General features: G+C 65.2%; 46 protein-coding genes. 20 read left to right on the plus strand and 26 right to left on the minus strand.

The genetic code is table 11. From position 1 onward, the window contains the following. Nucleotides 1-92: 92 nt before the first annotated feature. Nucleotides 93-2,201, minus strand: a complete 2,109-nt coding sequence (recG, locus tag ACFFWD_RS30650; protein ID WP_376971736.1) for an ATP-dependent DNA helicase RecG — start codon at nucleotides 2,199-2,201, stop codon at nucleotides 93-95. A 224-nt stretch (nucleotides 2,202-2,425) separates the two neighbouring features. On the opposite strand from recG, the gene ACFFWD_RS30655 reads away from it, so the two are divergent. Both ACFFWD_RS30655 and mfd read left to right on the plus strand, forming a co-directional pair. Further along, nucleotides 2,426-2,716: an FAD assembly factor SdhE gene (locus ACFFWD_RS30655; protein WP_376971738.1), complete on the plus strand. Its 291-nt coding sequence runs from the start codon at nucleotides 2,426-2,428 to the stop codon at nucleotides 2,714-2,716. After that, a complete protein-coding gene (gene mfd / locus ACFFWD_RS30660; RefSeq protein WP_376971740.1) occupies nucleotides 2,713-6,234 on the plus strand; it encodes a transcription-repair coupling factor in 3,522 nt (1,173 codons plus the stop codon). The genes ACFFWD_RS30655 and mfd overlap by 4 nt, the downstream gene beginning before the upstream one ends. Before the next feature lie 257 nt (nucleotides 6,235-6,491). Here mfd and ACFFWD_RS30665 read toward each other — a convergent pair whose 3' ends face one another. From ACFFWD_RS30665 to ACFFWD_RS30675, 3 genes are all read right to left on the minus strand, one after another. Beyond that, nucleotides 6,492-7,718, minus strand: a complete 1,227-nt coding sequence (locus ACFFWD_RS30665; RefSeq protein ID WP_376971742.1) for a GGDEF domain-containing protein — start codon at nucleotides 7,716-7,718, stop codon at nucleotides 6,492-6,494. An 86-nt stretch (nucleotides 7,719-7,804) separates the two neighbouring features. Then, on the minus strand, nucleotides 7,805-9,319 hold the full coding sequence (locus ACFFWD_RS30670) for an AMP-binding protein (RefSeq protein WP_376971744.1): 1,515 nt from the start codon (nucleotides 9,317-9,319) through the stop codon (nucleotides 7,805-7,807). A 90-nt stretch (nucleotides 9,320-9,409) separates the two neighbouring features. Next, the gene (locus ACFFWD_RS30675; protein ID WP_376971853.1) at nucleotides 9,410-11,206 is read right to left on the minus strand and encodes an extracellular solute-binding protein; all 1,797 of its coding nucleotides are present in this window, start codon (nucleotides 11,204-11,206) and stop codon (nucleotides 9,410-9,412) included. A 287-nt stretch (nucleotides 11,207-11,493) separates the two neighbouring features. Here ACFFWD_RS30675 and ACFFWD_RS30680 point away from each other — a divergent pair, with 287 nt between their 5' ends. Continuing rightward, on the plus strand, nucleotides 11,494-12,324 hold the full coding sequence (locus ACFFWD_RS30680; protein WP_376971746.1) for an invasion associated locus B family protein: 831 nt from the start codon (nucleotides 11,494-11,496) through the stop codon (nucleotides 12,322-12,324). A gap of 89 nt (nucleotides 12,325-12,413) precedes the next feature. Here ACFFWD_RS30680 and hspQ read toward each other — a convergent pair whose 3' ends face one another. Beyond that, on the minus strand, nucleotides 12,414-12,746 hold the full coding sequence (gene hspQ / locus ACFFWD_RS30685) for a heat shock protein HspQ (RefSeq protein WP_376971747.1): 333 nt from the start codon (nucleotides 12,744-12,746) through the stop codon (nucleotides 12,414-12,416). Nucleotides 12,747-12,867: 121 nt separating this feature from the next. Here hspQ and ACFFWD_RS30690 point away from each other — a divergent pair, with 121 nt between their 5' ends. Further along, nucleotides 12,868-13,821: an AEC family transporter gene (locus tag ACFFWD_RS30690; RefSeq protein WP_376971749.1), complete on the plus strand. Its 954-nt coding sequence runs from the start codon at nucleotides 12,868-12,870 to the stop codon at nucleotides 13,819-13,821. A 10-nt stretch (nucleotides 13,822-13,831) separates the two neighbouring features. Here the strand turns inward: ACFFWD_RS30690 and ACFFWD_RS30695 are convergent, their stop codons facing one another. Next, nucleotides 13,832-15,016, minus strand: coding sequence for a UbiH/UbiF family hydroxylase (locus tag ACFFWD_RS30695; protein ID WP_376971751.1), 1,185 nt, complete (start codon nucleotides 15,014-15,016; stop codon nucleotides 13,832-13,834). Nucleotides 15,017-15,150: 134 nt separating this feature from the next. On the opposite strand from ACFFWD_RS30695, the gene pcsA reads away from it, so the two are divergent. From pcsA to ACFFWD_RS30710, 3 genes are all read left to right on the plus strand, one after another. After that, nucleotides 15,151-15,876, plus strand: coding sequence for a phosphatidylcholine synthase (gene pcsA / locus ACFFWD_RS30700; RefSeq protein WP_376971855.1), 726 nt, complete (start codon nucleotides 15,151-15,153; stop codon nucleotides 15,874-15,876). After that, the gene (locus tag ACFFWD_RS30705; protein ID WP_376971753.1) at nucleotides 15,873-16,598 is read left to right on the plus strand and encodes a TerC family protein; all 726 of its coding nucleotides are present in this window, start codon (nucleotides 15,873-15,875) and stop codon (nucleotides 16,596-16,598) included. The genes pcsA and ACFFWD_RS30705 overlap by 4 nt, the downstream gene beginning before the upstream one ends. Nucleotides 16,599-16,681: 83 nt before the next feature. Next, nucleotides 16,682-17,656, plus strand: coding sequence for a quinone oxidoreductase family protein (locus ACFFWD_RS30710; RefSeq protein WP_376971755.1), 975 nt, complete (start codon nucleotides 16,682-16,684; stop codon nucleotides 17,654-17,656). 101 nt (nucleotides 17,657-17,757) lie between these two features. On the opposite strand, the gene ACFFWD_RS30715 is transcribed toward ACFFWD_RS30710, so the two are convergent. Both ACFFWD_RS30715 and rimO read right to left on the minus strand, forming a co-directional pair. Next, nucleotides 17,758-18,954, minus strand: a complete 1,197-nt coding sequence (locus tag ACFFWD_RS30715) for an acetylornithine transaminase (protein WP_376971757.1) — start codon at nucleotides 18,952-18,954, stop codon at nucleotides 17,758-17,760. Between the two features lie 253 nt (nucleotides 18,955-19,207). Beyond that, entirely contained in the window at nucleotides 19,208-20,533 is a 1,326-nt protein-coding gene (gene rimO / locus ACFFWD_RS30720; protein ID WP_376971759.1) for a 30S ribosomal protein S12 methylthiotransferase RimO, read from the minus strand. Between the two features lie 116 nt (nucleotides 20,534-20,649). Between rimO and ACFFWD_RS30725 the strand changes: the two genes are divergently transcribed. From ACFFWD_RS30725 to ACFFWD_RS30735, 3 genes are all read left to right on the plus strand, one after another. Beyond that, nucleotides 20,650-21,240: an ANTAR domain-containing response regulator gene (locus tag ACFFWD_RS30725; protein WP_376971761.1), complete on the plus strand. Its 591-nt coding sequence runs from the start codon at nucleotides 20,650-20,652 to the stop codon at nucleotides 21,238-21,240. Next, nucleotides 21,237-22,394 carry a CmpA/NrtA family ABC transporter substrate-binding protein gene (locus tag ACFFWD_RS30730; protein ID WP_376971763.1) on the plus strand — a complete coding sequence of 386 codons (1,158 nt, stop codon included), beginning with the start codon at nucleotides 21,237-21,239 and terminating at the stop codon, nucleotides 22,392-22,394. The genes ACFFWD_RS30725 and ACFFWD_RS30730 overlap by 4 nt, the downstream gene beginning before the upstream one ends. A gap of 226 nt (nucleotides 22,395-22,620) precedes the next feature. Next, nucleotides 22,621-22,773, plus strand: coding sequence for a hypothetical protein (locus ACFFWD_RS30735; RefSeq protein WP_376971765.1), 153 nt, complete (start codon nucleotides 22,621-22,623; stop codon nucleotides 22,771-22,773). A 70-nt stretch (nucleotides 22,774-22,843) separates the two neighbouring features. Here the strand turns inward: ACFFWD_RS30735 and ACFFWD_RS30740 are convergent, their stop codons facing one another. The 4 genes from ACFFWD_RS30740 to pxpB form a co-directional block, all read right to left on the minus strand. Next, on the minus strand, nucleotides 22,844-23,242 hold the full coding sequence (locus ACFFWD_RS30740; protein WP_376971767.1) for a hypothetical protein: 399 nt from the start codon (nucleotides 23,240-23,242) through the stop codon (nucleotides 22,844-22,846). Between the two features lie 144 nt (nucleotides 23,243-23,386). After that, entirely contained in the window at nucleotides 23,387-24,160 is a 774-nt protein-coding gene (locus ACFFWD_RS30745) for a LamB/YcsF family protein (protein ID WP_376971769.1), read from the minus strand. Nucleotides 24,161-24,190: 30 nt separating this feature from the next. After that, entirely contained in the window at nucleotides 24,191-25,225 is a 1,035-nt protein-coding gene (locus ACFFWD_RS30750; protein ID WP_376971771.1) for a 5-oxoprolinase subunit C family protein, read from the minus strand. Next, nucleotides 25,222-25,953: a 5-oxoprolinase subunit PxpB gene (gene pxpB, locus ACFFWD_RS30755; protein WP_376971773.1), complete on the minus strand. Its 732-nt coding sequence runs from the start codon at nucleotides 25,951-25,953 to the stop codon at nucleotides 25,222-25,224. The genes ACFFWD_RS30750 and pxpB overlap by 4 nt, the downstream gene beginning before the upstream one ends. A gap of 213 nt (nucleotides 25,954-26,166) precedes the next feature. On the opposite strand from pxpB, the gene ACFFWD_RS30760 reads away from it, so the two are divergent. Together ACFFWD_RS30760 and ACFFWD_RS30765 are read left to right on the plus strand one after the other, a co-directional pair. Next, nucleotides 26,167-26,865: a ribonuclease activity regulator RraA gene (locus ACFFWD_RS30760; protein ID WP_376971775.1), complete on the plus strand. Its 699-nt coding sequence runs from the start codon at nucleotides 26,167-26,169 to the stop codon at nucleotides 26,863-26,865. Between the two features lie 23 nt (nucleotides 26,866-26,888). After that, nucleotides 26,889-27,293, plus strand: a complete 405-nt coding sequence (locus tag ACFFWD_RS30765; RefSeq protein WP_376971777.1) for a (R)-mandelonitrile lyase — start codon at nucleotides 26,889-26,891, stop codon at nucleotides 27,291-27,293. A gap of 140 nt (nucleotides 27,294-27,433) precedes the next feature. Here the strand turns inward: ACFFWD_RS30765 and ACFFWD_RS30770 are convergent, their stop codons facing one another. Together ACFFWD_RS30770 and ACFFWD_RS30775 are read right to left on the minus strand one after the other, a co-directional pair. Further along, nucleotides 27,434-28,270, minus strand: a complete 837-nt coding sequence (locus ACFFWD_RS30770; protein WP_376971779.1) for a DUF2147 domain-containing protein — start codon at nucleotides 28,268-28,270, stop codon at nucleotides 27,434-27,436. Nucleotides 28,271-28,459: 189 nt separating this feature from the next. Next, entirely contained in the window at nucleotides 28,460-29,236 is a 777-nt protein-coding gene (locus ACFFWD_RS30775) for a transporter substrate-binding domain-containing protein (protein WP_376971781.1), read from the minus strand. 85 nt (nucleotides 29,237-29,321) lie between these two features. On the opposite strand from ACFFWD_RS30775, the gene ACFFWD_RS30780 reads away from it, so the two are divergent. Next, nucleotides 29,322-29,888 carry a DUF1993 domain-containing protein gene (locus ACFFWD_RS30780; protein WP_376971783.1) on the plus strand — a complete coding sequence of 189 codons (567 nt, stop codon included), beginning with the start codon at nucleotides 29,322-29,324 and terminating at the stop codon, nucleotides 29,886-29,888. Nucleotides 29,889-29,925: 37 nt separating this feature from the next. On the opposite strand, the gene ACFFWD_RS30785 is transcribed toward ACFFWD_RS30780, so the two are convergent. The 7 genes from ACFFWD_RS30785 to ACFFWD_RS30815 all read right to left on the minus strand — a co-directional run bounded on the left by ACFFWD_RS30785 (nucleotide 29,926) and on the right by ACFFWD_RS30815 (nucleotide 37,467). After that, nucleotides 29,926-30,456 carry a hypothetical protein gene (locus ACFFWD_RS30785; RefSeq protein ID WP_376971785.1) on the minus strand — a complete coding sequence of 177 codons (531 nt, stop codon included), beginning with the start codon at nucleotides 30,454-30,456 and terminating at the stop codon, nucleotides 29,926-29,928. A 76-nt stretch (nucleotides 30,457-30,532) separates the two neighbouring features. Continuing rightward, nucleotides 30,533-31,957: an amidase gene (locus ACFFWD_RS30790; protein WP_376971787.1), complete on the minus strand. Its 1,425-nt coding sequence runs from the start codon at nucleotides 31,955-31,957 to the stop codon at nucleotides 30,533-30,535. A 70-nt stretch (nucleotides 31,958-32,027) separates the two neighbouring features. Continuing rightward, the gene (locus ACFFWD_RS30795) at nucleotides 32,028-33,017 is read right to left on the minus strand and encodes a hydroxyacid dehydrogenase (RefSeq protein WP_376971789.1); all 990 of its coding nucleotides are present in this window, start codon (nucleotides 33,015-33,017) and stop codon (nucleotides 32,028-32,030) included. A 31-nt stretch (nucleotides 33,018-33,048) separates the two neighbouring features. After that, complete coding sequence (locus ACFFWD_RS30800) at nucleotides 33,049-34,149, minus strand: ABC transporter ATP-binding protein (protein ID WP_376971791.1); 1,101 nt, start codon at nucleotides 34,147-34,149, stop codon at nucleotides 33,049-33,051. A gap of 4 nt (nucleotides 34,150-34,153) precedes the next feature. After that, a complete protein-coding gene (locus tag ACFFWD_RS30805) occupies nucleotides 34,154-35,065 on the minus strand; it encodes a carbohydrate ABC transporter permease (RefSeq protein WP_376971793.1) in 912 nt (303 codons plus the stop codon). Next, nucleotides 35,065-36,003, minus strand: a complete 939-nt coding sequence (locus ACFFWD_RS30810) for a carbohydrate ABC transporter permease (protein WP_376971794.1) — start codon at nucleotides 36,001-36,003, stop codon at nucleotides 35,065-35,067. The genes ACFFWD_RS30805 and ACFFWD_RS30810 overlap by 1 nt, the downstream gene beginning before the upstream one ends. 123 nt (nucleotides 36,004-36,126) lie before the next feature. Further along, on the minus strand, nucleotides 36,127-37,467 hold the full coding sequence (locus ACFFWD_RS30815; RefSeq protein WP_376971795.1) for an ABC transporter substrate-binding protein: 1,341 nt from the start codon (nucleotides 37,465-37,467) through the stop codon (nucleotides 36,127-36,129). A 475-nt stretch (nucleotides 37,468-37,942) separates the two neighbouring features. Here ACFFWD_RS30815 and ACFFWD_RS30820 point away from each other — a divergent pair, with 475 nt between their 5' ends. Further along, a complete protein-coding gene (locus tag ACFFWD_RS30820; RefSeq protein WP_376971797.1) occupies nucleotides 37,943-38,701 on the plus strand; it encodes a Spy/CpxP family protein refolding chaperone in 759 nt (252 codons plus the stop codon). Between the two features lie 268 nt (nucleotides 38,702-38,969). Here the strand turns inward: ACFFWD_RS30820 and ACFFWD_RS30825 are convergent, their stop codons facing one another. Together ACFFWD_RS30825 and ACFFWD_RS30830 are read right to left on the minus strand one after the other, a co-directional pair. Beyond that, the gene (locus ACFFWD_RS30825) at nucleotides 38,970-39,371 is read right to left on the minus strand and encodes a VOC family protein (protein ID WP_376971799.1); all 402 of its coding nucleotides are present in this window, start codon (nucleotides 39,369-39,371) and stop codon (nucleotides 38,970-38,972) included. 24 nt (nucleotides 39,372-39,395) lie between these two features. Then, a complete protein-coding gene (locus ACFFWD_RS30830; protein ID WP_376971801.1) occupies nucleotides 39,396-40,802 on the minus strand; it encodes an MFS transporter in 1,407 nt (468 codons plus the stop codon). Nucleotides 40,803-41,062: 260 nt separating this feature from the next. Between ACFFWD_RS30830 and ACFFWD_RS30835 the strand changes: the two genes are divergently transcribed. The 3 genes from ACFFWD_RS30835 to ACFFWD_RS30845 all read left to right on the plus strand — a co-directional run bounded on the left by ACFFWD_RS30835 (nucleotide 41,063) and on the right by ACFFWD_RS30845 (nucleotide 43,548). After that, a complete protein-coding gene (locus tag ACFFWD_RS30835; RefSeq protein WP_376971803.1) occupies nucleotides 41,063-41,308 on the plus strand; it encodes a PilZ domain-containing protein in 246 nt (81 codons plus the stop codon). An 87-nt stretch (nucleotides 41,309-41,395) separates the two neighbouring features. Then, nucleotides 41,396-42,127, plus strand: coding sequence for an adenylate/guanylate cyclase domain-containing protein (locus ACFFWD_RS30840; RefSeq protein WP_376971805.1), 732 nt, complete (start codon nucleotides 41,396-41,398; stop codon nucleotides 42,125-42,127). 269 nt (nucleotides 42,128-42,396) lie between these two features. Next, nucleotides 42,397-43,548: a GyrI-like domain-containing protein gene (locus tag ACFFWD_RS30845; RefSeq protein WP_376971807.1), complete on the plus strand. Its 1,152-nt coding sequence runs from the start codon at nucleotides 42,397-42,399 to the stop codon at nucleotides 43,546-43,548. Between the two features lie 65 nt (nucleotides 43,549-43,613). On the opposite strand, the gene ACFFWD_RS30850 is transcribed toward ACFFWD_RS30845, so the two are convergent. Further along, the gene (locus ACFFWD_RS30850) at nucleotides 43,614-45,683 is read right to left on the minus strand and encodes an ATP-dependent helicase (protein ID WP_376971809.1); all 2,070 of its coding nucleotides are present in this window, start codon (nucleotides 45,681-45,683) and stop codon (nucleotides 43,614-43,616) included. A gap of 110 nt (nucleotides 45,684-45,793) precedes the next feature. On the opposite strand from ACFFWD_RS30850, the gene ACFFWD_RS30855 reads away from it, so the two are divergent. Beyond that, nucleotides 45,794-46,051, plus strand: a complete 258-nt coding sequence (locus ACFFWD_RS30855) for a hypothetical protein (protein WP_376971811.1) — start codon at nucleotides 45,794-45,796, stop codon at nucleotides 46,049-46,051. 174 nt (nucleotides 46,052-46,225) lie between these two features. Here the strand turns inward: ACFFWD_RS30855 and ACFFWD_RS30860 are convergent, their stop codons facing one another. Both ACFFWD_RS30860 and ACFFWD_RS30865 read right to left on the minus strand, forming a co-directional pair. Then, on the minus strand, nucleotides 46,226-46,480 hold the full coding sequence (locus ACFFWD_RS30860; protein ID WP_376971813.1) for a hypothetical protein: 255 nt from the start codon (nucleotides 46,478-46,480) through the stop codon (nucleotides 46,226-46,228). Between the two features lie 95 nt (nucleotides 46,481-46,575). Continuing rightward, complete coding sequence (locus ACFFWD_RS30865; RefSeq protein ID WP_376971815.1) at nucleotides 46,576-46,776, minus strand: DUF3072 domain-containing protein; 201 nt, start codon at nucleotides 46,774-46,776, stop codon at nucleotides 46,576-46,578. Nucleotides 46,777-46,837: 61 nt separating this feature from the next. Here ACFFWD_RS30865 and ACFFWD_RS30870 point away from each other — a divergent pair, with 61 nt between their 5' ends. After that, the gene (locus tag ACFFWD_RS30870) at nucleotides 46,838-47,137 is read left to right on the plus strand and encodes a hypothetical protein (protein ID WP_376971817.1); all 300 of its coding nucleotides are present in this window, start codon (nucleotides 46,838-46,840) and stop codon (nucleotides 47,135-47,137) included. A 651-nt stretch (nucleotides 47,138-47,788) separates the two neighbouring features. Continuing rightward, nucleotides 47,789-49,224 (plus strand): HAMP domain-containing protein (locus tag ACFFWD_RS30875; protein ID WP_446680532.1); only part of this gene is annotated, 1,436 nt, incomplete at its 3' end.

Genomic DNA, 49,224 nt, shown 5'->3' on the forward strand with positions numbered 1-49,224 from the left:
CGAGTGTTGGAAACCCAAACCTATCGGAAAGGACATGCTCACCGCCTCATGGTATCTACAAAGCGTGCCCCTCCTTGCCGGTCGCGTGAGCCTCACCCCGCGCCGATCAGCGGCACGGCCTCGTCGCGTTCGTAGAGGTAGAGCAGGCAGCGCGGCGCCTCGCCGCGCTCGTCCTTCAGCTTCGGATTGTCCTTCAGGATCCGCAGCGCCTCGTCGCGGGCCTGGGTGATGAGCTGGCCGTGCACGTCGGAGCGCGCGATGCGGTAGCCGGGCAGGCCGCTTTGGCGGATGCCGAGCACGTCGCCTTCGCCGCGCAGTTTCAAATCCTCCTCGGCGATCCTGAAACCATCTGTGGTCTCGCGGATCACCTTCAGCCGCGCCTTCGACATTTCGCCGAGCGGCTCCTTGTAGAGCAGCAAGCAGGTCGAGGCCTCGGAGCCGCGGCCGATGCGGCCGCGCAATTGGTGGAGCTGCGCGAGCCCGAAGCGCTCGGCATTCTCGATCACCATGATGGTCGCGGCCGGCACGTCGACGCCGACCTCGACCACCGTTGTCGCAACGAGAAGGCCGATCTCGTGCGCGGCGAACTGCGCCATCACACGATCCTTCTCGGCGCCCTTCATCTGGCCGTGCACGAGGCCGACGCGGTCGCCGAAGCGCTTCTGCAAGGACTCGTAACGCTCGGTGGCGTTGGTGAGATGCTCGGTGCCTTCGGCTTCGGATTCATCGACCAGCGGGCAGATCCAGTAGACCAGCTTGCCTGAGCCAAGTGCGCGACCGACGCCGTCCATCACCTCCTCGATCCGGCTCATCGGCACCGCGCGGGTGTCGATCGGCTGGCGGCCGGCGGGTTTCTCGCGCAGCTCCGAGACGTCCATGTCGCCGAAATAGGTGAGCACCAGGGTGCGCGGAATAGGCGTGGCGCTCAGCACCAGCACGTCGACGGCGTCGCCCTTGGAGGTCAGCGCGAGCCGCTCGCGCACGCCAAAACGGTGCTGCTCGTCGACGACAGCCAGCGCCAGCGCCTTGTAGACGACATCGTCCTGGATCAGCGCATGGGTGCCGACCAACAGATCGATCTCGCCGGCTTCCAGGCGAGCCAGCAGTTCGCGGCGCTCCTTGCCCTTCTCGCGGCCGGTGAGGATGGCAACCCGCAAGCCGGCGCGCTCGGCGAGCGGCGCGATGGTCTTGATGTGCTGGCGCGCCAGGATCTCGGTCGGCGCCATCAGCGCGGCCTGCTTGCCGACCTCGGCGACCGCGGCCGCCGCAAGCAGCGCGACCACGGTCTTGCCGGAGCCGACGTCGCCCTGCACGAGCCGCAGCATCCGCACCGGCTGGTGCAGGTCCTCGGTGATGGCGGCAACCGCCTCGCGCTGCGATTTCGTCAGCGCATAGGGCAGGGCGTCGATGACCTTCTTGCGCAGATGGCCGTCGCCGGCATTGCGGACGCCTGCCGGCCGGCGCAGCGTTGCGCGGATCAGCGCCAGCGCGAGCTGGCCGGCGAGCAATTCATCGAACGCAAGCCGCGACCAGAACGGACCGTCGGGGAGGATGTCGGTGAGTTCGACCGGCACATGGACGCGGGTGAGCGCTTCCCGGATCGGCGGGAACTTGCAGCGGCGGATCACCTCGGGGCTGATCCATTCCGGCAAATCGGGCAGCTTGGTGAGCGCCTGCGCGATGGCGCGGCGGAGCGAGCCGAGGGCGAGGCCCTCGGTCAGCGGATAGACCGGATCGATCCCCGAAAGTTTTGCGAAGCCGGCTTCATCGACGACGCGGTCGGGATGCACGATCTGCGGGATGCCGTCATACATCTGCAGCGTGCCGGAGACGTAACGCTTCTCGCCGACCGGCAGCAGCTTCTCGACATAATTGGGAGGGCTGCGGAAAAAGGTCAGCACGACGTCGCCGGTGTCGTCGCTGGCATAGACGAGGTAGGGCGCGCGCGAATTGCGCGGCGGCGGCGGGCGGTGGCGGTCGACGGTCACCTCGAGCGTCACCACGGTTCCGACCGAGGCATCCCGGATCTTCGGCCGCGCGCGGCGATCGATCACGCTCGCCGGCAGATGCAGGAGGAGATCGACGATCCGCGGCGTCTCGGCGCGGTCGAGCAGATAGCGCAGCAGCTTGTCCTGCTTCGGGCCGACGCCTTGCAGGGTCGTGACAGGCGCAAACAGGGGATTGAGCAGGCTCGGACGCATTGACGAATCTAAGACCGTTTCACTCCGTCATGCCCGGCCTTGTGCCGGGCATCCACGTCTTTTTTTGGCCTGGACGGGGGACGGCGCCCTTCGGACGGCGATGCCCGGCCATGACGATTTGCCGGCCATCGATGCAGAACAGATACTGACATCGGCGGCCTCCGCCGCTATATGAACCCGCGCCCGGCACGTCCGGGCTTTTGGCGTTGGATGGATTTTGGGACATGACGGGATCGGCACGATCGAGCGGTGGGCTCGATGACCGCCGCAAGCGGCTTTTGTTTCGCTGCTGGCATCGCGGCACCCGGGAAATGGACCTGATCCTCGGCCGCTTTGCCGACGCGACCATTGCCGGTCTGTCCGATCAGGAACTCGGCGAGCTCGAGCGCCTGATCGAGGTACCCGATCCCGACCTCTATGCCGCGCTGACCGGCGACCGGGTGCTGCCGGCCGAATACGCCACCGCGCTGTTCGACCGCGTCAGGGCGTTTCGCGCCGTGGATCCCAACGCATGAAATCGCCTGTCAAATCGCCGGCCGCAATGCTGGCGGCGGGCCGCGCGCTGACCTTTGCCAATGTTGCCGAAGGCGCGGAGGGGCTTGTCATCTCAGATCTCGCGCGCGCGATCGCGGCCAAGCCGAAGCCCTCGGCGGTCAGCCTTGCGGTGGTGTGCCGCGACGGCGCGCGGATGCAGCAGTTGGCGCGTGCGCTGGAATTCTTCGCGCCCGATATCGGCGTGATGCAAGTCCCGGCCTGGGACTGTCAGCCCTATGACCGCGTCTCGCCGCATCAGGGCATCCTGGCGCAGCGCCTGACCGCGTTGGCAAAGCTGTCGCGGCTGGTCGGAAGCGACAAGCCGCTAATCGTGCTGACCACCGTGAATGCGGTGGTGCAGCGAGTGCCGGCCCGCGAGCTCGTCGCGGCGCAGGCACTGTCGGTCGCGCCGGGCAATGTGGTGCCGATGGATTCGATCGTCGCCTGGCTCGAGCACAACGGCTACACGCGCTCCTCGACGGTGCGCGAGCCCGGCGAATATGCGGTGCGCGGCGGCATCCTCGACCTGTTTCCCGCCGGCCTCGACCAGCCGGTTCGCTTCGACTTCTTCGGCGACTCGCTGGAATCGATCCGCACCTTCGATGCCGAAACCCAGCGCACCTTGCTCGACATGCGCGGACTTGACCTTGTTCCGGTCTCCGAATTCCAGCTCACGACGGAGACCATCCGCCGTTTCCGCATGGGCTATGTCGCAGCCTTCGGCGCGCCGGAGCGCGACGACCAGCTTTACGAAGCCGTGTCCGAAGGGCGCCGCCATCCCGGCATGGAGCACTGGCTGCCGCTGTTCCAGGAGCGGATGGACACACTGTTCGACTATCTCGACGGCGCCGTGGTCGCAATCGAGCCGCAGAGCGAGGACGCTGCGCGTGAACGCTTCAAGCAGATCGACGATTACTACGAGGCCCGCCGCGAGGCGCTGGAGCATCCCGGCGGCGGCGGGGCGATCTACAAGCCGTTGCCGCCCGACCAGCTTTATCTGACCGAAGCCGAATGGACAAAACTGCTCACTGAGGCGCCGCTGGCGCGGATGACGCCGTTCGCGGTGCCTGAGGGATCGAGCGACGTGTTCGACGCCGGCGCGCGGCAGGGCCGTAATTTTGCGCCCGAGCGCACCGACGCCAATGTCAACGTGTTCGAGTCGGTCGTGGCGCATGTCGGCGCCTTGCAGGCGCAGCGCAAGAAGGTCGTGATCGCGCTGTGGAGCGAGGGCTCGCGCGACCGCATGGGCGCGATGCTGCGCGACCACAAGCTTCTGAACCTGACCAGCGTCAACACCTGGCGCACGGTGCAGGCGACGCCGCGCAACGAGACCATGCTCGCCGTGCTCGGCATGGAATCCGGCTTCGAGACCGACGAATTCTCCGTCATCAGCGAGCAGGACATCCTCGGCGACCGCCTGGTGCGGCCGCGCAAGGCGAGCCGCAAGCTCGACAATTTCATCTCGGAGGTGACGAGCCTGTCGACCGGCGACCTCGTGGTCCATGTCGAGCACGGCATCGGCCGCTTCGTCGGGCTCCAGACGCTCGAAGTGTCCGGCGCGCCGCACGACTGCCTCGAGCTGCATTATGCGGCGGACACAAAGCTGTTCCTGCCGGTCGAGAACATCGAGCTGCTGTCGCGCTACGGCTCCGACGGCGCCAATGTCGAGCTCGACCGCCTCGGCGGCAGCGGCTGGCAGGCGCGCAAGGCCAAGCTGAAGAACCGCATCCGCGAGATCGCGGGCGAGTTGATCAAGATCGCGGCCGAACGGCACCTGCACGAGGCGCCGAAATTCCCGCTGCAGCCGCATGTCTATGACGAGTTCTGCGCGCGATTCCCATATGAAGAGACCGAGGACCAGCTCGGCGCCATCACCTCGACGTTGAAGGACCTCGAGAGCGGCCGGCCGATGGATCGGCTGATCTGCGGCGACGTCGGCTTCGGCAAGACCGAGGTGGCGCTGCGCGCGGCTTTTGCCGCCGCGCTGGAGGGCAAGCAGGTCGCGGTCGTGGTGCCGACCACGCTCTTGGCGCGCCAGCACTCCCGCACCTTCACCGAGCGCTTCCGCGGCTTCCCGGTCAATGTCGCGCAGGCCTCGCGGCTGATCGCAACGAAAGAGCTGAACCAGGTCAAGAAGGGGCTTGCCGAAGGCCAAGTCGACATCGTGGTCGGCACCCACGCGCTGCTCGGCAAGACCATCAAGTTCAAGGACCTCGGCCTCCTGATCGTCGACGAGGAGCAGCACTTTGGCGTCAGCCACAAGGAGCGGCTGAAGCAGCTCCGCGCCCAGGTGCATGTGCTGACGCTGTCGGCAACGCCGATTCCGCGCACGCTGCAACTGGCGCTGACCGGCGTGCGCGAGCTCTCGATCATCGCCTCGCCCCCGGTCGATCGCCTCGCGGTCCGCACCTTCGTGGCGCCGCATGATCCGCTGATGATCCGCGAGGCGCTCTTGCGCGAGCGCTACCGCGGTGGGCAGGCGTTCTACGTCGTGCCGCGGATCGAGGACCTCGCCAGCGTCAAGGATTTCCTCGACAAGAACGTGCCGGAGATGAAGGTCGCGGTCGCCCACGGCCAGATGCCGCCGACCGTGATCGAGGACATCATGTCGGCGTTCTACGACGGCAAGTACGACATCCTGTTGTCGACCACGATCGTCGAGTCCGGCCTCGACATCCCGAACGCCAACACGCTGATCGTGCACCGCGCCGACATGTTCGGCCTCGCGCAGCTCTATCAGCTCCGCGGCCGCGTCGGCCGCTCCAAGCTGCGGGCCTATGCGCTGTTCACGCTGCCGGCGCAGCAGAAGATCACCGCGCAGGCCGAGCGGCGGCTGAAGGTGCTGCAATCGCTGGAGACGCTCGGCGCAGGCTTCCAGCTCGCGTCCCACGACCTCGACATCCGCGGCGCCGGCAATCTGTTGGGCGAGGAGCAGTCCGGCCACATCAAGGAAGTCGGCTTCGAGCTGTACCAGTCGATGCTGGAGGAGGCGATCGTCAACCTCAAGGCCGGCGTTGCCGAGCCAGCGGCCGACCGCTGGTCGCCGCAGATCACGATCGGCATGCCGGTCCTGATCCCCGAGGACTACGTCAACGATCTCAGCGTGCGGCTGTCGCTCTACCGGCGGCTCGCCGATCTCGACACCGACGAGGAGATCGACAATTTCGCCGCCGAGATGCGCGACCGCTTCGGCGTGCTGCCGGACGAGGTGCGCTATCTGTTCAAGGTCGCCGCGATCAAGGCCTATTGCCGCAGAGCAAATGTCGAGAAGGTCGACGCCGGCCCGAAGGGCGCCGTCATCGCGTTCCGCGACAACAGCTTTGCGCATCCGGAGCGGCTGGTCGGTTTCATCCGCCAGCACGGCCAGGCCGCCAAGGTCCGCCCCGACATGAAGGTCGTGTTCCTCCAGGATTGGGAGACGCCGGAGGAGCGGCTCGCCGGCACCACCGAGATCCTGCGCCAGCTCGCCAACCTTGCCGAGAGCAAGAAGGCGGCGTAGGGCTGGCACCATCCAGCCACGTCGTCATTGCGAGCGAAGCGAAGCAATCCATTTTTCCACGCACGCGGAGAGATGGATTGCTTCGTCGCTTCGCTCCTCGCAATGACGGCGAGGATCGTAGGGTGGGCAAAGCGCAAGCGTGCCCACCATCGCGAGCACAGTGTGGATGGTGGGCACGGCGCGTTGCGCCTTTGCCGACCCTACGCAGCTGAAGGTCGTCGCGATGGGTTTCAACACGGTCAGACCGTCGCCGGCGGCTACGACGCCGCGCGCTGCGACGTCGCGTGGAGCCGCGCCAAGAGCGATTTCGCCGTATCGTTCGACTGCAGCGCGGCGACCGTGACGGTGGGCTCGGCGCCGACGTCGCGCTTGCCGTGGCGGGTGTGGCGCATCACGCTCGATAGCCGCCGCGTGATCGCGTGCGCGTTGCGCAGGTCGGTCGCGGCGAACACGATCACGATCGAGCCGTCATCCTGCACGGCGCCGAAATCGGTCCGCCGCATCAGGCGGCTGATGATCCGCGCACCGTCGAACTGGGCGCGGGGATGCGCGCTTTCGAAGGCAAAGCGCGCCACCGAGAGGCCGCCGCCGCGCTCGATGGTCTGGTAGACGGCGGTGGCGAAATCGCGGTCGAACGCGGCCCTGGTGAGGAGACCGGTGCGCGCATCGATCAGGCCCTCGGCATCGATCGCACGCAGGGTGCGGCTGAGCCGTGCCTCGAAGGCGTGCTGGCGGATCAGCGGCAGCGCGATCGCGGCGATCCGTGGCGGCTCGGCTGCGATGATCTCGAGGTTGGGCATGTCGTAGCTCGGCGCGAGGTCGTCGGAGATCACGACGACAGGCAGATTGCGGAAGCGGACGTCCTCGGTCAGCACCGTGAGGAAGGCGTCGATCACCCGCAGCGTGAAACCTTCGGCGAGCACGATGCCGTCGATGTCGCGGTTGTTGAGATGCTTGGCCGCCGCCTCGATGCTCAGCGCGCCGACCACGCCGGTGCGCTCGCCGAGCGCGACCGACAACGCCGGATAGGCGCCGCCGCGGCCGATCAGAAGTGCGGTCGCCTCGCGCGCCGGATCGATGTCCGACAGCGCCATCGGTGCCGGCGGCACCAGGCGCCGCATCACCGTCGCATGCAGGCTGCGCACGCGTAACGATGCATTGAGCCGCGCGATCAGGCGATCGGGCAGCCGCTTGTCCTGGAAGAACGCGATCGCGGTCTCGGGCAGGGCGATCGCCGGGTCGACCGCGATCAGCGGCAGATAGGGCGCGCGGGCGGCGACACGCCTCGCCAGCGCGGCAAAGGTTGCGGCATCAACGCGGTCCATCGCCGCGATCACCGCCGCAGGCTGCACCTGTTCGATGGCGCGCCCGGCCTCGCTCCAGCCGCTCGTGACCACCGGAAACAGCGTTGCCTCATCGAGAACAGCGGCGAAGGACGGCTTGGGCGTCGCCGAGACGATGAGAACCGGGCCTTGCTGGGACATAAGAAACTCGAAGCCAATGCACGCATGCGCAATGGCCGCAATGCTAGGTCGGTTAGCTTAATGCGGAGTCAACACAATCCGCGGAGTTAGGTCAGCGGCGCGTTCGTACGGTCGCGAAATGCTTCGACCATCAACGGGTTAAGCCCGAGTTCCGTCAGCGCGTCGCGGGCTCGCGCGTTGTCCTGCGCGCGCCCCGCCAGCCGATGGCCGCTGAGCCGGTCCGGCAGCGCCGTGAGCAGCGCGCCCTGGCCGAGGCGGCGCGACCATTCCTGCAGATCGTCGGCAAGGAAGCGATAGCCGCCGACCGCCATCACGCCTGACGGCGGCGCGGTGATGCTGATGGCGCCGGTCGCCCGATCGAGGCGCGCGGCATATTCGGTGTCGACGAAATCGCGCGGCGGCGGCGCGATCAGCGTGTCATCAGGTGGAGGCGGCGGCGCATAGGCGGCGGCCGGGACCATCGGGCCGCGCAGGCCGAGCGTGCCCCTCGGCGTCAGCAGGATGTCGCCGGCGATCGCGGCACCCGGCACCTCGCGCGGCGCGCCATGCGGGCCGGGCTTGATCGGCGCCGGCGCGCCATCCTGCGCGGTGCGGCGGGCGCCGAACTGCCCGGCCTCGCCGAACAGATAGACGTCGGTCAGGCTGGCGCGCTGGGCCGTCCAGGACGCGCTGGACGCAACCTGTTCCGGCGCGCGCCAGAGGCCGATCACGGTGCGCAGGCTCGGCATGCGCTCCGACAGGCCGCGCTCGTCGAGCCGCAGGGCAAGCTGGGCGGGCGCGATCAGCGTGTCGCAGGCATGGTCGTTGATCTGCGTCTCCAGCACCTCCTCGTCGAAGGGGTGATGCAGCACCAGCGTGCCGCCGGACAGCAGCCAGATCACCAGCGAGCCGCAGAGGCCGGCAAACGACATCGGCGCAAACGCCGACATGATGGTCGCGCCCTGGGTGATATCGCTCTCCAGCGACATCGCTAGCCCCCCTGCGATCAGGCTGAAATGCGCGCGCGGCACCGGCCGGAGCCCTTCGCTGGTGACGTCGAAGGAGATCAGCGCCGCCTTGCGGCCGTCCTGGATCACCGAACGCGAGGTCCTGGAGTCCTGCAGGATCGCCTGGTCGAGCGAGGCCATGCCCTCGGGCAGGTCGCTGCCGAAGCCGCAGACATGGCGGATCGAGAACGCCTCCGCCGCGGCGTTCATCGCGAGGTCGGCGTAGGAGACGCCGTCGATCTTGCTGCTGGTGACGATCGCCCGCGCCGCCGTGCGGTTGAGGGCGGCGGTGAGCTCGGCTTGGCGCCACAATAGCGGCAGCGGCGCCACCACGAGGCCGACGCGATGCGCCGCAAGCACCGTCAGCACGAATTCGATCGTGGAGGGCAATTGCACCGCGATCACCGAATTGGCCGGCAGCCCGCTCTCGATGAAATGGGCCGCGATCGCGGAGATCGCGCGATCGGCCTGGGCATAGGTCAGCCGCTTGCGCGTCTGCCCGGTGATGCGTTGCTTGTTGAGGGGATCGACCAGCGCGAGCGCCTCCGGCTGCCGCACCAGGATCCGCTTGAACAGGGTGTCGAGCGTGGGCGAGACGGTCGTTTGCTGGTTCACGGGCTCAACTTCGGTTGCATCTGATGAGGTCGCGTCACTCGAACAGGATTACTGGAACAACGCACTTGGACGCACGCACTGCCGGCGCAGTCACTTGGACTGCGGATCGGCCTTCTGCCACCAGGTCTCCGGCAGGTACCCCGACAACGCCGTGGTCGAAGGCCGTTCTATCCGATTCCAGCGCGCGATCCATTGCTCCGCGGCGTTTAACACGGGAATTGCGTAGAAGCCGGACATCAGCGTCCGGTCCAGCGCCCGTACCGCCGAGACGAAGGCGGGGCGCTCCCGCGCTTCCAGCAGCGCCGCGATCAGCGAATCGATCGCGGGGTCCTTGACGCCCATGTAGTTGCGCGTGCCCGGGACGTCGGCGGCCTGGCTGCCGAAGTAGAACGACTGCTCATTGCCCGGCGAGAGCGATTGATCCCAGCGATTCTGGATCATGTCGAACTCGTAGCCGAGCCGGCGTTGATCGAACTGGACCGGATCGACGGCGCGTACGGTTGCCTCGATGCCGGCGCGCTTGAGGTCGCGCTGATAGGCGAGCGCAATCCGCTCCTGATCGCGCGTTGTCACCAGGATCTCGAAGCTGAGCGGCGTCTTCGTGGTGCGGTTGCGCAGCACGGTGCCGTCGAGGTCGTAACCGGCGTCCAAGAGCAAAGCGAGAGCCGCGCGCAGCGTCGTGCGGTCGCGGCCGGAGCCGTCGCTGATCGGCAGGCGATAGCGGCCGTCGAGCATGTCGGGGTCGATCCGCGCCTTGGCCAGCGTCAACAGCGTACGCTCGCGGTCGTCGGCCGCCCGCCCATAGGCCGACAGCTCGGAGCCGGCGAAGAAGCCGCCATTGCGGCCGTACAGGCCGAAGAAATAGTTGCGGTTGATCCACTCGAAATCGAACAACAGCGTCAGCGCCTTGCGGACGCGGACATCGGCGAACACCGGCTTGCGGGTGTTGAAGACCAGGAACTCCGAGGGCTGCGGCATTCCGGTCTTGATGGTGTCGCGGATCACCTTGCCATTGCGTGCGGCCGGGAAGTCGTAGCCGTCATGCCAACGCAGCGGCTCGGTTTCGACCCGGAAATCGAACAGGCCGCGCTTGAAGGCTTCGAACAGGCCGTTGGACTCGCGGTAGAAGTCGAGCCGGATCTCGTCGAAATTATAGAGGCCGCGGTTCGCCGGCAGGTCGCGGCCCCAATAGTCGGGATTGCGCGTCAGTGTCACGCTCGCGCCGGGCTTGACCGCGGTGACGCGGTAGGGACCGGAGCCGACCGGCCCGGTCAGGGTGGTTTCCTCGAAACTCTCGGGATTGACCGCGTGCTTGGGCAGCACCGGCATCAGGCCCAGGATCAGCGGCAGCTCGCGATCATTGGCGCCGGTGAGATCGAAGCGCACCGTCAGCGGATCCGGCGCCTCGGCTTTGGTGACTTTGGCATAGTACTGGCGATGGTTCGGCCGACCGTGATCGCGCAGCAGCGCCCAGGAGAACAGCACGTCCTCCGCGATGACCGGCTTGCCGTCCGCGAAGCGGGCGCGGGGATCGAGACGGAACGTGACGTAGCTGCGCGCGTCGTCGGTCTCGACTGTCCTCGCGAGCAGGCCGTAGAGCGTGAACGGCTCGTCATTGCCGCGCGTCAACAGGCTCTCGAGCACGAAGCCGCGGATCTGCTGCACGGCGAGGCCGCGCACGATCAGCGGGTTGAGGCTGTCGAAGGTTCCGAGAATGCCCCAGACCATCCGGCCGCCCTTGGGCGCGTCGGGATTGGCGTAGGGCATCCGGGCGAAATCGGCGGAAAGGGCCGGGGCGCCGTGCATCGCGATCGCGGTGCTCTCGGCCGCCCGGGCATGGCCCGCCGCCGCGCCGAGGCCGAGCGCCAGCGCCAGCCGTGCGACCATGCGCGAGCGGCGACGCCCGGACCGCGTCATCGGAACGCGCGAATTTGATTCGGGCACGACCACGGCAAAGCCTTATCACATCGGCTCGGATCCGGCCGTGACTTCAGCTCAAATCCGCTTGTCACCATTGATCTTTCCGCGCGCCGCTGTATTGAAGGCGTGCAATTGAACCGGCGGAATCCCTGTCACGTATCCGCCTCAATTGACGAGGAGACAGCCGCCCAAACGGCTATGTGTCGGCGCCTGCAGCGGTTTCGGGCGCTGCCGTTCAGAAAGGGTTTTCCGCAATGAATTTCCGTATCTTGGCCGCCCCGGTCCGGCCGCGTGGGCGAATTGTCGCCCTGATGGCGGCGACGGCTCTCACCGCAGCGCTTCTGGTTCCTGCTGCTCGGGCCCAGCAGCCCGCGACGCCAGCGCCCGCGGCACCGAAGGCAGCGCCCAAGGCGGCACCGAAGGCGGCCCCCAAGGCTCCCGCGCCCGCGGCCCAAGCGTCCCCGCCGGCCGCCGGCGGCCAACCCCCGGCCGCCGCGGCCCAGCAGCCGCCGCAGGATCAGCAGGTTCAGCTGATCTATGCACCCTGGACCAAGTTCTGCCTGAAGGGCCAGGAAGCCAACGCCAAGCAGGTGTGCTTCACCGGCAAGGACGGCCGCATCGAGTCCGGCCAGCCGGTCATCGCTGCCGTGATTATCGAGCCGGAAGGTGAGCCGAAGAAGATCCTGCGCGTGACGCTGCCGCTCGGCATGCAGCTTGTCCACGGCACCCGCGTCATCGTCGACAACAACGCGCCGCAGCAGGCACCCTATGTGATCTGCTTCCAGAACGGCTGCATGTCGGACTACGAAGCGACGGCGGACATGATCGCCAACATGAAGAAGGGCAACAACCTCGTGGTCCAGGCGATCAACTCCAACGGCGCGGCGCTGACGCTGCCGCTGCCGCTCGCGGGCGAATTCGCCAAGGCCTATGACGGCCCGCCGACCGATCCGAAGCAGTTCGAGGAAAACCAGAAGAAGCTGCAGGAAGAGCTGCAGAAGCGCGCCGAAGAGCAGCGCAAGAAGCTTGAAGGCGCGGGCGGGGGCGGCAACGCAGCCGCTCCGGCCAACCCCGCTTCGAAGTAAGCGCGGGGCCGGACCGCAAAAACAAAAGGCGCCCGATGGGCGCCTTTTTTCGTTGGACAGAGCGGAATGTCGTCCGGACGGGCGGGCCGTCAGTTCAGCGACGGATTGCGCGGGCGGTAGCCGCCCGACTTGTCCTTCACGAAGATCTCGGCGACCTGCGAATGGCGGATCGGTTCGCCGGAATCATCCGGCAGCAGGTTCTGCTCGGAGACGTAGGCGACGTATTCGGTTTCCGAGTTTTCCGCGAGCAGGTGATAGAACGGCTGATCTTTGTTGGGGCGAACCTCCTCAGGGATCGACAACCACCATTCCTCGGTGTTGTTGAACTCCGGATCGATGTCGAAGATCACGCCCCGGAATGAGAACACCCGGTGACGCACGATCTGCCCGATCTGGAACTTGGCGGTGCGCGCTTTGATCATGCCTCGTCGATAGACCATCATTGTGGCCGATGCTAGGGGCATGGCGGCGATTTAACCCCTGGTTTACCGATTCTAGCCGGCTGCAACCGGCCCGATATACGGCAGAGAAAACACTTTCAGAATGGTCGATATCCTCAATCTGGCGCTGCCGTATTTCGGCCTGATCTTCATTGGTTTCGCCTGCGGAAAGGCCAAGGGGTTGCCCGAGAGCGGGCTCGCCTGGATGAATTTCTTCCTGCTTTACGTTTCGTTACCGGCGCTGCTGTTCGGGATCATGTCGAAGACACCGTTTTCGGAACTGAACAACCCGCCATTCCTGATCGCCACCACGCTAGGGACCGTGACCGCGTTTTTCCTGTCGATGGTCGTGGGCAAGGCGCTCGGCGGTCTCACCCTGCGTGAGGCGACGCTCGCGGGCCTCTCGGGCGCCTACGGCAATATCGGCTACATGGGCCCGGGACTGGCGCTGGCCGTGCTCGGCGCCAAGGCGGCGGCGCCGACCGCGCTGATCTTCTGCTGTGACAGCATCTTCCTGTTCTCAATCGTGCCGCTGTTGATCGAGCTCACTGATCGTGACCATCCCTCGCTGTTGCATGCGCTCGGCGTGGTGATGCGGCAGATCGTGCAGAACCCGCTGATCATGTCGGCGGTGTTCGGTGCGCTGGTGGCGGCGTTCCACATTCCGCTGCCGGTCGCGCTCGACCGAACCATCCAGTTCCTGCAGAACGCCGCCGCGCCGATGGCGCTGTTCGTGCTCGGCGTCACCGTGGCCTTGCGTCCGTTCGAGCGGGTGCCGTGGGAGGTGCCCGGCGTGATCGCGATCAAGCTGTTGATTCATCCGCTGCTGGCGTTCGGCCTGATGCTGCTGTTCGGCCCGTTCGCACGGCCCTGGGCGGCCACGGCCGTGCTGATGGCCTCGCTGCCGCCGGCACTCAACGTGTTCGTGATCGCCCGCCAGAATGACACCTGGATCGAGCCGGCCTCGGTCGCGGTGCTGATCGGCACGTTTGCCTCGGTCGTCACGCTGACCAGCGTGATGTGGTTCATCCAGACCGGGCGGCTGGTCTTCCCTTGAAGACGCCCTGCTAGCGCCGCCACGACGGCGCGAGGCCCTCGCGCATCGCAAGCCGCCGCAAGGGGCCGATCGACCCGATCATGTGCAGGCCTGCGGCACGCAGCGACTGCATGGGCAGGAAATCGCTGAGCAGCGAGCGGTTGGCGATGTCGATCGCCCACATCCGGCTGGTCACGTCGGGGCGTCGCGCCGATTGGTAGCGTGACAGCACGGCCGGCGCACCTGGGTCTTCGCCATGCGCGATCGCCGGGCCCACGACATCGGCGATGTCGGCGGCGTCGCGCAGTCCCATATTGAGTCCCTGCGCGCCGATCGGCGGCAGCACATGGGCGGATTCGCCGACCAGCGCGACACGATTCCGGGCGAATTGCCGGGGGCGCTTGATCGCGAGCGGAAACACGTGGCGTCCGGGCTCGACCTGCACACGGCCAAGGATGGAATGCGATTGCTTCTCGGCGGCCTCGGACAATTCCGCATCGCCAAGGGCCATCAGCCGCGCGGCCTCCTTCGGCGTGGAGACCCAGACCACGCTCGAGCGGTCGCCGCTGAGCGGCACGAACACGCAGGGGCCGTGTTCGGTGTGAAACTCGGTCGAGACGTTCTTGTGTGACCGTGTATGCGCGATGTTGAAGGTGAGGGCGGACTGCCCGAGCTCGCGGCTGACGGTCTCGATACCTGCGGCCTCGCGCGCCAGCGAATTGCGGCCGTCGGCGCCGACCACGAGGCGCGCCGACAATCGTTGGCCCTGGCGCGTCAGGACGCTGACCCCGGCGTCGTCGGGGTGGATCTCCGCCGCCTCGTCGTCAAAACGGGTCAGCGCAGACATCTCGCCGGCGCGCTCCTCGAGCGCCGCGACCAGCGAGCGGTTGTCGATGTTGAAGCCGAACTGCTCCCGCCCGATCTCATCGGCGGAGAACCGCACCTCGGGCGCGCGGATCAGGCGGCCGGTGTCGTCGACGAGGCGCATGGTCTTGAGCGCCGCCGCCTTGCCGGCGCAGCGCCGCCAGACGTCCAGCCGGTCGAGGAGGTCGGTGGAGGCGCCGAGCAATGCGGTGGTGCGGTTGTCGCCATAGGGTACGCGGCGGGCCAACAGCGCGGTCCGCGCACCGGCGTCGCCAAGGGCGATCGCGGCCGTCAATCCGGCCGGGCCGCCGCCTATGACGATAACGTCATAATCCTGCTTTGTATCGTTCATGCCGGGACAATTGACATTGTCCGCGGCAAATTCAAGCCGCGGTTAACCGCAAAAGTTTCCGGCCCATTGCGCGGCGGATCGCCGCAAGAGCGGATATGCAAATCGGGACGATTCCTGATAGCACTGCCAGTCTTATGGACCAGACCAGCCAGCCGGAGTCGTCGCAACGGATGCGGGCCGCCGCATTTTCCGTTCATCTTCTCACGGCGCTGGGGGCGGGGGTCGCGCTGCTGGCGATGCTGGAGGCCGTGCGCGAGCACTGGGCCAACATGTTCGGCTGGCTCGGCGTGGCGCTGATCATCGACGGGATCGACGGTCCGCTGGCGCGCAAGCTCGACGTGGAGCGGTTGCAACCGAACTGGTCCGGCGAGGTGCTCGATCTCGTCGTCGACTTCGTCACCTATGTGTTCGTGCCGGCCTATGCGATCACGGCGAGCGGGCTGTTGCTGCCGCTGGCGGCACCCATCCTCGGCATCGGCATCGTGGTCTCGAGCGCGCTGTACTTCGCCGACCGTCGCATGAAGGCCGCCGACAACCATTTCCGCGGCTTCCCGGCGCTGTGGAACGCTGCGGCGTTCTACCTGTTCCTGCTGCATTTGCCGCCGGTGCTCTCGACGCTCGTGGTCGCGATCCTGATCGCGCTGACGTTTATGCCGTTCCACGTACTGCACCCGCTCCGCGTGGTGCGGCTGCGCTGGCTGACGCTGTGGCTCCTGGCCGCCTGGGCCGTGCTGGCCCTGTACACCGTGGCATCCGACTTCGCCGTCGGCGCGCCGATCACTTTCGGGCTCTGCGCCATTGCCGCCTACATCGTCGGCAGCGACGCCGTGATCCGCCGGATGAGAGCATTCAAGGCATGATGCAATTGATCACGAGCCCGGAGGCCTGGGCGGCGCTGCTGACACTGACGGCACTGGAGATCGTGCTCGGCATCGACAACGTCATCTTCCTGTCGGTGATCGTTTCGCGGATTCCGCCTGATCAGGCCAAGCGCGCGCGGCAAATCGGCCTGCTGCTGGCGCTGCTGTTCCGCATCCTGCTGCTCAGCATCCTGGTGTGGCTGATCGGGCTGACGGAGCCCGTCTTCACCATCAGGGACGTTGCACTATCCTGGCGCGACATCATCCTGATCGGCGGCGGGCTGTTCCTGATCGCCAAGGCGACCCACGAGATCCATGGCGAGGTCGAGGCGCGCGAGGGCGACGAGGAGGCGAGGCCGAGCGCCAGCGCGTTCTTCTTAGTGATCGTGCAGATCATCATCATCGACCTGGTGTTCTCGCTCGACTCGATCATCACCGCGATCGGCATGGCGCAGGACCTCGAGATCATGATCGCAGCCGTCGTGATCGCCTGCATCATCATGTACGTGTCGTCGGGACCGGTGGCGCGGTTCGTTGCCGAGCATCCGACCACGAAGATGCTGGCGCTGGCATTCCTGGTGCTGATCGGCGTGGCGCTCGTTGCCGACGGATTCAAATTCCACATCCCGCGCGGCTACATCTATTTCGCCATCGCGTTCTCGGCCGCGGTCGAGGCGTTCAACGTGATGGCAAGGCGCAACCGCAAGAGGGCGGCGGGATAGCGGGTTCCTGGGCCGCTCGGTTGACAAGGCGGCGGCAATGGAATTCGCTCGCGGCAAGCCACGATCCAAGAGGAGCGACCGACATGACCAAGGCTGTGCGCGTGCACAAGGTAGGGGGCCCGGAAGTCCTGACCTATGAGGACGTCGAGGTCGCGGCCCCCGGACCGGGCGAGGTGCGCATCCGCCAGCATGCCGTCGGCCTCAACTTCATCGACGTCTATTTCCGCACCGGCCTCTACAAGGCCCCCGGCCTGCCGTTCATCGCCGGCAACGAGGCGGCCGGCGAGGTCGTGGCCGTCGGCCCTGGCGTGACCAATTTCCATCCCGGCGATCGCGTCGCCTATTACTACAATCTCGGCGGCTACGCCTCCGAGCGCGTCATCCCGGCCGACAAGGTCGTCAAGCTGCCCGACCACATCACCTATGAACAGGGCGCGGTGCTGATGCTCAAGGGGCTGACGGTCTGGTACCTGCTGCACAAGACCTTCAAGGTCGAGCCCGGCCATCGGGTGCTGATCCATGCCGCAGCCGGCGGCATCGGGCTGCTCGCCTGCCAATGGGCCAATGCGCTCGGCGCCCACGTTATCGGCACCGTCGGCTCCAAGGCCAAGGCCGACCTCGCGCTCTCCAATGGCTGCGATCACGTCATCCTTTACAACGAGGAGAACTTCGTCGAGCGCGTCAAGCAGATCAGCCGCGGCGAACTCTGCGACGTCGTCTATGACGGCGTCGGCAAGACCACGTTCCCGGGATCGCTGTCGTGCCTGCGACCGCGCGGCCTGTTCGTGAGCTTCGGCAATGCCTCGGGCCCGGTGCCGCCGTTCCCGCTCGCCGAGCTCAACAACCACGGCTCGCTGTTCGCGACGCGTCCGAAGCTCAACGACTATGTCGGCACCCGCAAGGAATTGCTCGAGGGCGCCGACACGCTGTTCGCCGCCGTGATCAACGGCAAGCTGCACGTGCCGATCAACCACGCCTATGCGCTGAAGGATGCGGCGAAAGCGCATGTCGACCTGGAGAGCAGGGCGACCACGGGCGCGGCGATCTTGCGGCCGTAGTGGCTTCCCGTCATTGCGAGGAGCGTAGCGACGAAGCAATCCACGCCTCCGCGCGCGTGGCTCGATGGATTGCTTCGCTTCGCTCGCAATGACGGCGGCAGCTACGCCACCCGCCTTGCCGCGCCCACCTTGGTCAGCACGTTATCGAGGCAATCGATCATCAGCGAGATCTCCTCACGCGTGACGTTCAGCGCCGGCATGAAGCGCAGCGCGTCGGGCTGCGGCGAATTCACCAGCACGCCCTCCGCAAGGGCCTGCGCGACGATGGCGGCGCCGATCGGCATCTTGAGATCGAGCGCGAGCAGAAGGCCACGGCCTCTGATGGCGCCGAGCCCGTGCCGCGCCGACAGCCGCTGCAACTCGCTCTCAAGCAACAATCCCGTCTCGGTCACCGACCGCAAGAAGTCGGGCTGAGCGACCTGGTCGAGCACGGCGAGACCGGCAGCGCACATCAAGGGATTGCCGTTGAACGTGCCGCCCTGATCGCCGTGATCGAAACATGAGGCGTGCTCGGTCGCGAGCAGGGCTGCGAGCGGCACGCCGCCGCCGATGCCCTTGCCGAGCGTCATGATGTCAGGCTCGATTCCGGCGTGCTCATAGGCGAACAGCTTTCCGGTCCGGCCCATGCCGGTCTGGATTTCGTCGACGATCAGCAGCAGGCCGCGCTGCTGGGTCAGCGCCCGCAACCCCCGAAGGAATTCGTCGGTCGCAGGCCACACGCCGGCTTCTCCCTGGATCGGCTCCAGCATCACGGCCACTGTCGATGGCGAAATCAGCTTCCGGACCGACTCGATGTCGTTCAACTTCGCTTTGCGGAAGCCCGAGACCTTCGGCTCGAACAGCGGCTCGAACGCCTTCTTGCCCGAGGCCGACATGGTCGCCAGCGTCCGGCCATGGAAGCCACCTTCGAAGGTAATGATCTCGTGCGCGCCGTTCTTGTACTTGGCGCCGTATTTGCGGGCGAGCTTGATCGCGCCTTCATTCGCCTCGGCGCCGGAATTGGCGAAAAACACCTGGTCGAAGCAGGTTTGCTCGACCAGCGCCTTGGCCAGTTGCAGGCTCGGGCCGTTGTAGAAGGCGGGGCTCGGCGTCAACAGCCGCTTGGCCTGTGCGGCAAGCGCTTCGGCAACCGCAGGCGGCGAATGGCCGAGCGCATTGACGGCCCAGCCCTGCACGAAATCGAGATAGCGGTTGCGGGAATCGTCCCAGAGGTAGGAGCCGGCGCCGCGCACGAACACGACCGGCGGGCGCGCGGTGATGTCCATCAGCGCGTCGAACGGATGGGCAGCGTTGGTCATGTCGATCTCCTCTGGCAGTTCCTGAAGGTGAAGTCTTGGGGGTGAAAAAAGCAGGCCGAAAAGCAAGAAGGCCGCGCTTTGGGGCGCGGCCTTCTCGAAAACCTGGGCTGATCTAGTTAATCAGCGCTGGCGTCGGACATGGCGCGACCCATCATCGTCGTTGGTACGACGACGGCGGATGGCGCGGCGGTGGGTCCGGTTCAGCTTCATGGCGCAGGCCCATACAGCCGAACGCCTGACAATGTCAAGCGGGTCAGAATCCCGCGACGCTGCCGTGGAGATCGTATTCGTCAGAGCGCTCGATCTTCGCGGTGACGATCTCGCCGACCTTCAGCGGGCGGCGACTGGAGAGATAGACAGCGCCGTCGATCTCCGGCGCGTCGGCCTTTGACCGACCCTTTGCGACGGTCGGGCCGACCTCGTCGATGATCACCTGCTGGCGCGTGCCGACCTTGCGCTTCAGACGCTTCGCGGAAATCTTCTGCTGCCGCGCCATCAGCGCGTTCCAGCGCTCCTGCTTGACCTCGTCGGGCACGGCATTGGGAATCGCGTTCGACGCGGCACCGGCGACCGGCTCGTATTTGAAGCAGCCGAGGCGGTCGATCTGGGCTTCCTCGAGCCAGTCGAGCAGATAGGCGAAATCGGAATCGGTCTCGCCGGGGAAGCCGACGATGAAGGTCGAGCGCAATGTCAGCTCGGGGCATGCTTCGCGCCACGTCTGGATGCGCGCCAGCGTCTTCTCCTGCGCGGCCGGGCGCTTCATCGCCCGCAGCACGTCGGGGCTCGCATGCTGGAAGGGGATGTCGAGATAGGGCAGCACCTTGCCCTCGGTCATCAGCTCGATGACCTCGTCGACATGCGGGTACGGGTAGACGTATTGCAGGCGCACCCAGGTGCCGAGGTCGCCGAGCTCCTTGGCGAGGTCGAAGAATTTGGCGCGGACGCTGCGGTCCTGCCACGGGCTCTCGGCGTATTTCAGGTCGACGCCATAGGCCGAGGTGTCCTGCGAGATGACGAGCAATTCCCTGACGCCGGCCTTCACCAGCCGCTCGGCCTCGCGCAGCACGTCATTGGCCGGGCGCGAGACGAGGTCGCCGCGCAGCTTCGGGATGATGCAGAAGCTGCAGCGGTTGTTGCAGCCCTCGGAAATCTTCAAATACGCGTAGTGCCGCGGCGTCAGCTTGACGCCCTGCGGCGGGACGAGGTCGAGATGCGGATTATGCGTCGGCGGCAGCGCGCGGTGCACGGCGTCGAGCACGCTCTCATATTGCTGCGGACCGGTGATCGACAGCACGCCGGGGTAGGCCGCCTCGATCTGCTCGGGCTCGGCGCCCATGCAGCCGGTGACGATGACCTTGCCGTTCTCGGCCATGGCCTCGCCGATGGCGGACAGCGATTCCTGCTTGGCGCTGTCGAGGAAGCCGCAGGTGTTGACGATGACGATATCAGCCCCGTCATGCTTGCGCGCGAGCTCGTAGCCCTCCGCGCGCAGCCTCGTGATGATACGCTCGGAATCGACCAGGGCCTTGGGGCACCCCAAGGACACAAAGCTCACTTTCGGCGCGGCGGCCTGTTGCATATCTCTGATCTGCCTGATGAATGGGCAGGAGCTAGTCCCAAATACCGACAATTACAACCCTATGCCGGGCCGAATGACGTGTTATGGATGGACCTGCCGGGTCCTACGAGTTGTCGATGAGCGCTGAGTCGTCTCCCAAGATCGTCATTGTCGACGAGAGCCCGATCCGTGCAGCCATCCTAGAGGAGGGACTGCGGGAGGCGGGCTATACCGATGTCGTCCACATCAGCGAGATGCAGAGCCTCTTGGCGCGCATCTACGCCCTTGACCCGGAGATCATCGTTATCGATCTGGAGAACCCGAGCCGCGACGTGCTGGAACAAATGTTCCAGGTCAGCCGCGCGGTCCGCCGGCCGATCGCCATGTTCGTCGACCAGAGCGACGCCGCCTCGATCCAGGCCTCGGTCGAAGCGGGCGTGTCCGCCTACATCGTGGACGGGCTGAAGAAGGAACGCATCAAGCCGATTCTCGACCTCTGCGTCTCCCGATTCAACGCCTTCTCGAAGCTGCAGGACGAACTCGACCGCACCAAGCATGCGCTGGAGGAGCGCAAGGTGATCGACCGTGCCAAGGGTATCCTGATGAAGATGAAGGGGCTGACCGAGGAGGAGGCCTATGTGCTGATGCGCTCGACCGCGATGCGCGAGAAAAAGAAGATTGGCGAGATCGCGCAATCGATCCTGACGGCGTCGGAGCTACTCAAATGACCGCATCATTGCGCATCGGGTTCATTCCGCTGGTCGACGCCGCAGCCCTGATCATTGCGGTCGACAAGGGATTTGCCGCCGCCGAAGGGCTTGACGTCACGCTGGTGCGGGAGGTGTCGTGGTCGAACGTCCGCGACAAGCTCAATATCGGCCTGTTCGATGCCGCCCATCTGCTGGCGCCGGTCGCCATCGCGTCCAGCCTCGGGCTCGGCCACGTCAAGGTGCCGATCGTGGCTCCCTTCAATCTCGGGCTCAACGGCAACGCGATCACGGTGTCGCCGGCGCTGCACGCCGCGCTGATGGAGGAGCTTGACGGCGACCGCTTCGACCCGATGGCCACCGCGCGGGCGCTCGCCCGGGTGGTGGCGAAGCGGCGGAAGAGCGGGGCGGAGCCGTTGACCTTCGGCATGACGTTCCCGTTCTCGACCCATAATTATCAATTGCGGTTCTGGATGGCCGCCGGCGGCGTCGATCCCGACGAGGACGTACAGCTCGTGGTGCTGCCGCCGCCCTACATGGTGGACAGTCTTGCCAGTGGCCATGTCGATGCCTTCTGCGTCGGCGCGCCCTGGAATTCGGTCGCTGTCGATCTCGGTATCGGCCATATCCTGCATTTTGTCTCGGACATCCTGCTGAGCGCGGTCGAGAAGGTGCTGGCTATCAGGCAGAGCTGGTCGCAGCAGAATCCCAACGTCGTGGCCGCGTTGGTGCGGGCCCATCTGCGTGCTTCCGAGTTCATCGAGGATCCGCAGAACCGGGTGGAGGTAGCGCGCATCCTGGCGCAGCCCGAGCGGATCGGCGTCGACGCCAGCGTCATCCAGCGCTCACTCGACGGCCGGCTGAAGATCTCGCCCGACGGCACCATGCGCGAGAGCAGCCGCTACCTCCTGGTCGGGCGGGAGTCGGCGGCCAGGCCCGACCCGGCGCAGGCCGCCTGGCTCTATGCGCAGATGGTCCGCTGGGGCCAGACGCCGTTGAAGCCGGAGGCGCTGAAGGCCGCGATGGCCGTGTTCAGGCCGGATCTCTTCGACGCCGCCTCGGGACGGCCGGTGATCCCTCCCGGTGCGATCGGAGCGTTCGCCGGTCCTCCGTTCAATCCCAACGATGTTCCGGGCCATCTGGCGGCGTTCAAGATCGGGCGCTGGAAGCCGTGAGGCAGGGTGAGCCGATGCGGAACGCCGGTTCCCCGCAGCGCGTCTCCAAGGAGGTTCCCGACGCCTCGAATTCGAACGAATAAAATTCTCGTCCGAATCCGCCAGGAAGAATTTTTCACTCAATACCGACACGCCTGAGGCGTCCGCATCGCTATTTTCGTGCCCCGCTTGAATCCGGGCGCGAACACTATTCCATATGCGGCACATGCTGCGTTGGAGAGCGATGATGCGCGAACTATCGGCGGAAGCCCGCCTGCACCTATCCGCGCGAAACATTTCACGGAAGAGCGGGTCCGGATTTCATACCGCGGCGCTGTACAGCGCCTTTGCGATGATCGCGGCCATCGTGTTCGGCACGCTGTCCGTTCACCCGTTCTGACGTCGGCGAAGAATAGAAAAGCCGCCGCCCGATGGCCTCGGGCGGCGGCTTCTTTTGTGAAGTGAAGCGATCAGTAGCCGTAACCGAAGCCAAAGCCGCAGGTGCTGCAGCGCGGTGCGACCGGCGCGTAGTAGGAATAGCCCGGCGAAACCATCTGGACGCGCTCCTGCGTCGCGTATTGCGGCGGGATGCGCTCATAGGCGACGCCTTCGGGGGCGACCATCACGGTCTGCGGCACCATCACGGTGCGATACTGCGCCGGCGTGCGGTGCGCGATGACGCGGCCCGGCGCCACCATCACGGTCTCCTGCACCGTGCGATACTGCGGCGGCACGGTCTGCACCTGGTAGCAGGTCGTGCAGGGCTGGGGAGGCGGCGTATAGCAGCTGTAGCAGCCGGCGGACGCCGCGCTGGTGAAGGCGGCCGTGGCAATCGCGGCAATGGCAAGCGAGATCGAGGTGCGCAACATGCTTTCGTACCCAATTTCCTGAGGGGAACATCAAGGCTCGGAAAGCTGCACCTAGCAACCAATCGGCAAGTTTGGGTTTAAGAAGACTCTTAACGAAAGCTGAAGGGCCGGCGGCGGGGCCGGCCCTCGCTACCAACCCACGCGCTATAGCGCCGTCCTGAACGGCGCGACCGTGATGCCAGCATCCTTCAGCGCCTGTCGCACACCACGGGCGATCTCGACTGCGCCCGGCGTGTCGCCGTGGATGCAGACTGTGTCGGTCTGCATCTTGATGACCTTGCCCGTCACCGAAACCACTGCGCCATCCTGCACCATGCGCACCACGCGGTCGGCGATCGCCTTCGGATCGTGCAAAACCGCGCCGGGCTTCTTGCGCGAGACCAGATTGCCGTCGTCCTCATAGGCGCGATCGGCAAACACTTCGCGGGCCATGCGCAGATTGGCAGCCTCGCCGGCGCGCACCAGCTTGGAGTTGGCGAGCACGACGAAGATCAGGCTCGGGTCGACGGCCTTGATCGCGCTGGCGATCGCCTTCGCGGTCATGTCGTCCTCGCAGGCGACGTTGGAGAGCGCGCCATGCGCCTTGACATGCGTGACCTTGTGGCCGGCCGCGGTCGCGATCGCCTGCAGCGCTCCGATCTGGTAGGCGACGAGGTTCTCGATCTCGGATGATTTCAGTCCGGGCACCGGGCGGCGGCCGAAACCGTGCAGGTCGCGATATCCGGGATGCGCACCGACGCTGACGCCGCGCGCCTTGGCGAGCTCGACGGTGTGGCGCATGATGTCGGCATCGCCGGCATGGAAGCCGCAGGCGACGTTGACCGAGGTCGCGAGCTCGATCATCGCGGCGTCATTGCCCATTTCCCAGGGGCCAAAGCTCTCGCCGAGATCGCAATTGAGGTCGATGGTTGAAGTCATGACGATCGATCCGTTGTTGTTGGTGTTGATCTAGGGCACGGCAACCTGCCAAGTCGAGGCGTCAACCGCGTTGACTGCCTGGCCCGCGACGTTGGCATCCCTGAGCGCCTCGATGTTGAGGCCGAGATCGTCGATGCCGCGGAGGCGTTCGGGCAGCGAGCGCAGCAGTTCGACAAATGCCTTCGCCTCGGCCTGCGCCTCGGCGACCGTGACGGCCTTGAAGCGGAACGGGCGGCCGGCGGAGATCTGCGCAAAGCGGCCGAAATCGGCCGTAATGACGGTCGCGATCTTGGGATAGCCGCCGCTGGTGCCGCGGTCGGTCATCAGCACGATCGGCTGGCCGTTGCCGGGCACCTGGATGCTGCCATTCACCGTGCCGTCGGAGACGATGTTATGGCCGTCGAGATGCTGGATGACCGGACCTTCGAGCCGGTAGCCCATGCGATCGCTGGTCGCTGAAATCTTCCATTCGCTGTCGACCAGCAGCTTCTTGCTCGCCTCGGCGAACTCGTCGTCCTGCGGCCCGAACACGATGCGGATCGGCGCGTCGCTCGTCAGGGGCAGCTCGATCCGCCGCTCGGCCGCGCCGCTTGCGGGCTGCGTCGTCAGCGCGTCGCTGTTTTGCAGCGGTCGCGGGTAGGGGCTGCCGAGCCCGGCGCGGGCGTTCACGGCAAGGCTGCCGAATGTCGGTTCGCCCGCGATGCCGTGCTCGATTGCGAGATAGCTGAACGACCCGCCGCGGGCGAAGCCGAGATTGAGCGTCTCGCCGTCGGCGATCGTTGCCGAGCTGTCAAAGGCGACCGCGCGTCCGCCGATGTCGGCGTTCCGCGGGGCGCCCGCGAGCGCCACGCGCACCGCGCCGCCGCGCGCCGTGAAACTGGCGGCGAACGGACCGATTTCGACGGCTGCCGCGAACACGTCATTGCCGACGAGCGTGTTGGCTGCCGCGAGCGCCAGCCGGTCCATCGCGCCGCTCGGCGTCAGGCCGTAACGCTGCGAGCCCGGACGACCGCCGTCCTGCACCGAACTCGCCGGACCGATCGAGGTGACGACGAGCTTGCTCATGGCGCCACCAGCTCCGCGACGAACTCGCCGGCCTCGGCGGCGCGGTCCTGTTCCGCAAAGGTCTTGGCGTCGACGGCGGTGAAGGTGACGGCATCGCCCGGCTCGAGCAGGAAGATCGGATCGCGATGCAGCTGGTAGGTCCGCACGGCGGTGCGGCCGAGCAGATGCCAGCCGCTGGGGCCGGCGATGCATTGCACGCCGGTCTGCACGCCGCCGATCGAGATCGTGCCGGCCGGCGTCAGGAGACGCGGATCCTGGCGCCGCGGCAAATGGAGGAATTGGTCCAGTCCGCTGAGATAGGACCAGCCGGGCGTAAAGCCGATCATCGCCACGCGGTAGTCGCCGGCGACATGCCGCGCGACGATGTCGTCGGGCGTGGTGTTGAGGACTTTTGCGACGTCCTCGAGATCGATGCCATGCTCGCCGCCATAGGCGACCGGAATGCGCCAGCGCCTGGTGTTTCCGGCCACAGGCAGCGCCCTCGCGGCCCGCGCGAGCAGCTGTTCGCCGAGCGCGTCAAAGCCGATCCGGACGGGATCGTAGTGCACCAAGAGCGAGCGATAGGTCGGCACCGTCTCGGTGATGCCGCCGATCGGTTCGGCGGCGATCAGGCGGTCGAGCGCCAGCACCCGCCGGTTGGCGGCGTCGTCGATGCTGCGGCTGAACTCGACCGTGATGGCGCTGTCGCCACTCGGCAGAAGACGGGGAGGCTTTAAGGTTTCGGCCATGGTGTTGCGCGGACTCTTGGCGCATCAAGCTAGCGTGTTTCGGAGCGAAACGGAATTCGCTTCGTGCAAAATGATACAGCAACTTCAATAAATTAATCCACATGCTGGCGATAAGATGAGATAATCGCAGAATGCCACCGCAGCCCTTGACGCGATGGCTTGGCACCGCAAGATGCGGCCGTCTTATTCCTGCCACCGGAGCTCACTTTCACGATGTCCCTGTCCGCCGAAGCGATTGCGACGCTGTCGCACGTGTCCACCGCCACCATCACCACCGTCCTGCTCAAGAAGGGACTGCGTAACGTCTGGATGCGCGGCACCAAACCCCTGAAGGCGGGGCAGAAGCGGCTGGTCGGACCTGCCTTCACGCTGCGCTTTGTGCCCGCGCGCGAGGATCTGGCGACACCGGAATCCTGGTCGTCGCCGATCTCGACCCGCACTGCGATCGAGGCGATGCCCGCTGGGTGCATTGCGGTGGTCGATGCGATGGGCATCACCGATGCCGGTATCTTCGGTGACATCCTCTGTGCCCGCATGGTCAAGCGCGGCGTGACGGCGCTGATCACCGACGGCGTCGTGCGCGACCTTGAGGGCGTGCTCGGCACCGGCCTGCCGGTGTGGTGCGACGGCTATGCGGCCCCGCCATCTGTTGCGGGCCTTACCTTCGTCGGCTGGGGCGAACCGATCGGCTGCGGCGGCGTCGCCGTGTTCCCGAACGACGTCGTGGTGGCCGATCAGGACGGCGCGGTGCTGATCCCGCAGGCGTTCCTCGATCACGTGCTGGCCGAGGGGCCGGAGCAGGAACGCATGGAGGCGTGGATCGTCAACGAGGTGAACAACGGGGCACAGCTGCCCGGCCTCTATCCCATGAACGCCGAGACCAAGGCGCGCTACGCCGCAAGCAAGAAGTAACATCAAGAGAACGAGGTAAGTCCATGGATATCCACGTTGCCGGCTCGCGGCCGACCCGCCGCGCGCCGAAGGAGCACTTCACCGGCACGGTGCTGCAGGATCCCATCAACATGGCGCCCGCGCCGGCGCGCCTGAACGCCTCGCGGGTCTCCTTCGAGCCCGGGGCGCGCACGGCCTGGCACACCCATCCGCTCGGCCAGACGCTCTACGTGATCTCGGGCATCGGTCGGGTGCAGGCCAAGGGGGGCCCGATCAGGGAAATCAGACCCGGCGACGTGGTCTGGATTCCGCCGAACGAGAAGCACTGGCATGGCGCGTCTCCGAACAACAGCATGACCCATATCGCCATGCAGGAGGCCCTCGACGGTGTCTATTCGACCTGGATGGAGCACGTCACCGACGAGGAATACAACGTCAAGGTCGGCTGACGCGCGGCTTGATGGCGTGCAGCGGGGCTTTTTTGTTTCTCGGCCTACGTAGCCCGGATGGAGCGCAGCGAAATCCGGGGCTTCTTGATGGGACGGCAACCCGGATTACGCTGCGCTCCATCCGGGCTACACAGGAGGCCTCAGTTCACCCGCGTCCAGGTCTGGCCGCCGCAGAACATGCCGCCCAAGGCGCAGCCCTGGACGCGCAATGTGTCGGCGCCTTTCAGCGCGATCGTGGAGTCGTAGGTGCTGCCGGTGTTCGGATCGAGAATACGGCCGCTCCACTTGTCCTTGCCGGGCTTCATGTTGATCAGGACCTGTTCACCGTTCTGGTTCGATCGCTTGTCGACGGCGTAGCCGCAGAGATTGGCGCCGCACTGCTCGATGCGAATCTTGCCATCCTTTTCTTCCGTCAGCCAAACGCCGAGCGGCGAGTTAGCCATCTGCGCCGGAGCGGTAGCGGGGCGCGTTGCAGGAGCTGGTGACGGCGGGATCGCGGCGACGGCAGGTGCTGGCGCAGGCCTTGCGGCCGGTGGCGGCGCGGCCTCCTGTTGCACCGGCGGCGCAGGTGGAGCAGGCGGAGGTGCTGGTGCGGCGGCGGTCTCGGCCGGCGCGACCGCGGCGGTCGCGGGTGCAACTGCAGGCGCGGCCGCTGCCGTCGCTGGCGGCGCAGCCGGGACGGCGGCCTGCTCGGCCGGCGCAGGCAGCGGGGCCGCCTCCGGAGCTGCGTTGGCGGGCGCGGCCTGCGGATCGGTCTTGGCCTGTTGCGCCGCGGCGGGCTTGCGCTTCTGGTCGGCGTCATCGCCCTTGGCACGCTTGGTCTTGCGCGGGGTGTTGTCGTAGACGCCGGGGATCGAGACCGTTCCGCGATCGGGATCGATCCGGATGGTGCGGCCGCCGTATTCGAAGGTATACTGGGCCTGCGCAGCAGCGGTGCTCGCCAACAAAAGCGTGGCGATAGCCAGAAGCTTCTTCATCTCGACCTCCAGTGCAGGGAATCCCATCCCCGAGACTACGCGGCGGCAGCCTCATTGAACGTGACCGAGGTCACGTTCAAAACATGAGTCGTGTGCTAACGGCTTTGGGTTCAAAGGGCTGAAATTCGGCCTAGTTTCGCCCTCTGAGGTGGTCAATTTTGGGCGCGGCGACGGCGAATTTGCCGCAGCTCATTCGAACCATGCAGTGTAGATCTTCCTGAACGTGCCATCCTCGATCGCGATGTGCAGCCATTGGTCGACGAAGGCCTTCAGCGCTACGTCGCGCTGCAGCCAATACGCCTTCTCCGAAAAGTCGAACGGCTTGTCCGGGTGCACCGCGCAGAGCACCCCGGGATGCAGCTTCTGCTGGTAGCGCGTCTCGGACGCGTCCGTCATCATCAGGTCGGCATCGCCCTTCGCGATCTCGTCGAAGATTGTGGTGTTGTCGTTGAAAACGCGGATTTCGGCGTTCTTCACATTGGCACGCACGAAACGCTCGTTGGTGCCGCCGGGATTGACGATGACACGGGTGCCAGGTCGGTCGATGTCGGCGATGGTGTCGAACTTGCCCTTGTCGGCGCAGCGCGCGATCGGCGTCTTGCCCTCGCGCATGATTGGCGTCGAGAACAGGCCCTTCTTCTGCCGGTCGAAGGTAATGGATACGCCGCCCATCGCGACGTCGAAACCGTCGGCCTCGAAATCCTTCATCAGTTGCGGCCAGGCGGTCGGCACGAACTCGACCTTGACGCCGAGCGCCTTGCCGAGCGCTTCGGCCATGTCGACGTCGAAGCCGCGGAAGGTCTGGGTCTGCTTGTCGAGATAGGTGAAGGGCAAATAGTCCCCGGTCATGCCGACCCGCAACGTGCCGCGCTTGACGATCTCATCGAGACGGGAAGGGGCGGCCTGCTGAGCGTTCGCCGCGGTGGCAAGGAACACCAGGACGAGGCCAGCCAATGCGCGAAACATCAAATTCTCCGTCAATCCCGATGACACGTCGTTGCCGAGCATTTAGACCAGATGTCGCGTTTGAGCCAGCATCGCGGGGGCCAGGGTGACCATTTCGCTTCACGAAGCGTCCGTCGGCGTCTATGTGCCGTATCTGCGCAATCTCGCTGGCCTGCTTGACCACGCCGCGGCCCATGCGACTGCGCGCAAGATCGATCCGGCGGTGCTGCTCGGGCTCAGGCTTGCGCCGAACATGTTCAGCCTGCGCCAGCAGGTCGAGGAGACCAACCGTCACGTCATTCTGAGCTGCGCGCTACTTGCCGGTTGCGAGCCGCTCGCCTTCGCAAACAGCGAGCGCGGCATCGCAAGCTGCGAGCCTGGCATCGCAAGCAGCGAGCCTGGCATCGCCGAGCTGAAATCACGGATAGCGGCGACGATCGATTTCGCCGAAGGCCTGCCACCTGCAGCGATCGACGCCGCTACAGACAAGGATGTGGTGTTCACGTTCCGGAGCGGGGCGACGCGCCAGTTCACGGGCAGATCGTTGCTTCTGACCTTCAGCCTGCCGCAGTTCTTCTTCCGCGTCGCGACGGCCTACGACATCCTGCGCCATGCCGGTGTCGACCTCGCCAAGAAGGACTTCTTGGGACCACCGCGAGCCCCGCAGGCGTAGAGCTTCTTCTTTGATCCTGATCTGTCCGATCGAAGCCCTACGCTTCGCTGTTGTCCTTGCGCGCGAGGTCCGCGGCGGCGGCGCGGCCAAGCATTTCCTGCTTGAAATGTTCGAAACGCTGCCGCGCTTCCGCCTCGCGCTCGTCGACGAATTTGATCGCTTCGTCGCTGTCGAACGGACCGTTGACGAGCGAAGGCGACGCCTCGCCGACGGTTTCGTCGACGAAGTAACGGCCATTGTCCTCGCGAACGGTCCATCTGAAGCGCAAGGCGGCCATGGGGCCGGGTCCGGCCTTGGAATAGCCGTTGGCCTCAATCGGCTGAATCGGCGGCGGCGCGGGTTGGATCGGCTCCGGCTCGATCAACTCCGGCTCATCCGGCGGGGGCAAGGGCGGCGGCAACACCACGAGCACCTCTTCCACTGAATCGGGTGACTTGTCCGGTGCCTTTTCTGCGGGCTTGTCAGATGCCTTGTCAGATGCCTTGGCCGCCTCGGGCGGCGAGGTCGTCTGATCCAGAATGCTCGCGATCGCCGCGAGCGCATTGTCAGTCGGGTCGCCTTGATTCACGGTTCAGCCTCCAGGCAGGCGCCCGAATGGCGCCTGGACGACTCCTATCTACCTGATGGGGCTGGATTTTGTCAGCCTACGCAGATACCGGCGGACGCCTGTCATTCCAGGGCCGGACTTGCTCGAGCTGGCTTGCGAGGCGGAACAGAAGCCCTTCCTGGCCGAGCTTGGCCGCGAACATCATGCCGAGCGGAAGTCCCGCCTTGTTCCAGGCCAGCGGCACCGACATCGCCGGCTGGCCGGACATGTTGAACATCGAGGTGCCCGGCATGTAGCGGCGCAGAATCGGCGCGATGTGACCGAGATCCTCGGACATCGTGTTCAACTCGCCGATCCGGATCGGTGGCGCGCACAGCGTCGGGCTGAGGAAGACGTCGCAGCCCTCGAAGAAGGTCGCAAGGCCGCGCGAGATCTGGAATGCGGCGAGCTGTGCGGCGACATAGTCGACCGGGGCTTGCTTCTGAGAATTCTGCGCGCTGGCGAGCGTCAACCGTTCGAGATCGTCGGACGTCAGGGGTCGGCCGACGCGCTGCTCGAGCAGTCGGACCGTCAGGGCGGTGTTGCCGCCGACGATCGTCGTCATGACGGCGGCCGGATCGGCCGCAAGCGGCGGTGCGCGCTCCTCGACATGATGACCGAGGCCGGCAAGCAGTTTCGCGATTTCGCGGACCGCCGCGGCGATCTCGGGATCGATGGCATCGCCATAGGGCGATTTGTCGGTGAAGCTGATGCGCAAGCGGCCGGGATCGCGGCCGACCTCCTGCGAGAACGGACGCAGCGGTGGCGGCGCGACATACGGGCTCGACGGCTCAGGGCCATGGATCGCGTCCATCATCACGGCGCTGTCGCGCACGCTGATGCTGAGCACATGGCCGACTGAAAATCCGCCCCAGCCTTCGCCCCGATCGGGGCCGAGCGGGTTGCGCGCCCGCGTCGGCTTCATGCCGAACACGCCGGAGGCGGAAGCCGGGATCCGGATCGAGCCGCCACCATCGCTGGCATGCGCCACTGGCAGGATGCGCGCGGCGACCGCCGCACCGGCACCGCCGGACGAGCCGCCGGAGGAGTGATCGAGATTCCAGGGATTGCGCGTCGGGCCGAACAGGCGCGACTCCGTCGTCGGCATCAAGCCGAATTCGGGGCTCGAGCTCTTGCCGAAGATTGTGACCCCGGTGTCGAGGAAGCGCTGGGCGAGCGTGCCGTTGTGATCGGCGACGAAGTCCTTGAGCAGGGTTGCGCCCGACGTGGTGCGCGTGCCCTCGAGGAGATCGAGGTCCTTCAGCAGGAACGGCACGCCGGTGAAGGGGCCGTCGGGCAGGCCTTTGGCGATCTGTCGCTCGGCGTAATCGTAATGCTTGACGACAACGGCGTTGATCTGCGGATCGATCTTCGCCGTGCGGGCGATCGCCTCGTCCAGCAACTCCTTCGGCGTCACCTCTTTCTTGCGCACGAGTTCGGCGAGGCCGACCGCATCGTGGTTGCCGAATTCCTTGAAAGCCATGTGCGTGCTCCTGGTCGCCGGGCCGAGCTTCAAGGATCGGCCGCGGCGCAGATTGGGGACGAGCGAAAGCTCAGCCGAGGACGTCCTGATTGATCACGTTCTGGCGCAGCGGAGTGCCGTCCAGCACGCTCAGGATATTGCGTGCCGTCTGCTCGCTCATGCGATCGACCGCTTCCACGGTGACGCCGGCGACGTGCGGCGCCATGATCACGTTCGGCAGGGTGTGCAGCGGCTGACCGACCGGCGGAGGCTCGACCTCGAACACGTCAAGGCCGGCGCCCGCCAGCTTTTCCGACACCAGCGCGTCGTGCAGCGCCTTCTCGTCGACGATGCCGCCGCGGGCGGTGTTGATGAGGTAGGCGGTCGGCTTCATCAACCTGAAGCGCGCCGCGTTGAACATCCCGACCGTTTCCGGCGTCTTCGGGCAATGGATCGTGACGAAATCGGCGCGCGGCAGCGCGGCGTCGAGATCCGGCACCGCCTCGCAGCCGGCGGCCGCGATCTCGCTGGCCGGCTTGTAGGGGTCGTACACCAGCACGTTCATTTCCATCGCAAGGCAGCGCTTGGCAGTGCGACTGCCGATGCGGCCGAAGCCGACGATCAGCACGGTCTTGCCGTAGAGGTCGAACGGCAGCACGCCGAGCCGGCTCGCCCAGGTGCCGTCCTTGACCACGGCGTGCATCTCCTGCGCCCGCTTGGCCAGCGTCAGCATCATGAACAGCGCCTGTTCGGCCACCGACGGCGAGTTCGCGGTGCCCGCCACCATCAGCGGCACCTTGCGGCGGGACAGCGCCGGCACGTCGACCGCGTCGTAGCCGACACCGATCCGGGTCACGACCTCCATACCGCCGGACGCTTCCAGCTCCGGTTCGCCGAAACGGGTGGCGCCGAGCGCCACGCCGTGAACCGGCGCGTGCTGCTTCAGCAGGGCCTCGAAATCCTTGGCCGAGATCAGGTTCGGAAATTCGATGAGTTCGACGTCATCCCGTTCATTCATGATCGCCCGCGCGCTGGGCGAGAAGGTCTGGGTGATGAAAATCTTCTTCTTGTTGGTAGCCATTTCCTGCCCTTGGCTGTTGCTTCTTGCGCCGTCAAAGGACAGCGCCGGTCACCTCGTTTAGCAAATGCATATTGTTGAGGTCCACAGCCATTCGAAGCGGGCGGCCATCCTGCGCGCCGGCGTTGGGATTGACGCGGCCGCAGATCTGGGTGCCATCGAGCGTGAAATAGACCAGCGTCTCCATGCCCATCGGCTCGGTGACGTCGAGGGCGGCGTCGAACGGCTCGACGCCCGGTTCTGCATGCATGCCGGCCTCGGTGACATGCTCCGGCCGGATGCCGAGCAGGAGCTTGTCGGTGCGTGGCACGGCCTGATAGCGCGCCGCGCATGCGGCCGGCAGCGGAAAGGCGAGGCGGTCGGTCACCCTCGCGTGCAGTTGACCTCCGACCTCCTCGAGACGGCACGGCACGAAATTCATCGCCGGCGAACCGATGAAGCTCGCGACGAAACGCGTCGCCGGCGTGTGGTAGAGCTCGTGCGGCGTGCCGATCTGCTCGATGCGGCCGTGATTCATCACCACCACGCGATCGGCGAGCGTCATGGCCTCGACCTGGTCGTGGGTGACGTAGACGGTCGTGGTGCGGACCTTCTGATGCACCTTCTTGATCTCGATCCGCATCTGCACGCGCAGCTTGGCGTCGAGGTTGGAGAGCGGCTCGTCGAACAGGAACACCTTGGGATTGCGAACGATGGCGCGGCCCATCGCGACGCGCTGGCGCTGGCCGCCGGAGAGCTGCTTCGGCTTGCGGTCGATCAGGTCAGTGATGTCGAGCATGCGGGCGGCTTCCGTCACCCGGGCCTTGATCTCGGCCTTGGGGTAATGCTTGAGGCGCAGCCCGAACGACATGTTCTCGGCGACCGTCATGTGCGGGTAGAGCGCGTAGTTCTGGAACACCATCGCGATGTCGCGATCTTTTGGCGGGACGTCGTTGACGACGTCGCCGCCGATCATGATGTCGCCGTCGGAGATGTCCTCGAGTCCCGCGATCATCCGCAGCGTGGTGGACTTGCCGCAGCCGGACGGCCCGACTAGCACCACGAACTCATGGTCCGCAATGTCGAGGTCGATGCCGCGCACCGCCTCGACGTCGTCGTAACGCTTCACCACCTTACGCAACGTAACGTCAGCCATGAGGTCAACCCTTTGTCGCACCGGCGGTCAGGCCGGCAATGTAGTAATCCATCAGGAAGGCGTAGATGATCAGCGGCGGTGCGGCGCCGAGCAGGGCTCCGGTCATGATCTGACCCCAGTTGAACACGTCGCCCTTGATCAGGGTGGTGATGATGCCGGCCGGCAGCACGAGCTGGTCGGTCGAGGTCGTGAACACCAGCGGATAAAGGAACTGGGCCCAGGAGACGGTGAAGGCGAAGATCGTCGCGGCGATCAGGCCGGGCAATGCAACCGGGATGAAGATCCGCGTCAGCGTCTGGAACCAGCTCGCGCCGTCGATGATCGCAGCCTCATCCAATTCCTTCGGGATCGAGGCGAAATAGCCGATCATGATCCAGGTGCAGAATGGCACCGTCAAGGTGGGATAGATGAAGAGCAGGACGTACCACTTGTTGACCAGCTGGATCCCGGTCCAGTCGCCGATCACGGCGAACATCTTGAACAGCGGAATGAACAGCAGGCTGTCAGGAATGAGGTAAGTCAGGAACACGCCAGTCGCGAGCGTAGCCGAACCCCAGAATCGCATCCGCGACAGCGCGAATGCCGCCGGCACGCTGATCAGCATGGTGATCGTCACCACGATGATCGAGACCCACGCCGAATTCCAGAAGAAGCGCAGGAACTGGTTCGATGTCAAAAGGCCGATGTAGTTTTCGAGCGTCGGATGGAACACCCACCACGGATTGGTCGCCGCCGAGATTTCCGCGCTGCTCTTGAGCGAGGTGATCAGCATGTAGAGCGGCGGCACCAGCGAGAAGATCGCAAACAGCGTCAGGAAGAAATACGACCAGCGTAGCGCCCAGGCGCGGTCGCGGCTCATGCTGCCATACTTGACCTTGCGGGTCGGTCCGGCCTTGTCGATCGTCGCCGTGCTCATCAGGCTTCGTTCCCGCGTTTGGAGACATCGCGCAGGATGAAGATCGCCGCGACCGCGAGGATCGGCACCATGAACAACGAGACGCTGGCGCCGAGCGGAATGTCGCTGCCCTCGATGCCGACGCGGAACGCCCAGGTGGCGAAGATGTGGGTGTGGTCGAGCGGCCCGCCGGCGGTCAGGATGCGCACGATGTCGAAATTGGCGAAGGTCACGATCAGCGAGAACAGCGTCGTGATCGCGATGATGTTGCGCATCATCGGCAGCGTCACGTACCAGATGCGTTGCCACCAATTGGCGCCGTCGATCGCTGCCGCTTCATAGAGCTGTTCGGGCACCGATTTCAGCGCCGCCAGATACATGATCATGAAGAACGGCGCACCGTACCAGACGTTGACCAGGATGACGGAGAACCGCGCCCACATCGCATCGCCGGTCCACGCGATCGGTCCGATGCCGAAGAACGACAGGGTGTAGTTGAAGGCGCTGTAAGACGGGTCGAACAGCCACAGCCAGGCGAGCGTGCTCATCGCCGGCGGGATCACCCACGGCACCAGCAGCATGCCGCGCCATTTGCGCTGCTTGTTGGCAGGCACGTTATGCACGAAATGCGCGACGATGAAGCCGATCAGCGCTTTGAAGATCACCGCCGAGATCGCGAAGATGCAGGACTGCTTGACGACCAGCCAGAAAGTTTCGCGCTTGAACAGGAATTCGAAATTGCCAAAGCCGACGAATTTCACCATCGACTTGTTCAGCGTCGCCAGATGCAGGGAATAGAGCGCAGGATAGATGACCAGGATGCCGATCAAGAGGATCAGCGGCAGCGTCATCAGGAACGCCGCGGTTGATTTTCGTCTCAGCGCATAGCGCATGCTGGAGCGCTTGCCGGTCCTCGCCGTGCGGGCGGCGGTGCCTTGCTGAACTACGACGTCGGCCATGATTGATGTCCCTGCGGAATGGGTCGCTGTAAAGCCGGCATGGGCCGACTTCCGGTCAGATGAACACGGGAGCGAATGCGCCGCCGCCCGTCGTCAAACAGGCCGACGGCGCATGCTCAGGTCTCAGGTCCGCATGAACCCTTCGCACTCGCCTTCAGCCCAAGCGAGCGTCTTCTCCATCGACTCTCCCTGATGATAGCGCAGGCACATCTTGGTCAGCGTTGCCTGGGCGTAGATCTGCTGAGCCACTTTCGGCGGTGCCGGCGATGTCGCGATCGACAGGATCTGGTGGTTATAGGGGTTCGGGTAATGGTACAGGGTGCCTTTCGGCGGCCCTTCCTCCTGCCAGACCTTCAGCGTCGTCAGCTTCTCGAACGCCGGCAGGTCATAGCCGCCACTCGCCACCACCATCTTCTCGATCGAGGCCGGCTTCGACAGGTGGACGAGCAGGCTCTTCGCGGCCTCCTTGTTCTTGGAGAAGCTCCAGATATTCCAGAAATAGGGCAGGAACGGCGCAAAGCGTCCTTTCGGACCGGCCGGGAAGCCGTGGGTCCAGCACTGCTCGGCAACCTGCGGCGCGTCGCGTTTTGCAACGGCCCAGGCGCTCGGCGGATTCATGATCAACGCGCCTCTGCCCGAAACCAGCCACTTGTTGTTGGAAGCATCATCCCAGGCGGCCGCGTCTGGCGGCAGGAAGCCGATGAGCCTCTTGTAGTAGTCGAGCGCCTGGCGCACCGCATCGGTCTTGACCGAGAGATTGCCCTTGGCGTCCACGAGCTGCGCGCCAAACGACTGGAAGATCGCGCCGCATGTGTCGACGCTGTCGGTGGTTTCGCCAAGTCCGATGCCGAAGGGCACGCCAGCCTTATGGCAGGCCTCGGCCGCCTTGAGGAAGGTATCCAGCGTCCAGTTGTCCGCCTTGGGCGGAGCGCCGGCGGGATACATCTCCTGCACGTCGATGCCGGCATGCTTCTTCATGAGGTCAATGCGCGAGCAGGGGCCCTTGATCTGGCTGCCCACGCAGGCGGGCACGCCCAGCCATTTGCCGTCGGCCTGGCCGAGATATTTCACCGTGCCGTTGACCTCGCCGTTCTCGGCGATGATCGGGCCCATGATGTCGTTGACGGATTCAAGCTGTTCCGAATTGGCGTGTGCCCACCAGGTCGGCATGGCGAGGATATCGTGGCCGGACTTCGCCTGCGCCTCGGCCGCGATCGTCAGCAGGTTCTTGTTGCCCTGGCTTGTGATGTAATCGATCTGGACCTCGACCTTTTCCTTCGCGGCCCACTCGTTGACGAGGTCGGTGGATGCCTTGTTGGCGCCAGGCACCCAGTGATCCCAGAAGCCCATTGAGAGCTTTCCGGCAGCGTAGGCGCCACGCACATAAGGTGCCGTGATCAGTGCCGCCGATGACAGCGCTGTCGCAGCAACGAATTGTCGTCGTGAAAGCTTCTTCCGTGTCATGGCGTTCCCTCCCTGGTGAGCCGACGGACAAAGGCTTTGGAAATCCCGTTGTTGTTTTTGTGTGCGCCGCTGCAAGGCGGAACCTAGAGATTTCGTTGTCCCGATCAGAACAGAATTGCCGGCGCCTGTCGAGAAATCAGATATGCGCCTCGCATTGAACTAACGTTGTGTACAAACCGGAGGCAGTGGTGCGCGCGGCGGCATTTGCGGTGCGATTTGGCAGCGCTATCAATTGTTCATGTTGCGGCGCACGCGCCGTCGCCATCGCTGCGCGCCAGGCGCTGCGCGGTTGCGCCGCAGGTTCTATGCGGCTGGATCCGGCCGATCGGTGACGGAAGCTTAAGTTATCTTCGTGCCCGGCCCGACCGATAGACTCGATCGGAGCGGAGCCGTTAGAATCCAGATTCGGCGACGTGTCCTCCCTCCGATGAACTTCAAACCCGTAAAACCCACGATCGATCATGGAGACCAGATCATGCCCAGCCCGGTAGCGAAGCTGCGCGCGCGGTGGAGACTGTGCGGCGCACTTGGCGTGGCCGCCGCCATGCTTCTCGCCGCACCTCACATCGTTGATGCGCAGATCGTGCAAGGCGTCGAGAAAGGCGCCCGCGAGGGCAACAAGGCGGCCGGGCCGGTCGGCGGCGTTCTGGGCGGCGCGATCGGCGGCGTGGTCGGCGTCGTGACGGGTGTCACCGGCGTCCTCACCGGCAACAACTCAAATAACCCCAACGGCAACGCGGCCAACGCCAAGACCGCACAGCCGCAGGCCGCCGCGCCCGGCGACAAGCAGGGCGCCAAGGCCACCAAATCGGCCAAGGTCGCCAAGGACAAGGGCGCCAAGCAGCCGACTGTCCTGACCCAGGACGGCGCGCCGCAACTCACGGCGGAGCAGATCGTCGCCAACAGCGATGCCAACATCGAGCGGATCAAGAAGGAACTGAACCTGACCGCGGAGCAGGAGAAGCATTGGGCCGGGTTCAACAGTGCAATGCACTATCTTGGCCATAATGGTGCCGATCGCCTCAACCTGCGGATCGCGCGCGCCCAGCGCGATCCGCCCGACGACGTCATCGAGCAGATGCGCAACGAGGCGCAGTTCCTGAATGACCGCGCGGTGGATCAGCGCAATGTTGCAGATGCGGCCGAGCCTTTGTTTGCGAGCCTCGACGACAAGCAGAAGCAGATCTTCATCGGGGAGATGGTCCGCCTCAGCCACGAGCGCGGGCTTGATTAGCAACGCGGCGCAAAAGTGGGGACGAATAGCCGGGCCGCCAGGCCCTGGGGTAGGGTTGAAGGCACGGGCACCCGGCTATCCTGCCGCAGCGGCGCGGCCCGCCTACCTCGTCAGCCAATGTTGAAGAAAAGCGGTCCAGATCGCGCCCGACTGATGGCCGAGTCGAGGCCTTGTCGGGAACCTGGTTGTACCGAGACAAACGACGTCGGCCGGCGTGTGGCCCCGCTCCGATACCGTCGATCGAACGCCGTGATCGGAGCACTGCCACTCAGGTCTTAGGGAAATTCAGCTCCACCCCGACGCCATCGGGATCGTAGAGGAAGATCTGGGTGTCGCCGGTGCGCGGCACGATCTGCTCACGGAATTTGACGTTCTTGGCTTGCAGCCGCTTGCGCACTCCTTCGATGTCTGTGGCGGCGAAGGCGATATGGTCGAGCCGGCCGGTGTCCTCGTATTTCCTCTCCGTGCCGCGCACGACGATGCCTTCGCGCGGCTTGCGGGTCCCCATCAGATGGACGGTCGCCTGTCCGCCCGAGTAGAGCCAGTAGCCCGGGAAATCGAGCGGCGGACGATCGCCGTTCTCGAGCCCGAGCACATCGCAATAGAACTCCCTGGCCTTCTCGAGATCCTGCGGTTCGATGGTGTAATGCTGCAGTCCGCCCAATGGCATGGTTCTTCTCCCTGAGAAATCGGGTTAGGCTTGGTGGATCGTCGCGGAGGCCGCGACGTCGGCCGACGCGTTCAGCTCCCTGTCGATTTGCTCGATCGACTTGCCTCGGGTCTCGATGCCCAGGAAATAGTAGACGCAGCCCGCCATCAGGAACCAGCAGCCGAGATAGAGGAAAGCGGTCGGGATCTGGGTCAACGGCACGTCCGGCTTGAGGTAGTTGCTCGAGCCGACGATCAATGCGAGGCCGACCGGCCCGATGATCTTGCCGATGCCGCCGAAGCCGTAGGCCGAGCCCATGCCGGTGGTGCGCAGATGCGAGGGCCAGACCTCCGCCGCGTAAGGGCCGACGATCGCGAAACCGCCGTCGGCGAAGAAGAACGCTGCGGCTAGGATTAGCCAGAACGCCGACATCCCGAACAGCGTGGCGTCGTAGTGATAGCCGGCGATGATGGTCAGGGCGCCCGCGCCGAAGCCGAGCAGGCCGCCGGCGGTGCGCCGCCCCAAAAGCTCCGAGAAGTAGGAGAAGGAGATGCGGCCGATGAAGCCGGAGACGCTGAGCAGGATCATCATCTTGGCGGCTTGCTGCGGCGCGACGTTCAGGAGCAACACGAACAGCGCCGGCGCCCACAACGTGATGCCATAGACGCCGGTCTGCGCGCCCGCATTGCCGAGCCAGGAGACGATCAGGCTGCGCGGATATTTGAACAGGTCGAGCCAGCTCGTCTTGACGATGGGGCCGGCATCGGCCGCGGTCGGCAGCGGCAGTTCCGAGGGCTGGACCTGCAGGGCCCAAGCGAGCGACTTGCGCGCTTCATCGTAACGTCCCTGGCGGCACAGCCAGCGCGGCGATTCGGGGACCCAGATGCGAACCAGCAGCACCAGGAGCGACGGCAGCACACCGATCGCAAACAGGAGCCGCCACTGGTCGGTGCCCATGACCGCTCCTAGAACCGCGCCGAGACCGACGCCGAGCGGGATCACGCAGGTAACGAGGCCGCCGACCCAACCCCGCTTGTGCGACGGCATGAACTCCTGGACCAGCAGCAGGTCCACGCAATAGAGCCCGCCGACGCCGGTGCCGACGAAGAAGCGCAGGATCGCCAGGTAGACCCAGCCATTGTCGGGCGTGAAGTAGAGCATGCCGGTCGCGACCGAGAAGTTCAGCACGGTGCCGATGAACACGATGCGGCGGCCAATCCGGTCGGCGAGCCAGCCCCAGAGATAGGCCCCCAGGATGGCGCCGATCCCGGAGCTCATCAGCACCGTGGCGGACTGGCCGAAAGTGAGCTTCCAGGGCCCGATCAGGAAGGCGAGCACGAAACCGATCAGGAAGTAGTCGAAGAACTCGAGTGCGTCGCCGATGATGGCCGCGGTGAGGATTTTGACCTGGTTGCCGGTCAGAGTCGTCCGGCGATCGAGAATCTCGAACATGGCGTCTCCCCTTGGCGCCTGTTCATTGTTTTGAGAGCGGGCGTCGCGCCATCGCACCGCCGATCGCCGAGGCTATCCTGCCGATGTCGCGAACGACAAGCCCAGGCCGGCGCGGGGCTCATCTGCGCACAGGCGATATTGGCGCTTGCTACTGCTGCGCACAAATCGCGGTGCGAGAGCCTGACACCGTAAGCTCCCGGCGTTGACTAATTGGCTCGCAAACGCCAAGCCTGCATGGAGACGCCACGAGGCCAAACCTGATGGATGAAAAGCGAAAGCATCCGCGCACCGAGGTCAACGAGCCCGCCTACGTGTCGTCAGGAGGTTCGGTCATGCATTGCGTGATCGTCAACATCTCCCCGGAGGGGGCGGCCATCGACGTCGAGAATCCGGCATTCGTCCCGCATCGCTTCCGCCTGGTGATGGCAAACGACTCCTCACAGGTCTACGAGTGCCGGGTGATCTGGACCAAGAGGAACAGGGTCGGCCTCAGCTTCGTGGCCTGACGCCGCCGACCGACAAATTCCGCCGCCATGCCGCAACGGTGCTAGGCTGAATGCGGTTTCGTTTCTGGAACGACAGGCGGTGCATCGATGACCCCGGAACCTGCCGCGATCTGCCTCGGCTGCTGGCAAAACATGCATATGCCGATCCCGCTGCGTGGGCCGTTGTCGGCGCCGTTCCGCCTGTTCGGCATCAAGCCGAGCCGGATGAATCCCAACACATGCACGATCTGCGAGATGGCGTTCTCGAAGGTCATGAAGGCGCGTGCCGTGACCATCGATGCCACGATCATGTTCGCCGATCTGCGCGGCTACACCACGCTGACGCAAACGATCGCGCCGGACGGCCTGACCTCGCTGTTGGATGCGTTCTACGATGATTGCGCCAAGGCGATCTGGCGCTACGACGGCATCCTCAACAAGACAATCGGCGACGCTGTGTTCGCGATCTTCAATTTCCCCGTGCGGCAGGACGATCACGCGGTCCAGGCGCTGATGGCTGCGCGCGAGATCCAGCAAAGCTTTCGCCGCCGACGCGACGAACTGGTGCGGATCATCGGTGCGGGCGATGTCGAGATCGGCATCGGAATCGGGATGGACAGCGGCGACACCAATTTCGGTGAGTTCGGTCAGACCCATCGGGACCTGACGGCGGTCGGGACCGTCGTCAACCGCGCCGCGCGTGTGCAAGGTGCTGCAATGTCTGGCGAGATCCTCGTCACCGCATCGGTTCGCGATCGCACCGGCGACATGGTGACGGCAAACGGGACCGACTACGCGCTGAAGGGTTTTGATCAACCGGTGACGTTGTTCCCTGCCTGAACTGACGCAACGCAAAGGACGGCTCCGGCACGTCGTTGCGCGCCGAAGCCGTCGGGGATGGTCGTTTGCCGATTACGAACGTCGCCTAAACGGGGCCACGTCGCGTTCGTTCCGTGTCTTGTGGGAATAGTTGGGTTCCAGTTCCAGATCAGCGCTTCTGCCGCGCGTTTTGTGACGGACATTGATCGTCGCGGGCAGGGTGCTGACGGACGGCTCCGCTCTTTGCCGGGCATCTTGCAAAGCATGGCGCTATATTCTAGTACTAGAATATGCCGAAAGAAAAGCTGTCCGATGCCGAGTTCGCCATCCTGAGCCTGCTCGGCGAAGGCAATCGCTACGGTTACGAGATCGAGGCGCTGATCGAAGCCCGCGGAATGCGCGAGTGGACCCCGATTGGCTTCTCGTCGATCTATTTCCTGCTCGACAAGCTCAGCAAACGCGGGCTGGCCCGGCCCTCGAGGGCCAAGCGCGGCGCCAAGGCGGCCAAGGTGTTCTCGATCACGCCGCAGGGGCGCAAGGCATTGGTAGCGACCACTGTGCGGCTGCTGGGTGAGCCCAACCGCATCTTCCCGGAAGTCCTGCTCGGAATGGCCAACTGGGCGGGACTCGATGGCGCCTGCGGTCTTGAAGCGCTCGGGCGGCGTTCGGCCGCGCTGTCGGTCGAACTCGCCCGCCTCCGGGAGAAGCGGGAAAGCCAGCGGCCGCTGCCCGACTTCGTCGAATGCCTGTTCGACTACACGATCACGCAGATCGAGGCCGACCTGGCCTGGACCCAACGCACCATTCACAGATTAGGGACGAACGTGGACAAGATCGATTTCAAGAAGAAACTCGCAACGCTCTATAGCGCGCCGGCCGGCAGTTTTGCCATCGTCGACGTGCCGGTCATGCAATTCGTCAAGATCGATGGCTCAGGCGATCCAAATCGTGATCCTGCCTATGCGCGTGCCATCGAGTGGATTTATTCCACGAGCTACGCCATGAAGTTCGCCGCCAAGGCCAAATTGGGCAAGGACTACGTCGTTCCGCCCCTCGAAGGCCTTTGGTGGGCCGACAATCCGGATGATTTCGTCGCGCGCCGGAAGCATCTGTGGCGATGGACGATGATGATCATGGTGCCCGACTTTGTCGAGAGCGCCCTGTACGAGGCGGCCGTGGAAAAATCGCGTGCCAAGCTCGGTGAGCCACCGGACACGCTCCGCCTCGAGCCATTGGACGAAGGGCGATGCCTGCAGACGCTCCACGTCGGCAGCTACGACAACGAAGGTCCGACGCTCGCCAGGCTTCACAGCGAGATCATGCCCGCGAAGGGCGTGACGTTCGCGGGGCCACATCACGAGATTTATTTGTGCGATGCGCGCAAGACGCCACCGGAAAAGCTCAAGACGATTTTGCGGCAACCGGTCAGGGACGCTGGTTGAGGCAACGCCTGAACACGCGGCTTGCGCCCATAGCTCGTGAATGAACCTGGACAGGTTGTTTCAGGTCAGCGCCACATACCGCGCATTTTTGCGCGGATGTCGATCGTTGCAGTCCGGCCGGCCGGTGATGCTTCGGCCGCAGCCGCGCGCGGCCAGATCGTCCGCTCGAACATCGGCAGCAGCTTCTCCGGGATGAAGCGGGTGCGCGAGGCGTACATGTGGCGGTCGCCGCGGGCAGCTTGGCCGTGGACGAAGAAACGCTGCGGCACGACCAGATGCAGATCGTCCTTGGCGCGCGTCATCGCGACATAGAGCAGGCGGCGCTCCTCCTCGAGCTCCGCGCTGGTGCCGGCACCGAGGTCGGACGGCATGCAGCCATCAACGACGTTGAGCACGTAGACCGATTTCCATTCCTGCCCCTTCGCCGAATGGATCGTGGACAGGATCAGATAGTCCTCGTCGAGCAGCGGCACGCCGGCCTGGTCGCTGGTGGCATCGGGCGGATCGAGCGTGAGCTCGGTCAGGAAGCGTTCGCGCGACGGATAGCCACCGGCGATCTGCTCGAGCTGGATCAGGTCGGCGCGGCGGACCTCGCTGTCCTCGTGGATGCGATCGAGATGCGGCTCGTACCACAGCCGCGCGCGCTCGATATCGACAGGCCATTCCGAGTAGCTGAGGTTCTCGATCGCCTGGACGAACAGCCGCCAGTCCTCGCCGGTGCGCGGCGGCGAGGGCAGGGCGGCGAGCGCCGCGATTGGATCGGCCGCTTCCGCCATGCGGTCGAGCACCCGTTGCGCCGATGCCGGCCCGACGCCGGGCAACAGGTGCAGGATGCGGAAGCCGGCGACGCGATCACGCGGATTTTCGACGAAACGCAGCAGCGCCAGCATGTCCTTGACATGGGCGGCATCCAGGAACTTGAGACCGCCGAACTTCACGAACGGAATGTTGCGGCGGGTGAGTTCGACCTCGAGGGGGCCGCTGTGCGACGAGGTGCGGAACAGCACGGCCTGGTGCTTCAAGAGCGCGCCCTGCTCGCGATTGGCCAGCACCTGCTCGACGATGTAGCGCGCCTGGTCCGCCTCGTCGCGGACCGCCACCAGTTGCGGCTTCTGCGCCGACGTCCGCTCGGTCCAGAGGTTCTTGGTGAAGCGCTCCTTGGCGAGTGAGATCACGCCGTTGGCGGCTGCGAGGATGGATTGCGTCGAGCGATAGTTGCGGTCGAGCGTGACGATCTCGGCGGCCGGGCTGAACTGGCCCGGAAAGTCGAGGATGTTGCGCACGGTCGCGGCGCGGAAGGAGTAGATCGACTGCGCGTCGTCGCCGACCACGGTGAGGCCGCGGCCCGCCGGCTTGAGCGCCAGCAGCACCGATGACTGCAGGCGGTTGGTGTCCTGATATTCGTCGACCATGACATGGTCGAAGCGGCCGCCGATCTCTTCGGCGAGCGCGCTGTTCGTGACCATCTGCGCCCAATAGAGCAGGAGGTCGTCGTAATCGAGCACGTTCTGCTGCTGCTTGGCCTCGACGTAAGCTACGAACAGCCGCTTCAATTCACCGGCCCAGCCCGCGCACCACGGGAAGAACTGGCCGAGCACCGCCTCGATCTCCATCTCCGCATTCACGCAGCGCGAATAGATCGCAAGGCAGGTCCCCTTGGTCGGAAACCGGCTTTCGGTCCTGGAGAACCCGAGGTCGTGGCGGACCAGGTTCATCAGGTCGGCGGAGTCCTCGCGGTCGTGGATGGTGAAGGCGGGATCGAGCCCGATGCGCTCGGAGTATTCGCGCAACAGCCGCGCGCCGATGCCGTGGAACGTGCCGGCCCAGCTCAGCGCATCCGTCATCACGGAGGCCTTGTCGCCGAGCACGCGGCGCGTGATGCGCTCGACGCGCGCGGCCATTTCGGCGGCGGCGCGCCGGGAGAACGTCATCAAGAGGATGCGACGTGGATCGGCACCGGCGACGATCAGATGCGCGACGCGATGGGCGAGCGTGTTGGTCTTGCCGGAGCCCGCACCGGCGATCACCAAGAGCGGCGTGCCAATCGTGCCCTCCGGGCCGACGCCGTGCACGACGGCGCGGCGCTGCTCGGGATTGAGCGCATCCAGATAGGCTGTGTTGGCAAGGATCGGCACGAATCACCCCCACCAAACGCTAACAGACATCGGGATGATTGGGGGCAACGCTCCGATACGGCGGAAGCAATTTAGATTGACATTAACGCCTCACATTGCACAACCGCGCCATGGGTGACGTATCCAGTTCCGAAACGCCGTTGAGGGCGACGTTCAAGCTGCGGCTGAACGGCGAGACGGTGACGCTTGCGACCGTCGGCCAGGCCTATCGCTTCATCACCAATCTCAGCGCCGTGGAATGGATGGAATTCCGCTCGCTGCACGCCGATGCCGTCAGCGCGCTGGAGAACGCGGCCGGCAACGCGATGCTGACGATCCAGGCAACCAGCGCGTTGCGCGCGTTGTTTGTCCGCGCGAGGCTGCTCTAACAATCGATGATCCGGGAAAGAAACGGACCGCCTGGCTTTCGCAGGCGGCCCCAGATTGCGGCCGAAGCAGCCACCTTCAGGCCCCGGTGTGTACCGCCGTTACCTTGTTTGCGGCCATAACGGAGACGCCGATACGGGAAGGGCATTGATTCGGCTGTAGCGGCGGCACCACAGTCAGTGGCCTGTATCGTCGATCAGCCGGTCGTACAACAACGCGGACCGCAGGTTGATGGTGGCGGTCTTGAGGTAGCGCGCTTCCCGCATCGCGTTGTTGAACATCATGATCGCGGTCCGCCAGTGCGTGCGTTCGCGCTGGTCGGCGTTCAGCGCGGAGAGGAAGTCCGCCGCGTCCCCGACAGTTTCGAGGACCCGTCCGTCTTTCAGCGCGATCGCGAACGCGAGCGGCGATCGCTTCTCCAATTCCAGCACGTAAGGCACTCCGGCGCAGGCGACGACAAGGCAGACTTAGCTGCGTCGCCTATACCATTTCTTAACGCTGACTCGCCCGTGCTTCGAGGCGAGCTCTAGAAGGAGTTGGCCAGTGCGATCTCGGCATTCAGGGCGCTGATGCGGCGTTCGGCTTCCTCGAACGTCAGGTCGCGCGCGTATTGCTTCGGCTGATAGGCCTCCTCGGCAAGGCTCCGCAAACGGGCGGCTTGGGCACGGGTCATTTGCCCGCCGATCCGCTCCTGAACCCCGCCAAACCTCACCGCTGCCATGCTCATTTTTCACCTCGTAGGTCGAAAGCTGCATTGACAATATGTTCTATTTTTGTTCTAAAAAGCCATGGACAACAGAATTAATGAAATTCGTCGTAAGATCAGCGCCTTGCGCGCGGAGATGACGCTGGTCGAGGCCGCGATCCGCGACCAGGTCAATCGCGACATGGATTGCAGCGCGACGTCCATGCGACTGATGGCGATGCGGGCCGAGGTCGCTGAGCTGATCCGGCAATGGCAAGCATCCGGTGGTGGCGATCACCTGCCGACCGTCCGCGAACGGCTGAGCCGAAGCCTGAGCGACCGGCCGGTCGCAAAGGTGAAGGCGCTGAAGCCAAAGCCGAGCAGCGCTAACGCTCGCGCCTGATTGCTCGTCGATCGACGGCCGGCCGCCGCGACATGCCGCAAAAGGCCACAATTGGGTTTCAGCCGCGGAACCATTAGCCGGGGTCCGGAATTTTCTGCTGGTGAGGCTACCGCACTCTCATCGACCGACGTCCATGATCGCCGACAGGACCGCTCCACCTCGAGCCTCGGTGAATGACGATCGCAGTCCGCTCCTGACGCTGATCTCCTGCATCGGCTGCAACAGGACGATGCGTCTTGAGACGAGCTATCCGGGCAGCGAAGGCAGGGACATCATCCAGTACCGCTGCGAGCGGTGCGGCCGAATCGAACGGGTGGAATTGATCCGGCGAACTTGGCCGACCGATCGCTAGGCACGCTTGCCGCCGAAGAAAGTTCCCGCTCGCGGGAACTTTATTTTTCAATCGCGATTAGGGCCTTAGGTTTCTCTACCGAGATAAGTCACCGCTGTTTCTCGCTTGATTAGATCAAGAGCACTCATTCTTATGTTCGCGCCGATTTGCGCGAGTCTGTGGATTCGCGTCTGGCGTGCAGGGGAAATTCCATGACCGATCTCGGTTCCGCACCTCGTCCCCGTACTGAAACGCGTCGCGCCAAATCTGCCAACGGTAACGTCGATTCATCGCAGGACCTGCTGCAATCGCTGCAGGCGATGCGGGCTGGCGATTTCTCGGTGCGCATGCGGGGCGACTATCTGGGCATCGAAGGCAAGATCGCCGACGCCTTCAACGAGATTGCCGCCGCCAATGAGCGCATGGCCCAGCAGCTCGCGCGCGTCGGCCAGGTGGTCGGCCGCGAAGGGCAGACGCGCCAGCGCGTCAACTTCGGGCTCGCGAGCGGATCCTGGGCCGACATGGAAAGCTCGATCAACACGCTGATCGACGACCTGTTGTGGCCGACCCGTGAGGTGACCCGCGCAGTCGCCGCAGTGGCGCAAGGCGACCTGCTGCAAACCGTGCAGCTCGACGTCGAGGGCAGGCCGCTGCGCGGTGAATTCCTGCAGTCGGCGAACATCGTCAACACGATGATCAAGCAGCTGTCGGTCTTCACCTCCGAAGTGACGCGCGTGGCGCGCGAGGTCGGCACCGAAGGCAAGCTCGGCGGCCAGGCCCAGGTGCCGGAAGTCACCGGCGTCTGGAAGGACCTGACCGAGAGCGTCAACTCGATGGCCAACAATCTGACCGGCCAGGTCCGCAACATCGCCGAGGTGACGATCGCGGTCGCCAACGGCGACCTGTCGAAGAAGATCACGGTCGACGTCCGCGGCGAGATCCTGCAGCTGAAGGAAGCCATCAACACGATGGTCGATCAGCTCCGCTCCTTCGCCTCGGAGGTGACGCGTGTGGCGCGCGAGGTCGGCACCGACGGCAAGCTCGGCGGCCAGGCCATCGTGCCCGGCGTCGCCGGCACCTGGAAGGACCTGACCGACTCCGTGAATGCGATGTGCGGCAACCTGACCGCGCAAGTGCGCAACATCGCCAACGTGACCACCGCCGTGGCGCGCGGCGACCTCTCGCGCAAGATCACGGTGGACGTGCGCGGCGAAATCCTCGAGCTGAAGGACACCATCAACACCATGGTGGACCAGCTCAATGCCTTTGCCTCCGAAGTGACGCGCGTGGCGCGCGAAGTCGGCACCGAAGGCAAGCTCGGCGGCCAGGCCCAGGTGCCCGGTGTGGCCGGCACCTGGAAGGACCTCACCGATAACGTCAACTTCATGGCGTCAAACCTGACCGCGCAGGTCCGTAACATCGCCGATGTCGCAACCGCGATCGCCGGCGGTGACCTGTCGAAGAAGATCACGGTGAACGTGTCGGGCGAAATCCTTCAGCTGAAGGAAACGCTCAACACGATGGTGGACCAGCTCAACGCCTTCGCTTCGGAAGTGACGCGCGTGGCGCGCGAGGTCGGCACCGAGGGCAAGCTCGGTGGCCAGGCCAACGTGCTCGGCGTCGCCGGCACCTGGAAGGACCTGACCGAGAGCGTCAACTCGATGGCGTCGAACCTGACCGCGCAGGTCCGCAACATCGCCGAGGTGACGACGGCGGTCGCCGGCGGCGACCTGTCGAAGAAGATCACAGTCGACGT

The sequence above is a fragment of the Bradyrhizobium erythrophlei genome, from assembly GCF_042430365.1.
GTDB classification, from domain to species: Bacteria; Pseudomonadota; Alphaproteobacteria; order Rhizobiales; family Xanthobacteraceae; genus Bradyrhizobium; species Bradyrhizobium erythrophlei.

Bases quoted from the DNA above. Each gene is read 5' to 3' on its own strand.
- recG (WP_376971736.1), bottom strand. From the start codon at position 2,201: ATGCGTCCGAGCCTGCTCAATCCCCTGTTTGCGCCTGTCACGACCCTG.
- ACFFWD_RS30655 (WP_376971738.1), top strand. From the start codon at position 2,426: ATGACGGGATCGGCACGATCGAGCGGTGGGCTCGATGACCGCCGCAAG.
- mfd (WP_376971740.1), top strand. From the start codon at position 2,713: ATGAAATCGCCTGTCAAATCGCCGGCCGCAATGCTGGCGGCGGGCCGC.
- ACFFWD_RS30665 (WP_376971742.1), bottom strand. From the start codon at position 7,718: ATGTCCCAGCAAGGCCCGGTTCTCATCGTCTCGGCGACGCCCAAGCCG.
- ACFFWD_RS30675 (WP_376971853.1), bottom strand. From the start codon at position 11,206: ATGGTCGCACGGCTGGCGCTGGCGCTCGGCCTCGGCGCGGCGGCGGGC.
- ACFFWD_RS30680 (WP_376971746.1), top strand. From the start codon at position 11,494: ATGAATTTCCGTATCTTGGCCGCCCCGGTCCGGCCGCGTGGGCGAATT.
- hspQ (WP_376971747.1), bottom strand. From the start codon at position 12,746: ATGATCAAAGCGCGCACCGCCAAGTTCCAGATCGGGCAGATCGTGCGT.
- ACFFWD_RS30690 (WP_376971749.1), top strand. From the start codon at position 12,868: ATGGTCGATATCCTCAATCTGGCGCTGCCGTATTTCGGCCTGATCTTC.
- ACFFWD_RS30695 (WP_376971751.1), bottom strand. From the start codon at position 15,016: ATGAACGATACAAAGCAGGATTATGACGTTATCGTCATAGGCGGCGGC.
- pcsA (WP_376971855.1), top strand. From the start codon at position 15,151: ATGGACCAGACCAGCCAGCCGGAGTCGTCGCAACGGATGCGGGCCGCC.
- ACFFWD_RS30705 (WP_376971753.1), top strand. From the start codon at position 15,873: ATGATGCAATTGATCACGAGCCCGGAGGCCTGGGCGGCGCTGCTGACA.
- ACFFWD_RS30710 (WP_376971755.1), top strand. From the start codon at position 16,682: ATGACCAAGGCTGTGCGCGTGCACAAGGTAGGGGGCCCGGAAGTCCTG.
- ACFFWD_RS30715 (WP_376971757.1), bottom strand. From the start codon at position 18,954: ATGACCAACGCTGCCCATCCGTTCGACGCGCTGATGGACATCACCGCG.
- rimO (WP_376971759.1), bottom strand. From the start codon at position 20,533: ATGCAACAGGCCGCCGCGCCGAAAGTGAGCTTTGTGTCCTTGGGGTGC.
- ACFFWD_RS30725 (WP_376971761.1), top strand. From the start codon at position 20,650: ATGAGCGCTGAGTCGTCTCCCAAGATCGTCATTGTCGACGAGAGCCCG.
- ACFFWD_RS30730 (WP_376971763.1), top strand. From the start codon at position 21,237: ATGACCGCATCATTGCGCATCGGGTTCATTCCGCTGGTCGACGCCGCA.
- ACFFWD_RS30735 (WP_376971765.1), top strand. From the start codon at position 22,621: ATGCGCGAACTATCGGCGGAAGCCCGCCTGCACCTATCCGCGCGAAAC.
- ACFFWD_RS30740 (WP_376971767.1), bottom strand. From the start codon at position 23,242: ATGTTGCGCACCTCGATCTCGCTTGCCATTGCCGCGATTGCCACGGCC.
- ACFFWD_RS30745 (WP_376971769.1), bottom strand. From the start codon at position 24,160: ATGACTTCAACCATCGACCTCAATTGCGATCTCGGCGAGAGCTTTGGC.
- ACFFWD_RS30750 (WP_376971771.1), bottom strand. From the start codon at position 25,225: ATGAGCAAGCTCGTCGTCACCTCGATCGGTCCGGCGAGTTCGGTGCAG.
- pxpB (WP_376971773.1), bottom strand. From the start codon at position 25,953: ATGGCCGAAACCTTAAAGCCTCCCCGTCTTCTGCCGAGTGGCGACAGC.
- ACFFWD_RS30760 (WP_376971775.1), top strand. From the start codon at position 26,167: ATGTCCCTGTCCGCCGAAGCGATTGCGACGCTGTCGCACGTGTCCACC.
- ACFFWD_RS30765 (WP_376971777.1), top strand. From the start codon at position 26,889: ATGGATATCCACGTTGCCGGCTCGCGGCCGACCCGCCGCGCGCCGAAG.
- ACFFWD_RS30770 (WP_376971779.1), bottom strand. From the start codon at position 28,270: ATGAAGAAGCTTCTGGCTATCGCCACGCTTTTGTTGGCGAGCACCGCT.
- ACFFWD_RS30775 (WP_376971781.1), bottom strand. From the start codon at position 29,236: ATGTTTCGCGCATTGGCTGGCCTCGTCCTGGTGTTCCTTGCCACCGCG.
- ACFFWD_RS30790 (WP_376971787.1), bottom strand. From the start codon at position 31,957: ATGGCTTTCAAGGAATTCGGCAACCACGATGCGGTCGGCCTCGCCGAA.
- ACFFWD_RS30795 (WP_376971789.1), bottom strand. From the start codon at position 33,017: ATGGCTACCAACAAGAAGAAGATTTTCATCACCCAGACCTTCTCGCCC.
- ACFFWD_RS30800 (WP_376971791.1), bottom strand. From the start codon at position 34,149: ATGGCTGACGTTACGTTGCGTAAGGTGGTGAAGCGTTACGACGACGTC.
- ACFFWD_RS30805 (WP_376971793.1), bottom strand. From the start codon at position 35,065: ATGAGCACGGCGACGATCGACAAGGCCGGACCGACCCGCAAGGTCAAG.
- ACFFWD_RS30810 (WP_376971794.1), bottom strand. From the start codon at position 36,003: ATGGCCGACGTCGTAGTTCAGCAAGGCACCGCCGCCCGCACGGCGAGG.
- ACFFWD_RS30815 (WP_376971795.1), bottom strand. From the start codon at position 37,467: ATGACACGGAAGAAGCTTTCACGACGACAATTCGTTGCTGCGACAGCG.
- ACFFWD_RS30820 (WP_376971797.1), top strand. From the start codon at position 37,943: ATGCCCAGCCCGGTAGCGAAGCTGCGCGCGCGGTGGAGACTGTGCGGC.
- ACFFWD_RS30825 (WP_376971799.1), bottom strand. From the start codon at position 39,371: ATGCCATTGGGCGGACTGCAGCATTACACCATCGAACCGCAGGATCTC.
- ACFFWD_RS30830 (WP_376971801.1), bottom strand. From the start codon at position 40,802: ATGTTCGAGATTCTCGATCGCCGGACGACTCTGACCGGCAACCAGGTC.
- ACFFWD_RS30835 (WP_376971803.1), top strand. From the start codon at position 41,063: ATGGATGAAAAGCGAAAGCATCCGCGCACCGAGGTCAACGAGCCCGCC.
- ACFFWD_RS30840 (WP_376971805.1), top strand. From the start codon at position 41,396: ATGACCCCGGAACCTGCCGCGATCTGCCTCGGCTGCTGGCAAAACATG.
- ACFFWD_RS30845 (WP_376971807.1), top strand. From the start codon at position 42,397: ATGCCGAAAGAAAAGCTGTCCGATGCCGAGTTCGCCATCCTGAGCCTG.
- ACFFWD_RS30855 (WP_376971811.1), top strand. From the start codon at position 45,794: ATGGGTGACGTATCCAGTTCCGAAACGCCGTTGAGGGCGACGTTCAAG.
- ACFFWD_RS30865 (WP_376971815.1), bottom strand. From the start codon at position 46,776: ATGAGCATGGCAGCGGTGAGGTTTGGCGGGGTTCAGGAGCGGATCGGC.
- ACFFWD_RS30870 (WP_376971817.1), top strand. From the start codon at position 46,838: ATGGACAACAGAATTAATGAAATTCGTCGTAAGATCAGCGCCTTGCGC.